This is a genomic window from Clostridium sp. UBA3061, from assembly GCF_002367465.1.
GTDB classification, from domain to species: Bacteria; Bacillota; Clostridia; order Clostridiales; family Clostridiaceae; genus Clostridium_J; species Clostridium_J sulfidigenes.
In genome coordinates, this window is record NZ_DFCF01000002.1 from 576,715 (window position 1) to 621,719 (window position 45,005).

The 45,005-nt window shown below is 30.6% G+C and carries 38 protein-coding genes and 1 other RNA gene (1 of these 39 running past the window's edge); 34 read left to right on the top strand and 5 right to left on the bottom strand.

Features of this window, described 5'->3' with window-relative positions; genetic code table 11:
* The 15 genes from queA to ssrS all read left to right on the top strand — a co-directional run.
* Positions 1-1,002 carry the 3' portion of a tRNA preQ1(34) S-adenosylmethionine ribosyltransferase-isomerase QueA gene (gene queA, locus B2P65_RS02810; protein WP_346848652.1) on the top strand. Its footprint begins 27 nt before the window's first position, so the window shows 1,002 of its 1,029 coding nt (coding positions 28-1,029); its start codon lies off the left edge, out of view; its stop codon occupies positions 1,000-1,002.
* Between the two features lie 16 nt (positions 1,003-1,018).
* Positions 1,019-2,146 carry a tRNA guanosine(34) transglycosylase Tgt gene (tgt, locus tag B2P65_RS02815; RefSeq protein WP_346848653.1) on the top strand — a complete coding sequence of 376 codons (1,128 nt, stop codon included), beginning with the start codon at positions 1,019-1,021 and terminating at the stop codon, positions 2,144-2,146.
* Positions 2,147-2,197: 51 nt separating this feature from the next.
* Complete coding sequence (yajC, locus tag B2P65_RS02820) at positions 2,198-2,488, top strand: preprotein translocase subunit YajC (protein WP_346848654.1); 291 nt, start codon at positions 2,198-2,200, stop codon at positions 2,486-2,488.
* A 54-nt stretch (positions 2,489-2,542) separates the two neighbouring features.
* Positions 2,543-2,911 carry a TIGR04086 family membrane protein gene (locus B2P65_RS02825; protein ID WP_035134467.1) on the top strand — a complete coding sequence of 123 codons (369 nt, stop codon included), beginning with the start codon at positions 2,543-2,545 and terminating at the stop codon, positions 2,909-2,911.
* Positions 2,912-2,938: 27 nt separating this feature from the next.
* The gene (gene scfA / locus B2P65_RS02830) at positions 2,939-3,076 is read left to right on the top strand and encodes a six-cysteine ranthipeptide SCIFF (RefSeq protein ID WP_035134469.1); all 138 of its coding nucleotides are present in this window, start codon (positions 2,939-2,941) and stop codon (positions 3,074-3,076) included.
* 58 nt (positions 3,077-3,134) lie between these two features.
* Positions 3,135-4,499, top strand: a complete 1,365-nt coding sequence (gene scfB / locus B2P65_RS02835; RefSeq protein WP_346848655.1) for a thioether cross-link-forming SCIFF peptide maturase — start codon at positions 3,135-3,137, stop codon at positions 4,497-4,499.
* 168 nt (positions 4,500-4,667) lie between these two features.
* On the top strand, positions 4,668-6,812 hold the full coding sequence (gene secD, locus B2P65_RS02840; protein ID WP_346848656.1) for a protein translocase subunit SecD: 2,145 nt from the start codon (positions 4,668-4,670) through the stop codon (positions 6,810-6,812).
* 252 nt (positions 6,813-7,064) lie between these two features.
* On the top strand, positions 7,065-7,910 hold the full coding sequence (locus B2P65_RS02845; RefSeq protein ID WP_035134475.1) for a DHH family phosphoesterase: 846 nt from the start codon (positions 7,065-7,067) through the stop codon (positions 7,908-7,910).
* 123 nt (positions 7,911-8,033) lie between these two features.
* On the top strand, positions 8,034-8,552 hold the full coding sequence (locus B2P65_RS02850; RefSeq protein WP_346877795.1) for an adenine phosphoribosyltransferase: 519 nt from the start codon (positions 8,034-8,036) through the stop codon (positions 8,550-8,552).
* Between the two features lie 106 nt (positions 8,553-8,658).
* Entirely contained in the window at positions 8,659-10,830 is a 2,172-nt protein-coding gene (locus B2P65_RS02855; RefSeq protein WP_346848657.1) for a bifunctional (p)ppGpp synthetase/guanosine-3',5'-bis(diphosphate) 3'-pyrophosphohydrolase, read from the top strand.
* A 15-nt stretch (positions 10,831-10,845) separates the two neighbouring features.
* Positions 10,846-11,295 (top strand): D-aminoacyl-tRNA deacylase, encoded by a 450-nt coding sequence (dtd, locus tag B2P65_RS02860; protein ID WP_346848658.1) that lies wholly within the window; start codon positions 10,846-10,848, stop codon positions 11,293-11,295.
* A gap of 36 nt (positions 11,296-11,331) precedes the next feature.
* Entirely contained in the window at positions 11,332-11,934 is a 603-nt protein-coding gene (locus tag B2P65_RS02865) for an MBL fold metallo-hydrolase (protein WP_346879549.1), read from the top strand.
* A 60-nt stretch (positions 11,935-11,994) separates the two neighbouring features.
* A complete protein-coding gene (locus B2P65_RS02870) occupies positions 11,995-13,443 on the top strand; it encodes a coproporphyrinogen III oxidase (RefSeq protein WP_346878562.1) in 1,449 nt (482 codons plus the stop codon).
* A gap of 93 nt (positions 13,444-13,536) precedes the next feature.
* A complete protein-coding gene (aspS, locus tag B2P65_RS02875) occupies positions 13,537-15,321 on the top strand; it encodes an aspartate--tRNA ligase (protein WP_346879550.1) in 1,785 nt (594 codons plus the stop codon).
* 141 nt (positions 15,322-15,462) lie between these two features.
* A non-coding RNA gene (ssrS, locus tag B2P65_RS02880) (6S RNA) lies at positions 15,463-15,642 on the top strand.
* A 237-nt stretch (positions 15,643-15,879) separates the two neighbouring features.
* Here ssrS and B2P65_RS02885 read toward each other — a convergent pair.
* Entirely contained in the window at positions 15,880-16,455 is a 576-nt protein-coding gene (locus B2P65_RS02885; protein WP_346848662.1) for a response regulator, read from the bottom strand.
* 8 nt (positions 16,456-16,463) lie between these two features.
* Entirely contained in the window at positions 16,464-18,293 is a 1,830-nt protein-coding gene (locus B2P65_RS02890) for a sensor histidine kinase (protein WP_346848663.1), read from the bottom strand.
* Between the two features lie 196 nt (positions 18,294-18,489).
* On the opposite strand from B2P65_RS02890, the gene B2P65_RS02895 reads away from it, so the two are divergent.
* The 6 genes from B2P65_RS02895 to B2P65_RS02920 all read left to right on the top strand — a co-directional run bounded on the left by B2P65_RS02895 (position 18,490) and on the right by B2P65_RS02920 (position 22,410).
* A complete protein-coding gene (locus tag B2P65_RS02895; RefSeq protein WP_346879551.1) occupies positions 18,490-18,870 on the top strand; it encodes a hypothetical protein in 381 nt (126 codons plus the stop codon).
* Position 18,871: 1 nt separating this feature from the next.
* Positions 18,872-19,237: an NAD-binding protein gene (locus tag B2P65_RS02900; protein WP_346879552.1), complete on the top strand. Its 366-nt coding sequence runs from the start codon at positions 18,872-18,874 to the stop codon at positions 19,235-19,237.
* 2 nt (positions 19,238-19,239) lie between these two features.
* The gene (locus B2P65_RS02905; RefSeq protein ID WP_051824143.1) at positions 19,240-19,647 is read left to right on the top strand and encodes an NAD-binding protein; all 408 of its coding nucleotides are present in this window, start codon (positions 19,240-19,242) and stop codon (positions 19,645-19,647) included.
* Positions 19,632-20,321, top strand: a complete 690-nt coding sequence (locus tag B2P65_RS02910; protein WP_346848666.1) for a TrkA family potassium uptake protein — start codon at positions 19,632-19,634, stop codon at positions 20,319-20,321. The genes B2P65_RS02905 and B2P65_RS02910 overlap by 16 nt, the downstream gene beginning before the upstream one ends.
* Positions 20,322-20,398: 77 nt before the next feature.
* Positions 20,399-21,925 (top strand): TrkH family potassium uptake protein, encoded by a 1,527-nt coding sequence (locus tag B2P65_RS02915; RefSeq protein ID WP_346879553.1) that lies wholly within the window; start codon positions 20,399-20,401, stop codon positions 21,923-21,925.
* On the top strand, positions 21,904-22,410 hold the full coding sequence (locus B2P65_RS02920; protein ID WP_346879554.1) for a hypothetical protein: 507 nt from the start codon (positions 21,904-21,906) through the stop codon (positions 22,408-22,410). The genes B2P65_RS02915 and B2P65_RS02920 overlap by 22 nt, the downstream gene beginning before the upstream one ends.
* A gap of 56 nt (positions 22,411-22,466) precedes the next feature.
* Here the strand turns inward: B2P65_RS02920 and B2P65_RS02925 are convergent, their stop codons facing one another.
* Positions 22,467-22,928 carry a threonine/serine exporter family protein gene (locus B2P65_RS02925; RefSeq protein ID WP_346848669.1) on the bottom strand — a complete coding sequence of 154 codons (462 nt, stop codon included), beginning with the start codon at positions 22,926-22,928 and terminating at the stop codon, positions 22,467-22,469.
* 1 nt (position 22,929) lies between these two features.
* Entirely contained in the window at positions 22,930-23,697 is a 768-nt protein-coding gene (locus B2P65_RS02930; protein ID WP_035134500.1) for a threonine/serine exporter family protein, read from the bottom strand.
* A 237-nt stretch (positions 23,698-23,934) separates the two neighbouring features.
* Between B2P65_RS02930 and B2P65_RS02935 the strand changes: the two genes are divergently transcribed.
* The 9 genes from B2P65_RS02935 to B2P65_RS02975 all read left to right on the top strand — a co-directional run bounded on the left by B2P65_RS02935 (position 23,935) and on the right by B2P65_RS02975 (position 34,292).
* On the top strand, positions 23,935-25,293 hold the full coding sequence (locus B2P65_RS02935) for a sigma-54 interaction domain-containing protein (RefSeq protein WP_346848670.1): 1,359 nt from the start codon (positions 23,935-23,937) through the stop codon (positions 25,291-25,293).
* A 332-nt stretch (positions 25,294-25,625) separates the two neighbouring features.
* Complete coding sequence (gene ord / locus B2P65_RS02940; RefSeq protein ID WP_346848671.1) at positions 25,626-26,672, top strand: 2,4-diaminopentanoate dehydrogenase; 1,047 nt, start codon at positions 25,626-25,628, stop codon at positions 26,670-26,672.
* A 37-nt stretch (positions 26,673-26,709) separates the two neighbouring features.
* Positions 26,710-27,006, top strand: a complete 297-nt coding sequence (gene ortA / locus B2P65_RS02945; protein WP_346848672.1) for a 2-amino-4-oxopentanoate thiolase subunit OrtA — start codon at positions 26,710-26,712, stop codon at positions 27,004-27,006.
* Positions 27,007-27,030: 24 nt separating this feature from the next.
* Complete coding sequence (gene ortB / locus B2P65_RS02950) at positions 27,031-28,443, top strand: 2-amino-4-oxopentanoate thiolase subunit OrtB (RefSeq protein ID WP_346848673.1); 1,413 nt, start codon at positions 27,031-27,033, stop codon at positions 28,441-28,443.
* A gap of 72 nt (positions 28,444-28,515) precedes the next feature.
* Positions 28,516-28,878: an ornithine aminomutase subunit alpha gene (locus B2P65_RS02955; RefSeq protein WP_346848674.1), complete on the top strand. Its 363-nt coding sequence runs from the start codon at positions 28,516-28,518 to the stop codon at positions 28,876-28,878.
* Positions 28,878-31,058, top strand: a complete 2,181-nt coding sequence (oraE, locus tag B2P65_RS02960; protein WP_346877805.1) for a D-ornithine 4,5-aminomutase subunit OraE — start codon at positions 28,878-28,880, stop codon at positions 31,056-31,058. The genes B2P65_RS02955 and oraE overlap by 1 nt, the downstream gene beginning before the upstream one ends.
* 166 nt (positions 31,059-31,224) lie before the next feature.
* Complete coding sequence (locus B2P65_RS02965) at positions 31,225-32,553, top strand: GlmL-related ornithine degradation protein (RefSeq protein WP_346879555.1); 1,329 nt, start codon at positions 31,225-31,227, stop codon at positions 32,551-32,553.
* 45 nt (positions 32,554-32,598) lie between these two features.
* Positions 32,599-33,753, top strand: coding sequence for an ornithine racemase Orr (gene orr, locus B2P65_RS02970; RefSeq protein ID WP_346879556.1), 1,155 nt, complete (start codon positions 32,599-32,601; stop codon positions 33,751-33,753).
* Between the two features lie 29 nt (positions 33,754-33,782).
* Positions 33,783-34,292: a flavin reductase family protein gene (locus tag B2P65_RS02975; RefSeq protein ID WP_346877807.1), complete on the top strand. Its 510-nt coding sequence runs from the start codon at positions 33,783-33,785 to the stop codon at positions 34,290-34,292.
* Positions 34,293-34,505: 213 nt separating this feature from the next.
* On the opposite strand, the gene B2P65_RS02980 is transcribed toward B2P65_RS02975, so the two are convergent.
* Positions 34,506-34,772: a DUF1294 domain-containing protein gene (locus tag B2P65_RS02980; protein WP_346877808.1), complete on the bottom strand. Its 267-nt coding sequence runs from the start codon at positions 34,770-34,772 to the stop codon at positions 34,506-34,508.
* Positions 34,773-35,083: 311 nt separating this feature from the next.
* On the opposite strand from B2P65_RS02980, the gene B2P65_RS02985 reads away from it, so the two are divergent.
* From B2P65_RS02985 to B2P65_RS03000, 4 genes are all read left to right on the top strand, one after another.
* Positions 35,084-42,955: an RHS repeat-associated core domain-containing protein gene (locus B2P65_RS02985; protein ID WP_346879557.1), complete on the top strand. Its 7,872-nt coding sequence runs from the start codon at positions 35,084-35,086 to the stop codon at positions 42,953-42,955.
* Between the two features lie 5 nt (positions 42,956-42,960).
* Positions 42,961-43,287, top strand: coding sequence for a hypothetical protein (locus B2P65_RS02990; protein WP_346879558.1), 327 nt, complete (start codon positions 42,961-42,963; stop codon positions 43,285-43,287).
* Between the two features lie 278 nt (positions 43,288-43,565).
* Entirely contained in the window at positions 43,566-44,309 is a 744-nt protein-coding gene (locus B2P65_RS02995) for an RHS repeat-associated core domain-containing protein (protein WP_346879564.1), read from the top strand.
* 25 nt (positions 44,310-44,334) lie between these two features.
* Positions 44,335-44,718, top strand: coding sequence for a hypothetical protein (locus tag B2P65_RS03000; RefSeq protein ID WP_346879559.1), 384 nt, complete (start codon positions 44,335-44,337; stop codon positions 44,716-44,718).
* Positions 44,719-45,005 lie beyond the last annotated feature (287 nt).

Genomic DNA, 45,005 nt, shown 5'->3' on the forward strand with positions numbered 1-45,005 from the left:
TTACCAAAGGAATTAATAGCCCAGCATCCTTTAAAAAAAAGAGATGAATCAAGGCTTATGGTTCTAAATAAAAAAAGTGGTGAAGTAGAACATAAAGTGTTTAAAGATATTATAGAGTATTTAAATCCAGGAGATTGTCTTGTATTAAATGATACAAGAGTTATGCCGGCTAGACTTTATGGAGCTAAGGAAGGCTCCGGTGGTAAAATGGAGTTTTTGCTTTTAAATAGGCATGAAGACGATATATGGGAAACCTTAGTTAAGCCTGGTAAAAGAGGAAAAGTTGGAGCTAAATTTGTATTTGGAAATGGAGAACTAAAAGCCGAGGTAGTAGAAGTTTTAGACAATGGAAATAGAAAAGTAAAGTTTTACTATAATGGTATATTTGAAGAAGTATTAGATAGACTTGGCGAAATGCCATTGCCACCATATATAGAAGAAAAACTGGAAGATAGAGAAAGATACCAAACGGTTTACTCAAAGGAAGTAGGTTCTGCAGCAGCCCCTACAGCAGGACTACACTTTACAGATGAGTTACTACAAGCTATCAAAAAAAAGGGAATTAATATAGCTTTTGTAACTTTGCATGTGGGACTTGGAACCTTTAGACCAGTAAAAGCTGAAGATATTCAAGATCATGAAATGCATTCTGAGTATTATATTTTAGATAAGGAAAACGCTGAAATAATAAATAATGCTAAAAGAAGTGGGAAAAGAGTTATAGCTGTAGGAACCACATCAAATAGAACCCTTGAAAGTATAGCTAATGAAGAAGGTCAAGTTAAAGAACAATCAGGATATACTAGTATATTCATATATCCAGGGTATAAATTTAAAATAGTAGATGCCATAATAACTAATTTTCATTTGCCAGAATCTACTTTAATAATGCTTATAAGTGCTTTTTCAACTAGGGAAATAGTGATGAATGCTTATAAAATTGCAGTAGAAAACAAATATAGATTCTTTAGTTTTGGTGATGCTATGTTTATCCATGAATAGGAAGGACGATGAATAGGTGTATAAATTACTTAAAAAGAGTGGAAAAGTTAGACGTGGGGAATTTGTTACTCCTCATGGTACAATACAGACCCCTGTGTTCATGAATGTTGGAACTTTGGCTGCAATAAAAGGAGCAGTATCATCCATGGATTTAAAAGAAATTGGGTGTCAGGTAGAATTGTCAAATACATATCATCTTCATTTAAGACCAGGAGATGAAGTAGTTAAAAAAATGGGAGGACTTCATGAATTTATGAATTGGGATAGACCTATTCTTACAGATTCAGGTGGGTTTCAAGTGTTCTCATTAGCAAGCATGAGAAAAATTAAAGAAGAGGGTGTATACTTTAGCTCTCATATAGATGGTAGGAAAATATTTATGGGACCTGAAGAAAGTATGCAAATTCAAAGTAATCTAGCTTCAACTATTGCTATGGCCTTTGATGAGTGTATTCCAAATCCATCTTCAAGAGAATATGTAGAAAAATCTGTAGCAAGAACTACTAGATGGCTTGAAAGATGTAAAGTAGAGATGGATAGATTAAATGCAGATCCTAATACAATAAATAAAAAGCAAATGCTATTTGGTATAAATCAAGGTGGAGTTTACGAGGATATTAGAATAGAACATGCTAAGACCATTAGAAAACTAGACCTGGATGGATATGCAATTGGAGGATTGGCTGTTGGTGAAAGTCATGAGGACATGTATAGAGTTATTGATGCGGTAGTTCCATATCTTCCAGAGGATAAACCAATTTATCTTATGGGAGTTGGTACTCCAGAAAATATATTAGAGGCAGTTTCAAGAGGTGTAGATTTCTTTGATTGTGTATTACCAGCTAGAAATGGAAGGCATGGACATGTGTTTACTAAGTATGGTAAAATAAACATCATGAATGCTAAATATGAATTAGATAAAAAACCTATAGATGAAGGATGTGATTGTCCTACTTGTAGGCATTATACAAGAGGATACATAAGGCACTTATTTAAAGCCAAGGAAATGTTGGCAATGAGACTTTGTGTGCTTCATAACTTATATTTCTATAATAAATTAATGGAGGATATAAGAAATGCAATTGATGGGGATTACTTTGAAGAATTTAAAAATCAAAGACTTTCAGAGTGGGGAAAAAAATAATTAGGTATCTATTTTTTAAATATATACATAACTAGTGAAAGGAGAGATATTATGCAAAACTTAATGGCGTTTCTTCCAATGGTACTTGTACTTGTGTTGTTTTACTTCATGATTTTCATGCCAGAAAAGAAAAGAAAGAAACAATACAATGATATGTTGAATTCTTTAGCTATAAATGATGAGATTATGACTAAAGGTGGAATCATGGGAAGAATAATAAATATTCAAGAAGAATATATTATTTTAGAAAGTGGTCCAGATAGAGCAAGAATAAAAATGAGCAAACTAGGTATTGCTTCAGTTACAAAATCAGCTAATGAACCAGAAGAAATAAAGGCATAATCATCATAAAACCCCTTATATAAACATATTTATTAATATAAGGGGGTTTTGGGTATGTATAAAAAGTTTAATTATTCCGCTATAGGAGTAGGGGTGCTAAGAGCATCAATTTTAACAGTAATTTGCGTTTTAGTATATTCACTAGTTACTTCATATTTCCCATTTAGTGACGCAGTCACATCAGTATTTTTAGTTATAGCTACATTGGCTAGTGTGGTATATGGAGCTATATATGCTACATTAAAAATGGGAAGTAAAGGTTGGCTTGTGGGGTTGCTAGTAGCAGTATTTTATATGTTAATACTTTATATAGTATCCTTATGCTTTGGAAATGACTTGGCATTAGGAGGAAAAGACGTAGTTAGATTAATTTTAGCATTAGCAGCAGGATCATTGTCAGGAATGCTAGGAGTGAATCTATAGATATTATCAATTTTAGGAGGAATAAAAATGAAACATATAAAAACTATCAACAAATCTAACATTAAAGAAAGTTTAAAAAAACCAGGTTGTAAAGAGTGTGCTAACTCATGTCAATCAGCTTGCAAAACTTCTTGTACAGTAGCTAATTTAGAGTGTGAAAACTAATCATTTTAAAGGCAGTAACAAAAAGTTACTGCTTTGTGTTTAGTTAGGAGGAAAAACAATGGAATTAATTCACAAATTTAGACAAGGCAATGATTTTTATGTTATAGATGTAAATTCAGGTGCAGTTCATGAAGTAGATGAGCTTGTATATGACATGTTAGACTCAGATAAACTTAAAACTAAAGACGAGTTAAAAGAAATATATAAGGATAGATACTCCAGTGAAGAAATTGATGATGTATATGAGGAATTAGAATCTTTAGTTCATGAAGAAATGCTTTATTCTAAAGATTTATATGAAAATATAGCAATGATGAGTGGACAAGCAGAGGTAGCCATTAAAGCCCTTTGTCTTAATATAATTCATGATTGTAATTTGAAGTGCAAATATTGTTTTGCCGATGAAGGAGAATATAAGGGTTGTAGAAAAACCATGAGCGCACAAACCGGTAAAGACGCTATAGATTTTGTTATAAAAAACTCAGGTAAAAGAAAAAATATAGAAATTGACTTATTTGGTGGAGAGCCACTTATGGCCTTTGATATCATAAAGGAAATAGTAGATTACGGTAGAGAACAAGAAAAACTTCACAATAAAAACATTAGATTTACTATGACTACTAACTCTACTCTTTTAAATGATGAAATAATGGACTACCTTGATAAAAACATGGGAAATATAATTTTAAGTATAGATGGAAGAAAAGAAGTCAATGATAAAGTAAGAATAAGATTTGATGGAACTGGTACCTATGAATCTATATTACCTAAAATAAAGAAAATGGTAGATATAAGAGATAAGTCTAAGACTTATTATGTAAGAGGTACTTTTACAAGAGAAAATACAGATTTCTTTGAAGATGTAAAGCATATGGTGGAGCTAGGCTTTGATGAAGTATCTATTGAACCAGTAGTACTTCCAGATGACCATGAACTTTCATTAAGAGAAGAGGACCTTCCTACAATTTTTGAACAATATGATAAATTATATGAATATATGGTTGAAAAATATGAAGCAGGAAAATCCTTTAAATTCTATCACTTCAATATAGATTTACAAGGAGGTCCATGCATCTATAAGAGAATTTCAGGATGTGGAGCTGGACATGAGTATGTAGCAGTTACTCCTGATGGAGAAATATATCCTTGTCATCAATTTGTAGGGAATAAAGACTTTCTTATGGGAGATATATATGAAGGGGTTAAGGACTTTTCTATAGTTCAAAATCTTAAGGATGCTCATATATATAATAAACCTACATGTAAAAACTGCTGGGCAAGATTCTACTGTAGTGGAGGATGTCAAGCTAACAACTTTAACTTTAATGGTGATGTTCACGTGCCATATGAATTAGGTTGTAAAATGCAAAAGAAGAGAATAGAGTGTGCTATTGCTTTAAAAGCGAAAACAATGAATAAATAATTGTGTTTTAAAGGATAGAATTAAAAATTCTATCCTTATTTTGATAAAAAATAAGAAGTATACAGAAAATTAAGTTATATGTACTTGATTTTATCCATACAATACCTGTAAAATAAATAATAAATAGACAATTAGAAAATACAATTAGAAAACAGGAAGGGGATAACCATGAGGAGGAAAAATAGAAAAAGTGGAATTGTAGTTATCATAGCAATAATATTAATAGGTCTTTTTGCATACGCTGGTCTTTATGGGGTGAATTTAGGTAATTATAGAATCAAAACCTTTGGAAGTAGTATTGATAAAGGGCTTGATTTAGTAGGAGGAACTTCTCTTTTAATGGAGATAAAGGAGGAGAAGGTAGATCAAGCTGTTATAGATAGAACTATAGAACTTATTTCTATGAGAATAAATAAAGATGGAGTAAGCGAAATTCCTATAACTCAAGAAGGCGAAAATAGAATTAGAATAGAAATACCAGGAGAGTTTGATACAGATAAGGTTTTAGATACCATTGGTAAAACTGGTGAATTAACCTTTGAAGGTCCAGATGGAAAAGTAATTTTAACTGGTAAAGAGGTTAAAGAAGCAGGAGCATATATATCTCAAGATAATAAGTATGTTGTTAATCTTGAATTAAATGAAGATGGAACTGCAAAATTTGCGGAAGCAACTAAGACTTTCTTAAATAAAAGTATAGCTATAAAAATGGATGGTGAAGTTTTAACTAATCCAACAGTTAATGCTGTTATTAGTGATGGAAAGGCAATTATTGAAGGTATGAGTTCTTTAGAAGAGGCAAATTCCATTGCTAGTATCATAACTTCGGGAGCTCTTCCAGTAAAAATAGAAGCTACTTCAGTTAAAACAGTAGGACCAACTATTGGAGCTGAGGCATTATCCCTTAGTAAAAAGGCAGCCATGATTGGTATAGCTTGTATAATACTATTTATGGTTGCATACTATAGAGTTCCAGGAATAATTGCTTCTGTGGCTATAGTTTTATATGTAAGTTTATTACTTGTAATATTCTCTCAATTTGGAGTAGTATTAACTTTAGCAGGTATAGCAGGGTTAATTCTTACCATTGGTATGGCTGTAGATGCTAATGTTCTCATATTTGAAAGAACTAAGGAAGAGTTAAGATTAGGTAAATCTATAAAGACTTCTGTTGAAGCTGGTTATAGTAGAGCATTATCGTCAATTTTAGACTCTAACATAACTACAATTATTGCAGCACTAGTATTATATTTTCTAGGTTCAGGTTCTGTTAAGGGATTTGCAGTAACGCTACTTATAGGTATTATTGTAAGTATATTTACTGCCTTATTTGTTACAAAGTTTCTACTCAATAATGCTGTAAATGCAGGTTGGATAAATAAACCATCATATTTTGGCGTGAGAGAAGGAAAAAAACATGAATTTACTAGTTTAAAAATAATAGAGAAGACTAAAATATGGTTTGCTATATCAATTATTATAATTGCTATTGGAGTTGGATTTATAGCAACTAAAGGTTTAAATTATGGTATAGATTTCAAGGGTGGTACATTAATTACTTTAGATATGAATAAAGAATTCAATAAGGCTGATGTAAATACTATTATTGATAAGTATGCTAAAGATAAATACTCTACCAAATTAGCTAGTGAAGGAAAAGAGATACAAATTATTGTTCAAGAAGGGGTATTGAATGAAGAAAAAACTAATGCTCTTATTGATGAAATAAAAGAAAAGTATTCATTAGAAGATAGTGCACTTATTGGCAAGGAAAGTATAGGAGCTACTGTTGGAAATGAATTAAAGAAAAAGGCATTGTTAGCATTAGGAGTTGCATCTATTGCTATGCTTATATATATTACTGCTAGATTTGAATTTAGCTATGCAGCAGCATCTATTATAGCTTTACTTCATGATGTATTAATTACACTTTCTTTCTATGCTATATTTGGAATTCAAGCCAATTCACCATTTATAGCAGCTATTTTGACTATAGTAGGATATTCTATTAATGATACTATTGTTATCTTTGATAGAATAAGAGAAAATGTTAAGAGAAACAGAAGGATGGATCAATCAGAGGTTGCTAATATGAGTATAACAGAAACTATGACTAGAAGTATAAATACATCCTTAACAACACTTATAACTATAGTGGCAGTTTATGTTCTAGTACCATCCATAAGAGAGTTCTCACTTCCACTTATAGTGGGAATTGCCTGTGGAGCGTATTCTTCAATATTTATAGCTTCACCACTATGGGTAATAATTAAAAATGCAAAGCAAAAAAAGAAAGCTAAAGTAGTAGCATAATATAAACAAAGTTCATGGCGAAAAACATTTTATCATGTTTTTCGCCATTTTTATAATAATTTGTTTGTAAAATTGTCAGTTTTAAATTATAATATATTTGTTTTCTATAAATAGATTTCTTAAACTCCATAATATGTACAAGTAATATGGAGTTAGAAGTTTTTTGTTCAAGGAGAATGTGATCACTGAAATATATGATGAAATTATAAGGGATCAAAAAACTACTCATGGAACTAATTTGGAGGAGCGCATATGGAGTATAGTATGAATAGGAAAGATAATGATCCGTTTCTATTAGGAAATATGAAAATTGCATTAAACAGAATTGTGAAAGCTATCAATGAGAGAGAAAAGATAGTTATATATGGCTATCATGACTTTGATAGCGTATGTGCCATATCTCTTCTTATGTTAGTATTACGATATGTAAATAGTGATGTAGAGTATTATATACCCAGTGTATATAGAAATGATAGAAATTTAAATAAAGAAGATATAGAGAATAATTTATTATGTCTTGGAGCAAATTTAATTATAACAGTTGGTTGTGGAGTTAAATCTAAAGCAGAAATACAACTTTGTAAGGAAAACAACATAGATATAATTGTAACGGATTATCATAATCACATAGTAGAGGATAATAATTGTATAACAATAAATACCTATCAAACAAATTGTAATTATCCTTTTAAGGATTTTACAGCTTGTTCCCTTATATATAAATTCATAGAAGTTATAGCTTCTTATTATAAGATAAGTTGCACACAAAAGTATTTGGATTTAGTAATGATGGGTATAATTACAACAGAGATAGAAATAGAAGAAGAGAATAAATACTTTGTAGAAGAAGGGTGCAAGAAATTAAAACAAACTAATAACTATGGAGTTAGGGCGTTGATAAGAGAACATGAGCGGAATTATGGTGGTATAATGAAGTTTTATGATGAAGGTATTATAAAGCTCTTACCAAAGATGATTTCCAAGAATAAGCTAGATAATGCAAGAATAATTGTTGAACTTTTTACTACTAATGATAGTTATAGAGCAAAGCAAATATCAAAATACTTATATAAAGAGGTTATGATGAGTTTAGAATAGAATAATATATATAAGCATTTAAATATACATATTTTTTAAAGTATTGCATTAAATATCAAGGTTAATATATAATTTAATTATGGTAAAGATGTGTTTGGGTAAAGGCTTTAGGAGGAGTAGAAAATGAATTTAAAGGATAAAGTTAGAATAATAGAAGATTTTCCGAAAAAAGGTATAAGTTTTAAAGATGTAACTACTTTACTTCAAGATAGAGAGGCATTAAGAGAGTCAATAGATGTTATTGCCAATCATTTGAGGGATAAAAAAATTGATATAGTAATAGGACCAGAGGCTAGAGGGTTTTTATTTGGAGTACCAGTAGCTTATGTTTTAGGAGCTGGTTTTGTACCAGTTAGAAAACCTGGTAAATTACCCTATGAAACTATTAAAACTTCCTATGATTTAGAATATGGAAGTGATGCGTTAGAAATTCATAAGGATGCTATTAAAAAAGGTCAGAGAGTAGCAATTGTTGATGATTTACTTGCTACAGGAGGAACCGTAGCTGCTGTTGCAAAGCTTGTTGAGGAATCAGGTGGAGAAGTTGTAGCCATAGACTTTTTAATAGAGCTAACAGAACTTAAAGGTAGAGAAAAAATAGCACAATATGATATTATGTCTGTTATAGACTATCCATTTTAGAATTGAACATAAATTGCAATAATTTGGGTTATAGTATATAATAATTACTGAGTTTAAATAGGTGGCTGGTTCATTAACCAGCCTTTAATTTTAGGAGTGTATTACAATGATTGATAAATTGATAGAAAAAATTAATAGTAATTGTCACAATGTAGATATCAATTTTGTAAATAAGGCCTATGAATTTTCTGTAAATGCCCATAAAGAACAAAAAAGAGAGTCAGGAGAGCCTTATATTATTCATCCTTTAGAAGTAGCTTGTATTTTGGCTGAACTAGGACTTGATACCTCTACCATAGTGGCAGGTCTTTTACATGATGTAATTGAAGATACAGAATATACATATGAAGATGTTTGTAACATCTTTTCTATAGAAGTGGCAGATTTAGTAGAAGGGGTATCTAAGCTAGGTAAAATAAAATATAAGTCAAAAGAAGAACAACAAGCAGATAATGTTAGAAAAATGCTTCTTGCGATGGCTAAGGATATAAGAGTAATACTTATAAAATTGGCTGATAGATTACATAACTTGAGAACGTTAAAATACATGCCAGAGAATAAACAAAAGGAAAAGGCTAAGGAAACTCTAGATATATATGCGCCATTAGCTCATAGATTAGGTATATCAAAAATAAAGTGGGAGCTAGAGGATTTAGCATTAAGATACTTAAATCCAACAGAATATTATGACTTAGTAAAGCTGATTTCAGATAAGAGAAATGAAAGAGAAGAGCAAATAAGTCATATCATATCACAACTTAAATTAAATCTTAATATGGGTGGAATTACAGCAGAAATAGAAGGTAGACCAAAGCACTTCTATAGTATTTATAGAAAAATGATAAAAAGTAGTAAAACCATAGATCAAATATTTGATCTTACAGCAGTGAGGATATTAGTAGATGATATTGGAAATTGCTATGCTGCATTGGGAATAGTACATACTATGTATAAGCCTATACCAGGTAGATTTAAGGACTATATTGCTATGCCTAAACCTAATATGTATCAGTCACTTCATTCAACGGTAATAGGACCTTTCGGAAAACCCTTTGAAATACAAATTAGAACCTTTGAAATGCACAGAACTGCTGAATATGGTATTGCAGCTCACTGGAAATATAAAGAAAGTGTTCAAGATGAGGATAAATCTCTAGATTCAAAGCTATATTGGCTTAGAGAAATGCTAGAATGGCAAGGAGAGACTTCTGACGCTGAAGAATTTATGGAAGGCTTTAAGATAGATTTATTTTCAGATGAAGTATTTGTTTTTACTCCAAAGGGTGATGTTATAAATTTACCAAATGACTCTACACCTATAGACTTTGCCTATGCTATCCATACTGCAGTAGGTCATAAGTGTGTTGGAGGTAAGGTAAATGGGAAGATAGTACCTCTAGATTATAAGCTCAGAACAGGGGAAATTGTAGAGGTAATTACAGCTACTAATTCAAAAGGACCTAGCATAGATTGGCTTAATATAGTTAAGAGTAATCAAGCAAGGAGTAAAATTAAACTTTGGTTTAAAAAGGCAAATAGAGAAGAGACCATAGCAAAGGGAAAAGAATTAGTAGATAAAGAGTGTAAGAAGCAAAATTGTATATTTTCTCAAGTAATTAATGAGGACATTATTGAGAAAATTATTAGAAGATATAACCTAAAGAACATGGATGATTTATACCATGGTGTAGGCATTGGAGACATAAACCCTAATAATATGATAAGCAAGCTAAAGGATGCTTATGATAAAGAGAACTCTAAGCAGTTAAAACTTGAGGAATTAAGGCTAATTCATGAGGAAAAAAGTAAAAAACAAAAGAATAATACTTATTCTGGAGTTACAGTTAAGGATATGTCTAATATTCAAGTAAGATTTGCAAAATGTTGTAGTCCTGTATATGGAGATGATATTATTGGATATATTACAAGAGGCAAGGGTGTATCTATTCATAGAAGTGACTGTAAGAATGTAATTAACTTACAGGAAAAAGAAAGTCACAAAATAGTTGAAGTGGCTTGGGGAAAAGAAAATAAAGATAAATATATTGCTGACATAGAAGTAATAGCTGAGGATAGATTAGGTCTTCTTACAGATATTATAGAGATACTAGGGCTTGTAAAAGCTAATATTTTATCAATAAGTGCTGTAACAAATAAAAAAAATATAGCAGTTGTAAGCCTAAAAATAAATATTTCTAGTATAGAGCATTTAAAGGATATTCAAACTAAACTTAAGAAAATCAAGGATGTTAAGGATGTCTATAGAAAGAAACAGTAAAAAGGAGTGCTTAATATGAGAGCTGTAGTACAAAGAGTTAAATCTTCAAAGGTTGAAGTAGATAATAAAGTTATTAGTGAAATAGGAAAAGGAATTAACTTACTTGTGGGAATAAGTAAGGAAGATACTAAAGAAGATATAGATTATATAGTAAGAAAAGTTCTTGGAATGAGAATTTTTGAAGATGAAGATGAGAGAATGAACTTTTCACTTCAAGATATAGAGGGGGAGCTATTAATAATATCTCAATTTACTCTATATGGTGATTGTAGAAAGGGAAAGAGACCTGATTTTATGAAGGCACAAGGTGGAGATGTTGCTAGAGAATTATATAATGAGCTAGTTGAAGCCTTTAAAAAAGAAATACCTAATCTTCAAACAGGGGAATTCGGAGCTGATATGAAGGTTGAAATTATAAATGATGGACCAGTAACACTTTTATTAGAGAGTAAGAAGGATTTTTAAAATTTTAAGAAATATATGGCATTTTGAGGTGATACTATGATTATAAAAAGAATGATGGCAGGAGTTTATGCTGCCAACTGTTATATATTATTTGATGAAGAAACAAAGGAGGCTGTAGTTTTAGACCCGGGTGGAGATATAGATGATGTATGTAAAGCTCTTAATCAACTAGAAGCTAAGGCTAAATATATCATATTAACCCATGGTCACTTTGATCATACTACAGGGGTAGATGGATTAAAGGCTGAAACAGGAGCAACTGTAGCTATGGCTAAAGAAGATAATGATATGATTTTAAATAATATAATGTATTATGGACCACTTATTGAAGGTGGAGCAGACCTTTTATTAAAACATGGTGATATATTAAAGTTTGGTAATTATAAAATAGAAGTTTTAGCAACACCAGGACATACACCAGGAGGAATAAGTCTTTTAGTAGATGGAAATGTGTTTACTGGAGATACTCTATTCAAGGGATCTGTTGGCAGAAGTGATTTAGCTGGTGGAGACCACAATGAGCTTATAACAAGTATAAAAAATAATTTAATGCCTCTTAGTGATAGTGTGGCAGTTCACCCAGGTCATGGACCAAGTAGTACCATAGGCCAAGAAAGAATGGAAAACCCATTTCTATAGGTAAAATTAAACTGTATATTGGGTTATAAGAAGGTAATTTGAAATAAGGATTTGATAAATATGATAAAGGATATGAAGTCTATAAAAGTAAAGCTAAGCAATATGAATTTTAGATATGATGTCTTTCTTATGATAAATCTATTTTATAGTTTTATTAATATAGAATTTGTAAATGAGGAATTTGACTTATCTATAGATATAGATGAAGAAACGGGAAGTATTATAATTGGAGGAACAGAAGGATTCTTTAATTATGAAATTAATAGAAATTATAAGCTTTCTGAGGAAGTTAAAAAGTCCTTATTCATATATCTTAGAAATATTACTGGCAAAGTTCTTCCATGGGGAACTTTAGTTGGGATAAGGCCTTCTAAAAAAGCACTAGATCTTTTAGAAAAAGGATATAGTGAAGAGGAGGTAATAAAAGAATTTAAGGATAGACATGAAACTAGCAAGGAGAAGACAAAACTTTGTATTGATGTAGCTAAGTACGAAAAAAGTGTAGTTAACAAAGATAAAGATACTATAAGTATATATGTGGGTATGCCCTTTTGTCCAACTAGATGTGTTTATTGTTCTTTTACCTCAAATCCTATAGGGGGAAAGTCAGCTTTAGTTAAAGACTATCTTAATGCTATTACCAAGGAAATAAAAGCTATAAGTAAATATGTATCTGAAAAGAATTTAACTATTGAAAGTGTCTATTTTGGAGGAGGTACTCCTACTTCTGTAAATGATGAAGAGTTTGAAGATATAATGAATAAGATATATAAGTGCTTTGTTGAAGGTAAGGGTGTTAAAGAATTTACTGTAGAATGTGGAAGAGTAGATAGTATAACAGAAAGAAAACTTCAATCTATGAAAAAATATAAGGTTCATAGGATTAGTATAAATCCTCAAAGTATGAATGATGATACTTTAAAAAACATTGGTAGAAATCATAGTAGTAAGGATGTAGAAAACTGCTTTAATCTAGCACGAAGTCTAGGCTTTGATAATATAAATATGGATATGATAGTTGGTCTCCCAGGAGAAGAGCTAAGTCATATAAATAGAAGTTGTGAAGAAATACTTAAACTAAATCCAGATAGCATAACTATACATGGTATGTCTATTAAAAGAGGCTCTAGACTACATGAAAATCTAGTTAATAAGGGAAAGTTTACTATTCCTAATCAACATGAGTTAAATGCTATGTATGAAGCTACAAAAAATCTTTCTTTAGATTTAAATATGAAACCGTATTATATGTATAGACAAAAAAATATGGTAGGTAACATGGAGAATGTAGGCTATTGTAGAGATGAAAAAATATGTATATATAATATTCAGATGATAGAGGAAAAGCAAACTATTATTGCTCTTGGAGCAGATGGAGTTTCAAAGGTTGTTTTCCTAGATGAGAATCGAATAGAGAGATTTGCAAATGTTAAGGATGTAAAAGAGTATAATAGTAGAATAGACGAGATGATAGCTAGAAAGATAGAATTACTCAATACTCTATATTAAAACAATTATGTACATAGGTTTTAAAGAAATATTCATTTGGGTAATGATATTATAATATATTTTAGACTTAATAAGTAAATAGGAGGAATTTAAATGGGAGAATCACTTAATGGACTTAAAAGAACCATTATGTGTGGTGAAGTAAGAGAATCAAATATCTCTGAAAAAATCACTGTTATGGGTTGGGTCCAAAGAAAAAGAAATTTAGGAAGTTTAGTTTTTGTAGATTTAAGAGACAGAACTGGATTGTTACAAGTTGTATTTGGTGAAGAAATAAATAAAGAAGCCTTTGAAAAAGCTGATTTAGTTAAATCTGAGTACTGCATAGCTGTTACTGGAGAGGTTATAAAAAGAGAATCTCCTAATAAAAATTTACCAACAGGAATGGTAGAGCTTAAAGGAGAGAATATTAAAATACTTTCAGAATCAGAAACTCCACCTATATATATTAAAGAAAACTTAGATGCTGGTGAAAACATAAGACTAAAATATAGATATTTAGATCTTAGAAGACCAGATATGCAAAAAATATTAATGATTAGACATAAAGCTGGAAAAGTAGTAAGAGATTATCTAGATGAAAATGGATTCTTAGAAATGGAAACACCAATGCTTACTAAGAGCACTCCAGAAGGAGCTAGAGATTACTTAGTGCCTAGTAGAAATTACCCAGGAATGTTTTATGCATTACCTCAATCTCCACAAATATTTAAACAATTATTAATGGTTTCTGGATATGACAAGTATTTTCAAATTGTTAAATGTTTTAGAGATGAAGACTTAAGAGCTAATAGACAACCAGAATTTACGCAAATAGATTTAGAGATGAGCTTTGTTGAAATGGAGGATATCATAGCCCTAAATGAAGGTCTTTTAAAAAGAGTATTTAAAGAAGTTATAGATGTAGATGTACAACTTCCAATAAAGAGAATGCCTTATGCAGAAGCTATGAATAAATATGGTAGTGACAAGCCAGATTTAAGATTTGGTATGGAGATACAAAATATTACTGAAGCAGTAAGAGGTACAGATTTTGCTGTGTTTAAAGGAGCCATTGAAAATGGTGGTTCAGTAAGAGCTATTGTAGCTAAAAACTGTGCAGACATGGGTAGAAAGAAAATTGATAAACTAGGTGAGTTTGTTAAAACTTATAAAGCAAAAGGTCTTGCTTGGATAGCTTATAAAGAAGGAGAAATAAAATCTCCAATAGCTAAATTCTTCTCAGAAGAAGATATGGCTAAATTGCTAAGTGCTGCTGGAGCAGAAGTAGGAGATTTAGTTTTAATAGTTGCAGATGTTGATAGTGTAGTACTTCAATCTCTTGGAGCTTTAAGATTAGAACTTGCTAAGGAACTTGGAATCTTAGAAGGAAACAAAGACTTTAACTTTGTATGGATTACTGAATTCCCAATGTTTGAATATGACGAAGAAGAGAAGCGATTCGTAGCTCTTCACCATCCATTCACAGCACCTATGGATGAAGATTTACAACTTCTAGAAACAGATCCAGGAAGAGCTCGTGCTAAGGCTTATGATATAGTATTAAATGGAGAAGAACTTGGTGGAGGAAGTATAAGAATTCATGATACAAACCTTCAACAAAGAATATTTAATCTTCTAGGCTTTACTGATGAAAGTGCGTGGGAAAGATTTGGATTCTTATTAGAGGCATTCAAATATGGACCACCACCACATGGCGGACTTGCATATGGTTTAGATAGAATGGTAATGTTCCTTGCAGGAACTGATAACATAAAAGACGTTATTACCTTCCCTAAAAATCAAAATGCTTATTGTCCAATGAGTGAAGCACCTAATGTAGTTGATAAAAAGCAATTAATTGACTTAGGAATAGAAGTTAGTAAAGTAGAAAAATAATTTAATAGAAGATTTTATTATTATAGAGAATAATAATAAGTTATATGGACATAATAACTTCATAAAACTATTGATACTTAGTGATTAATATTTATTTTACAATTGCAATTTAATTACAATTGCTATATAATAATACTAAAGAATATTCTGCTGTGTGCGTGGAAATGGTTTATGTTGAGCCAACATTTAAACGTTGTGGCTGATGTTCTCATTATGGAGTGTTGACTGACTATTTTATAGTCGGTACCAGAAGTAGTGAGGCGATTCCACCCCTGGTAGACAGGGTTCAAATACATCATTAATACGGCACGGTGGGTATCAATAGTTTTAATATTAAAGAGTAAATACTTTGTATTTACTCTTTTTTTTACATCCATGGATATTATTAAAAAAGTTAAGAAGAAAGTGAAACACTAGAGGGAATATAAATAATAGAATAGGTAAAAAATTATAAGTCTATTGAATAAAAGAGTATACATATAAATTAAACTAACTACATAATTATAGCGAATTTGCACAATAGTTATTAAATAAGTAGGTATTGTAATTTTATAGCAACTACTTCTTAAAGGTGGTATAGCAATTTAAAAATTTATCTCTATTAGCGTTATCACCTAGACCTTCATAACATTCTGAAAGAAGTTTATATATATTAGAATTAGTTGCATCTATAGATAATGCTTTATTTAATAGAAGTATTGAATCGTCATATTTTTTTAGATACATTAACTTTGATACTCCCTTTATTATATTTTCAAGAATTTTTGTGTCTTCAGTAAGATTATTTAATCTATAGATTAGTGAATTAATTTTGTCTGTAGTAAATGGCTTAAGTAAATATTCAACAGCTCCCAATTTAGTACAATCAACAGCATTTTTAACTGTTGGGAAAGCTGTCATAATTATTACCGTAGAAAATATTCCATCTTCCCGAATTCTTTTCAATACTTCAGTGCCACTTAATGTTGGCATTTTAATATCTAAAAAGATTAAATCAAAGGGTTCTCTAGATAATATTTCTAATGCTTCTAATCCATTTAGAGCTTCAGTGACAATGTATTCATTTAGTTCTAATGATGTTTTTAATAATTTTCTTATATTTTTAGTATCATCAACTACAAGTGCTTTTTTCATAGTACCTCCTAATTATATGGAATAATAATTGTAAATGTTGCCCCTTCACCTAAATCACTTTCACATGTTATTTCACCATTGTGAGCAGCTATTATGTCTTTACATATCCAGAGACCAAGACCAGAATTATTTTTAATGTCTTTATTAGTTAATTGAGTATATTTATCAAATATTTTTGTAGTATTATCCTTTAAAATTCCAACACCAGTATCAGTTACAGTTATATTTAATTTATTATCTTTTAAGAACCCTCGTATAGAAATTAAATCGCCATCCTTGCAGTGTCTAATGGCATTTATTATTAAATTATTAAGTACCCATACTAATTTTTCACCGTCACAGGATAACGGTTTTACATTTATATCTACATTGTATTCAAGAATAATTCCACTATAATTTGCGATACCTTTGTTACTAGAGACTGAGGCTTTTATCAAATCCTCAATGGAATTATACTCTTTATTATAAATCTCAGTTGAAGATTCCAGTTTCGATAATAAAAGCATATTTGAAACAAGTAAGTTTAATCTTTCGCCATCTTCCTTAATAGTGGTTAATATTTTTCTTTGTTCGTAACTTAAATCTCCTAATTTACTACTTTCTAGTAGACCTGTACCAATCATAATTGAAGTTAATGGAGTTTTAAATTCGTGTGAAATTGTTGCAAAGAAATCCTTACTAGTTTGCTCTATTTCTTTTAAGTGTGTTACATCCTTTAATAAAATTACATAGCCAACTTGAAGATCTTCCTCTTTAATTTCTTTAATTGATATATTGTAATAGAGTATATCTCCATTTTTGTTTTTTAGAGTGATAATATTCAAAAAATCCCATTGACAGTTATTTAATGTTATATCATAGATAACTGAAAAAAAACTTCTATCATTAACCAAATGAGTTAAATATCGTCCTTCTGGTTTTTCATCGCTAATATCAAAGGCATCAATAAAATTTTCGTTAACCATGGTAACTTTATAATCTTTATCAATAACTACCATTGGAGAATCTATGCTTCTTAATATGGAGTTTGAATTATTTCTTTCTTTTAATATTTGACCTAGTGTGCTTTTTTCAAAACTTTCAATTCTTTTTGCCATTAAGTTAAATTGATTTGCTAATTCTCCTAGTTCATCTTTTGTTGTTATTTCCAATTCTTTATATGCAGAGTTAGTTTTTATATCTTTAATAGCATCAATGATATTATTTAATGGGTATAATATCTTTTTAAGAAGATGTCTTGATAAGAAAAATGAAATTAATATTGAAGCTAAAGTAAAAAGTATTGTTGCATTTATTATAATTTTAGTTTTATTTTCAACTCTAGTTTTTGAATTAATCATCATAGTTTCATTTAGACTACTTATATTATCTAGAGTCTTTACAATTGTATCATAATTAATTTTAATTTCATTGAAGAAAAAATTATACCCTGATACTTTACCATTATTTTGAATGATTTCAGATAAGGTAAAAAAATTCTGGCTATATTCAAGATAGTAAGTATCAAGACTATTTACATATTCCATTTCTCCATCTTCAGTTATATTATTTTTTTCAAAGTAAAAGTTATCTAAAAATAAAGAGTTATTTTTAGAATATTCAGCGAGGCCTTCTTTTTTATCGCCAGATATGTAAAGAAATAAGCTCTGTTGTTGATTATAAAGTGCATCTTTCATATTTTCAACAGATTGAATACTTTTATAATTGTTAGTTAAAAGTCCATCTATATCATTTGAAATTGTAATTAAATTTCTAACTGAAACTAATCCTAGCAATGACATTGCTAGGATTATAACAATATAAATAAGTGATAGTTTTCCATTTAAGGTTTTAACCATAGTTTTTCCTCCTTAAGTTAATTCTTATAGTAAAGCAAAGTAAAATATAGCAAAGCTAAGATTAATTAAGCTAATTTAAAAACTCCAATTTCTGAAGTATGGATAATTGTTAATAGTACTTTTAGCTTACTTTGATATTTATATCTAATAAGATTAGAATTAGTAGGTAGTAAAAATTACGTAGGAAGGTAGTATTATGTATAACTTAATTATAGGTTACAATAACTCAAGTATCAACTTAATTAAATCACTTATTTGTAAAGAAAAAATTGTATTTTTGATTGATGATAAATCACCAGAAGAAATTAAAATAAAGAATAAATTTCTTTATTATTATCAAGTCAATATAACTGATATGAAACAGATACTGGATAAGTCATCGAAAGCAATGTTATCACATGTTTTTATAATAACAGAAGATGATTATTTAAATTTAATGATTGAAGATAATTTGAAATTTTTAGATAATGTACAAGTTGTTTATAATTTTAGAGCATTAGAAAAGATATCTAACAACGGTAATAAAAATTTATATCTTGAAGATTTCTTTGAGCCATTAGGTAAGGAGGTAATTTAATTTGTTTGTTGTTGTTATAAGTGAAAGTAAATTTATTAATCGATATAAGGAAAGTTTAGAAGGTTTGAGCTTAGATTTCTCAAATGTAATTTCACCACAAGAACTTTCACCCGCGTCTTCCGATATCTTTAATAATTACTTATTAAAAAGAGCAGATGTGGTGGTGATTATCACACCTAAAGATCAGTTTAATTTCTATATTTCAAAGGTTTGTAAAACTTTTTATGAAACTAAAAAGGTTATTACATTAATTAACAATTCAAACAATAAAGGTGTTTTCGCTTCAATTGGAGTTTTTGATGTAATAGATTTTAATTGTTATGCTAAAGAAACTTTATATAAATTTTTAGAAAAAGGAGCAATTTAAATATGTATATTATTATTATTGGATGTGGCAAGATGGGAAGCAAATTAGCTGCAGATTTAGCTGAAACATCCCATGATATATGTGTAATAGATAGGGATGAGGAGAAAACGAATAAACTAGGTTCAGGGTTTAATGGAAGGATATTAAATGGGGTTGAAATTGATATTGACTTACTAGAAGAAGCAGGTATTGAGGAAGCTGATGTGCTACTTGCTTTGACTCAAAACGATAATATAAATATTGTTGCATGTGAAATAGCACAGAATATTTATAAGGTTCCAACTGTAATTGGAAGAGTATTTAATGATGATAGGGGCCACATTTATAATTCCTTAGGCATTAGAACAATTAATCCGATAAAACTAGCTGTTAGAAATATTAAGGAGGATATAAAATGCGAGCAGTTGTAATTGGTGGAGGTAAAGTTGGGTATTACTTAATAAAAAACCTCTTAAACATTGGGTGTTTAATAACTTTGATAGAAAAGAATTATGATATATGTAAGAAAATATCTAATGAACTAGATATTGAAGTAATATGTGGTGATGGTTCAAATTTAGAAGAATTATCAGAGGCTATAGAAGGAACAAATACTATTGTTGCAGCAGTTACAGGTAAAGATGAGGAAAATTTAATTATCTGCCAAATGAGCAAGCGTAATTTCTCTATTAAAAGTGCTATTGCAAGAATTAATAATCCTAAAAATAGACAGTTATTTAGTAAATTAGGTATAACATCTACTGTTTGTAGTACAGAAGTTATTTCAACTTTAATTGAAAATGAACTTGTAGAGGATAATTTTAAAATTGTAAAAACTTTAGATAGAGGAGAAATGGTAATAATTGAAGCTTATATAGATAAAAATTCCCACTGGAGAGATATGGAGATTAAAAGCTTAATTTTACCAAATGATAGTATAATAGTTTCTATTTTAAGAAACAACGAGATTATCTATCCTAGGGGACATACAAAGATCTTACTTGAGGACACTGTTGTATTGATAACAAATACCAGTGTATCTCATAAATTAAGAAAATCTATTTATGGAGATGGTAGTAATGGTAAGAAATTCGGATTATTTTAAGGGAATATTATTTGAAATCCTAGTTGTAGCTATGTATATAATAGTAATTTTTATTTTGAGTTTTTTAGGGTGATTAAATGAGTGAAAAATATTTAAAGGACTTTAAAGTCATAAATTATTATGTTGGAATAATTATATTGGGAACAATTTCATTAATGATTATACCTATCTTCGTAACTGTTTTTTATAAGGAGTGGAGTTCGCTTGTAGATTTTATTCTTGCTCTATTTATTGGATTATCTATAGCCTTTTCACTGATTTTTTCGGGAAAAGACGAAAAAGAAAATAACAAAATTGAATGGAAACACGGTCTTATAATTGCATCATATTCATGGCTGATTCTAATGCTTTTATGTGCCCTTCCCTATGTTTTTAGTGGACATGCAAAATCTTATATAGATGCTTGTTTCGATGTGATGAGTGGATTTACTACAACTGGAGTATTTCTTATGCAGGATCTAGATCATATGTCCCTTGGACTTAATATGTGGAGACATATACTAACATTTGTAGGTGGGCAGGGCATGGTTGTATTAGCTTTATCAATACTAATTAAAAATTTTTCTGGTGGATATAAGATGTATGTAGGTGAAGGAAAAGATATTGGGCTTTTACCTAATATTAAAGGAACTACCAAGGCCATTTGGAAAATTAGTATAATATATTTAGTAATTGGTACAGTGGCACTTACAATTAATGGTTTATTCATAGGGTTATCACCATCTAATTCATTTATGCATGGACTATTTATATTTGCGTCAAGTTGGAGTACAGGTGGATTTGCTCCAATGTCTCAAAATATATTGTATTATCATAGTTTTTCATATGAATTAATTACAATGGTATTGTTCATCATTGGTTCATTAAATTTTGGTCTTCATTTTGCAGTTATAAGGGGGAAGAGAAAGGAAATTTTCAAAAATGTTGAAACACAAAGCTTTTTTATAACTTCTTTTATTCTTGCAGGATTATTAGTTATGTTCTTATCAAAGACAGGAGTATACACAGATGCAGTTTCCCTATTTAGAAAGGGTGCTTATCAGCTCTTATCTGCACATACCACCACTGGATTTGGCAACCTTTATGCTAGGCAACTATTATTCGAATGGGGAGATTTTGCAATTTTTATTATGACAATTGCAATGCTTATTGGAGGAAGTGCATGTTCAACAGCCGGTGGATTTAAGGGACTAAGGATGGGGATTATCTTTAAGGGAATAATTGCAGATATAAAAAGAGTTCTTAGTTCTGATAGAAAGATTTTAACTACAAAAGTTCATCACATTAAGGATATAATTTTAGATAATGATTTAGTAAAATCATCAATGCTTATAATACTTTGTTATATTGCTATGTTTATTTTTGCAACGTTACTTGGAACATATTATGGCTACTCACTTGTAGAATCAGCTTTTGAGGCAGCTTCTATATCTGGAAATGTTGGATTATCTATAGGTGTAACTTCTATAACCATGCCTATACCACTAAAGATTTGTTATATCATTATTATGTATCTAGGGAGATTAGAGTTTATTTCAGTATTTGCATTAATAGGGTATTTTATAGGAGGAATTAAAAAGTTATGTGTAAGATACAAAAAATAATGTTAATTGTAATTATTACAGCGATTTTTTCTTCATTTCCAGTATTAGCTAGTGAGGCTATAACTTCTGTAAGTGAGCTTATTGATAACGGTTGGGAATATGACTCTAAAATTATAAATATTCAAGGTGAGGCTATTGGTGAACTTTTAGAAAGGGGCAAATATTCATTTGTTAATATAAATGATGGAACCTCTGCCATAGGTATTTATTTAAAAACTACAGATGGGGAAATGATTAAATCTTATGGAAATTATCATAAGATTGGAGATTCAGTAAGAATTACTGGGGTTTTCAATAGAGCCTGCAAAGAACATGGTGGTGATATGGATATTCACTGTGATTCAATACAAATAGTTTCAGATGGTTATGAAAGGACTCATGACATTAACAAACATAAGATAATTTTAACTATCGTACTGATGCCTTTTGTAATCTATGGAACAATGAAGACTTATGAAGTAATTAGAAAAAATAGTAAGAATTAAGTATGAGTAATAAAAGAGAAAAACCACATCAGTTTATATGTGTTTTTTCTCTTTTGTTATTCCTCAACATTTCCTAGTTTACGTTGATTTCTTCTGATTTTTAATTTTTGCATCAATCTACTCAAGGTAGATACTAAAATAATTCCAACAGCTATAACTCCTGCTAAAGAAAGAGTTTCGATTCCATTATTTAAGGAACCAAATACATTACCTTCAACTGCTTCAAAAACTGTATAATACATTCCACTTCCAGGAACTAAGGGAATAAGAGAGCAAACTAAAAATAATGTTACAGGATTTTTTAAAACTCTAGAGAAGATTTCAGCATAGATACTGATGCTTATAGATGCTATAAGCATAGCTAAGATGCTAGAGTCAGATAAGTTCATAGTAAGGCTATAAAAAAACCATCCAACGGCACCTCCAAGGGCTGCAAAGAACAAGTTTTTATCCCTTACATTAAAGAGAACTCCAAAACCTAAGGAAACAATAAATGCATATATAACTTGCAAAAACATTTTACATCCCTCCTATAATAGACATCCATATTTTGAAACTAAAAGCAGCTCCAATAGCAATGGCTCCAGCTATCATAATAGCTTCCAGAGTTCTTGAAAGGCCTGAAAGTAAATCTCCAGCTATGGTATCACGAATAGCGTTAGTTATAACTAAGCCTGGAACAAGTAACATAATTGAACCAATAATTATTTCATCTTTATGAAATATGGGATTTATGTAAGAGAAGAAAAGTCCAATTATAGCGGCTAACGCACCACCTGCCACATTAATGAAAAATTCATTAACGCTTAAACGAGATAACATAGAAGATAATAAATTAATTAAAATTCCTACACCAAAGGCTATAATGAAGTCACTAAAGCTACCACCAAAAAGTAAGGTAAATGTACCAGTAGTTACTCCAGCAAAAAAAGTTTTTATGCTGTTAGAATATTTGGGAAAGCTGCGTATATATTTCAATTCTTTTCTAAGTTCATCTAAAGTTAAAGGATGACTTTGTATTTGTCGAGATAAGTTATTAATTAAAGCTACTTTTTCTAAATCTGTGGCTCTAGAAGTAATTCTCTTAATTATGGTACTATTCCTACCGTTTTCATCCATAGTAGAGGTGATTATTGCTGTAGGAGATACAAAGCTTTCCGCATTATCTATGCCATAAGACTTACATATCATATTTATTGTTTGTTCAACTCTGTAGGTTTCACCACCATTTTCAAGCATTATTTTTCCGGCCTCTGCAGCCAAGTTTACTATATTATCAGTAATCATAATGGTACTCCTTTGTTATATTAACAATATCTTATTATTAGCATTCATCAAAGATATTATAGAACAAAAAACAAGATAATGTATAATTGTTAGAATAATAAATTTATTATATTACAATATTGTGTTAAATTTATTATATAGGCAAATATTATAAGGTTACAATAATCAAGGGCAACTTTCAATATGATATTGTTTTCAAGTTTAGGGTCAATTAAAGAGATAGCTAAGGGGGATTTTATGGATAATGTAAATATATTATTAGAAAGTCTAATTAGTAACTTAAAAGAAGGAATTCACATAGTTGATAGTAAAGGAAAGACCATCTATTATAATCATGCCATGGAAAACATAGAAGGCATGAAAAGTGAAGATGTAATGGGAAAGGAAATTCAAGAGTATCTTAGGGATATAGAACACTCAACTATATTAGGAAGTTTAAAAAGTGGACACACCTATAGAGATACTTTACAAAACTATAGTAATGGAGCAGGTAAGATAATAACCAGTGTAAACTCTACTATTCCAGTAATGGTAGACGGAAAAGTTGAAGCAGTAATTGAGATAGCTAGAGATATGACACAAATAAAGAAATTAAATGAAACTATATGTCAGTTAGAAAATAAAAGTAAATCAAAGAAAAATTATTATACCTTTAATGATATTATAGGAAGTAGTAAGGTATTAAATGAAGAAATTTTAAAAAGTAAAAGAGCTAGTATATCTAATTCTTCAGTACTCATATATGGAGAAACTGGATGCGGTAAGGAACTATTTGCACAAGGTATACATTATGAAGGAATAAGAAGAGACAAGCCCTTTATAGCTATTAACTGTGCAGCAATACCAAGTGCACTGTTAGAGGGAATGCTCTTTGGAACGGTTAAAGGTAGTTTTACAGGAGCAGAAAATAAAAAAGGGCTTTTCGAAGAAGCTCATAGAGGAACTATTCTACTTGATGAAATAAATTCTATGGATCCATATTTACAATCAAAATTATTAAGAGTGCTCCAAGATGGATATATAAGACCACTAGGAAGTAATAAGATTATTGATGTAGATGTAAGGATTATAGCAACAATAAATGAGGAAGCAGACAAACTTATAAGAGAAGGAAAGCTTAGAAAAGATTTTTATTATAGATTGAGTGTAATTAAAGTAATGATACCACCACTTAGAGAACGTAAAGAAGATATAAGCCAGTTATGTGATTTTTTTATAAACTATTATAATGGTATTCTATATAGAAATGTAAAAGGAATTAGTGAAGATGTTATGGAGGGATTTTTAAACTATAGTTGGCCTGGAAACGTAAGAGAACTTAAGAATAATATAGAAAGTGCTATGAACATGGTTGAAGATGGAGAAATATTAACAAAGGAGTGCTTTGGTAATAAGATTAATTCTGTAGTAGAAGTAACTTCAGAAGAGGGATTTAGAGGAGATATCCCTTTAAATGAATATATAGATAGTCTTGAAAAAAATATAATAGAAAAAAGCTACAAAAAGAACAATAAAAACATAACAAAAACTTCAGAGGAATTAAAAATATCAAGACAAAATCTTCAATACAAACTTAAGAAGTATAAATTACTTTAGTTAACTATTTTTTATGAGGATATAATATGAAAAATATAAAGAATATGTTAATAAAAAGAATTAATTAAATATTAAAAAGATTTACAAACATATATGCCTAAAATTCGGCAAAGCGTATGCAAATAATTTTGCATACGCTTTTTAAGTGGATAGAACCTAAGTAAATGTAGAAAAATTTTTTGCGGTAAATTTTTAAAAGTGATGAAATTATATACATTTAACCTATTTAAAGTTATGAAAGTATCTAAATAATGTATTTTCTTTGGCATGTGAATTGCTCTAGTAAAATATAGAATTTATAAAAATAATTTAATCACGAGGGGGATTTTACAATGGAAAATGTTAAGGTAGCAATTTGGGGCTTTGGAGCTATGGGAAGTGGAATGGCAAAAATGCTATTAACTAAAAAAGGTGTAGACATAATAGGGGTTTGTGATATGCATCCTGCTAGAGCCGGAAAAAGTATTTTTCAAGTTTTGGGAGTAGAAAGAGGAGATAGGGAAGATGTAATAATAAAAACTAACATAGATGAAGTGTTAACAGAAAAATGCTGTGATATTTGTTTATGTGCAACAGATTCTTTCACAAAAAATGCTTTTCCAAAGTTGAAATCTGTACTTGAAAAGAAAATAAATGTTATTTCTACAGCAGAAGAAATGTCTTATCCTCAAGCTAAAAATCCTGAACTAGCTGCAGAGTTAAATAGAATTGCAAAGGAAAATGGAGTTACAATTCTTGGAACAGGTATAAATCCAGGATTAATCATGGATTTACTTGTTGTATGTTTAACAGGTTGTATGACTGAAGTAACTCATGTTGAAGCGAAGAGAGTAAATAGTTTATCACCATTTGGACCAGCTGTTATGGAAGAACAAGGAGTTGGGATGAAGGTTGAAGATTTTAATGCAGGAGTTAAGGATGGAAGTTTAGCTGGACATGTTGGATTTATAGAATCTGTAAATATGATAGCTGATTCTATGGGCTGGAAAGTTGATAAATTTGAACAACAAATGGCTCCAATAGTAACTACTGTAGATAGAAAGTCACCTTATGGATTTGCAGCTGCTGGAGATGTTGCAGGTGTTAATATGACAGGTCAAGGATATGTTGATGGAGAGGTAAAAATAGATATGATTCATCCACAACAAATAGAACCTGAAATGGAAGGTACATTTACTGGAGATTATATCACAATAAAAGGTACACCAGAAGTTAATATGTCAATTAAGCCAGAGGTTGATGGAGGACTTGGAACAATTGCTATGTGCGTTAATATGATTCCACATGTAATTAATGCAAATCCAGGATTAAAAACTATGATAGATTTACCAGTACCAAGGGCTATAATGGGAGACTTTAGAAATTTCATAGATAGATAAACTTATTTAATTATAGAAATTTACTTCGGAGGTGAAGGTGTTGATTAAGAAGGACACATTTATTGAAATAGAAACAGTGGTATTACAATGTGAGGATAGATCACCAGCGATTCCAGACGATACAAAGGAAACTCCACTTAAAATGTGGGTTAGGGGTTTTGTAAATTCAGATTGTGAGCTGGGTGATGAAGTTGAAATCACTACAACTATTGGAAGAACTATGAGAGGTATAGCTAAGGTGGTAGAACCTTCATATTCTCATAATTTTGGTAGCTATGTAAGTGAAATAGCCTATATTGGAAAGCAAGCTAAGGAAATGATTTTCAATAAATAGTTATACAGAAAGTAGGTGATTGATATGAATAAGTATGAAGAGGTTATGAGCAGAAAAAATCAAATTATGATTAAGTCTGTAGGAATGGATTTTGATAAATATGAAAAGGGAAGTATAGCTTTTGATTATGAAGCAATGATGAGAGATATAGGATATTCCCTAAGTGATATTATGAAAATTCAACGAGAAGTGGGAGTTGGAAATACACCTCTCTTAGAATTAAGAAATATTACTGCCTTGGCAAGAAAGGTATCAAAGACTGGAAAAGCAGCTAGGATATTTGTTAAGGATGAAAGCTGTAATCCATCTGGAAGTTTTAAAGATAGAAGAGCATCTGTATCTGTGTATGATGCTAAGGAAAGAGGGTATAAGGGTGTAGCATCAGCTACTTCTGGAAACTATGGGGCAGCAGTAGCATCCCAAGCAGCTATGAAGGGATTAAAATGTACCATAGTTCAAGAATGTTATGACTCTAAAAAAGTAGGACAACCAGAGATTCTTGAGAAGGGCAGAAAATGTGAATGGTTAGGGGCTGAAGTTTTACAATTAACGGTAGGACCAGAATTATTCTACACCTATCTAGAGACTTTAGAAGAAACAGGTTTTTATAATGCATCTTTATATTCTGCTTATGGAATAGCTGGAGTTGAAACTTTAGGTTATGAGATAGCTACAGAATGTAGAGAACGATTTGGAAAGGATCCAGAAGCAGTAGTAATTACCCATGCAGGTGGTGGAAATGTTACTGGTACTGCAAGAGGACTTATAAAGGCAGGAGCAAATAATACAAAAGTTATTGGAGCTTCTGTAAATTTACAAGGTCTTCATATGGCAAGTGATAAAGCCTTTAATAGAAAATCCTTCACTACTGGACACACTGGATTTGGTATTCCATTCATGGTATGGCCAGATAGAAGTGACGTACCAAGAAGTGCAGCAAGACCTCTAAGATATTTAGATAGATATGTAACCTTGCCACAAGGGGAAGTTTTCTACATGACTGAGCTTTTAGCACAGCTTGAAGGACTTGAAAGAGGACCAGCTGGAAATACTTCTTTAGCAGCAGCCTTTGTCATAGCTCAAGAGATGGAGGATGATGCAATTTTAGTAGTTCAGGAGACCGAGTATACTGGTGCTGGAAAGCATATAGTTCCACAATTAACCTTTGCAAAGGAAAATGGAATTAAAGTGCTTAGAGGTAATCCAATGGATGAAGTTCCAGGAGAAAATATTATACTTCCAGAGGATCCATCTTATTTACAAATAGATAATAAAGAGCTAGACGATTATAGAAAATCATTAATTAAAAACACAGTAAAGCTTTTAAAAGAAAAAGAAATTGGACAGGTAGATTTAGATTTCTTATGTGAAGAAACAAAACTTAGAAAAGAAACAGTAATAGATATTCTTAAAGAATTTGGGGTTAATGTGAAATAGGGTTAATAAGTAAATAGGGTAAAGATAAATAATGTGTGAAATAATAAAAAAACCATTAGGGGGAGAGAAGTAGTGAAAAGAGAAGACGATTTTGAAATAAGAAGAAAACATTTAGAAAGTTTAAGTGATGAAGAATTATATGAAAGGTTTTGGAAATTGACAGAAGAAATAGTAAATCCTATGGTGGATTTAGCATATGGAAATACCTCATCCTCTATAGAAAGGTCAGTACTTCTTAGAATGGGCTTTTCAAGCATAGAATCTCAAGCTATAGTTCAAGAAGGCTTAAAAGCAGGACTTCTTGGAAAAGGTATGGGAAATGTAGTTTTAAAATATGCAAAATTAAAGAGTGTGCCATATTTAGAAGCTGGTAGAGAACTTGGAGAAGGAAAAGGCTGGAATGAAGTAACTAATTTGTTTGGGGGGGTTAAATAATGCTAGATATAAATAAGAAAATAGATGTAGCAGAAATACTTAAGGACTTAGATAAGTATGAACCTAAAAGAAGAGGTTGGCATTGGAGAGAAGAATATAATGAGCCAATGGGAGAGTTTGAATATAAGGAGATATCAAAACCCCTAAAAAATAGTAAAGCACTTCCATCAGCAACCAGCTTTGCTAATATAGACCCTCAACCAAAAGCTGTAATAACTTCGGAAATAGCTTCAGGAAGATTTGAAGATGATATTAGAAGAATGAGAATGGCAGCTTGGCATGGTGCAGATCATATAATGGTTATAAGAACATCAGGACAAAGTCACTATGATAGTTTAATTGAAGGAAGTCCAGAAGGAACAGGAGGAGTTCCAATAACTAGAAAAGAAGTTAGAGCTACAAGAAAAGCTCTTGATATGATAGAGGAAGAAGTAGGAAGACCAATAAATTTCCACTCCTATGTATCAGGGGTTGCAGGTCCAGATATTGCTGTAATGTTTGCAGAGGAAGGAATAAATGGAGCTCACCAGGATCCTCAATATAATGTACTTTACAGAAACATAAATATGGTTAGATCCTTCGTTGATGCAGCAGTAGCAAAACATATAATGGCATGGGCTGATATTTTACAAATAGATGGAGCACATAATGCAAACGCAACTGCAATGAAGGGTTATAAGGTAATGCCTGAACTTATGGTTCAACATGCTATAAATTCAAAATTCTCTGAGAAGGTTGGTATGAAACAAAGCAATATATCACTATCTACAGTACCACCAACAGCACCACCAGCTCCATGTTTAAGATATGATTTACCTTATGCTGTAGCACTTAGAGACTTATTTAAAAACTATAAAATGAGAGCACAGATGAACACAAAATACATGGCATCTTGTACTAGAGAAGCTACAGTAACCCATTCACTAAACTTGTTAATATCTGAACTTACTTCAGCAGATATTCAAAGTACAATCACTCCTGATGAAGGAAGAAATGTACCTTGGCATTATAATAATATCCATGCTGTAAATACAGCTAAGCAAGCTTTAATTGGTATGGATGGCTTAATGGATATGATAGAGCTTAAAAAGGATGGATATCTTCCAGAGAAGGTTAGAGAACTTAAGGAAAGAGCAGTATTATTCCTAGAGGAAATGATTGAAAATGGTGGATATTTCAAAGCTGTAGAAGATGGATTCTTTGTAGATTCAGGAGAATATCCAGAAAGAAATAGTGATGGTATTGCAAGAAAGATAGATGGAGGTATTGCTGTTGATACAGTAGTTCCAAGAGATAAAGAATACTTTGCTCCAGTATGTGCTCACTTTGGATATAATAATATTCCAGAAGAATATAACAAACCATGTGATGCAATAGATGAATGTACATTATGTAATCATAGCAAAATAGTTTATATAGATGAACTTGATGAAGAAGATAATGTTAATGTAAGAATGGCTAAAAATAGTAAAGAGGAAGGAACTATAATTCCAGAAGTAGAGTGGAAGAATGATGGCTATGTATCTACAACATTATTCCTAACTGAAGAGGAAAATATAGCAGAGGCTGCAGCCCTTGAAATAGGAAGAAGAATGAATTTAACTGACGTAGAAGTTATTCATAAACAGGTTATGCAAGATGCAGAAGGTACTTTAGTAGAAATCAAAGGTAGAGTAAGCTTTGCAATTAAAAAAGATGAACTTAAGATTCCAGAAAAGCAAGAGCTTTTACCAGATGATGTAATGAGAGATTACGTTAAGAATAATCCTATTAGAGTAGTAGCTGCTACTGTTGGAGAAGATGAACACTCTGTTGGACTAAGAGAAATTATAGATATTAAGCATGGTGGTATTGAAAGATATGGTATAGATGTAGTATATCTTGGAACTTCTTGTCCAGTAGAAAAATTAATAGATGCAGCTATTGAAACAAAGGCTCAAGCTATAATAATGAGTACTATTATCACTCACAATGATGTACACACTAAGAACATGCAAAAGATTCATGATCTATGCATAGAAAAAGGTGTAAGAGACAAATTCATAATAGCTTGTGGAGGAACTCAAGTAACTAATGAAATTGCTGTAGCTCATGGTATGGATGCAGGCTTTGGTAGAGGAACTCATGGAAATAATGTTGCCTCCTTTATCATTGAAACCTTAATGAAAAAAGAACAATAATAATTTGAAGATTTATTATTAGATAAACTAGATTAAATAATAAAAAATATATGATATTTATATAAAGTACTGGGGGTGTCTCAAATAATTAAACTAAGTTTACCTTAAGGATAGATTAATGCTTAGTAAAATTTTGAGGTATCCCCTTTAAACTAGGAGGGAAGCTATGAGAGTTGAATATTTAATAGCGGAAATCGGAAGTACAACCACTGTAGTAACAGCCTTTAATTTTAAAAAAGGAGTTGAGGTTGTAGGACAAGGTAAGGCCTTTACTTCTGTTTTACAAGGTGATGTAACTATTGGACTTAGAAATGCAATTAATGAAATGGAGAAGCAGCTAGGAGAATCCATTGAATATGACAGAATGATAGGTGCTAGTAGCGCCGCAGGAGGCTTAAAAATAACTGTTCATGGATTAGTACAAGATATGACAGTTAAAGCTGCAAAGGAAGCAGCCCTAGGTGCAGGCGGAATTATAAAAATGGTAACAGCGGGTAGGCTTAGAAGAACGGATATTAAAAAAATAAAAGAAATAAATCCTAATCTTATAATGATTGCAGGCGGTACAGACTATGGAGAGAGAGAAACTGCCTTAGATAATGCTGAGATTATAAGAGATGCTGAGCTGAATATCCCTGTGGTTTATTGTGGTAATATAGCTAACCAAGAGGAAATAAAAGAGATTTTTGAAGGTAGAGAACTTTATGTAATAGATAATGTATATCCTAGGGTAGATGAATTAAATGTGGAGCCTGCTAGGGGGATAATTCAAGATGCTTTTGAAGTAAATATTGTTAAAGCCGGTGGTATGGATAAAATTAAAGAAATGGTGGATGGAGCTATAATGCCAACTCCTGGAGCTGTAATGGAAGCTACAAAGTTACTCTATGAAATAATCGGTGATGTAATAGTGGTGGATGTTGGAGGAGCTACTACAGATGTTCATTCCGTAACAGAAGGTAGTGTGGAAATTTTAGATATATTAGTGACTCCAGAACCAAAAGCAAAGCGTACCGTAGAAGGTGATTTAGGGGTATATGTAAATAGAGAAAATGTATTAGAACTTTTACAACATCACGAGTTAGAAGGAAGAACTAAGGATAGTATAAGGAGTTTCATTAAGCCTATTCCAACTACAGAAGAAGAGAAATATTGGAGTAGGGTCCTTGCTCAAAAGGCTGTAAACACTGCCATAGATAGACATGTAGGGCAAATTAAAAGAGTATACAATTCAGGAAGAAAGTTTAGTGCCTATGGAAAGGATTTATCAATGGTTAAATATATCATAGGTACAGGGGGTGCTCTAACTAGGTTAGGTAAAGGCAAGGAAATGCTAGAGAGTATAAAGGATGTTAAGGGAGACATTACTATGCGTCCCACAAAAGAGGCAAAGGTACTCCTAGATAATATGTATATCATGGCCTGTGCTGGAGTTTTAAGTAGAGAAAATAAAGAAGCTGCAATAGAATTGCTTAAAGCTAGTTTAAATTTATAATGACAAATTAGATTTTTAGTTTCTGTAAAGGAGGAGAGTTAGAGAATGGAAAAATGTTATTCAGAAGTAGAATTAAATCAAGAAAATTTAACTTATAATATTGCCCTTGAACAAGAGTTATGGAAAGAAGAAGTAAAGGATAGATATCCTAGAATTGAAATTGATTTAAATAAATTAACCTATAATACTAAATTTTTATTAAATATGTGTAATGGAAAGATGATAGACATCGCTGTAGTAACTAAGGTGTTTTGTTCACACCCCGATATAGTTCAAGGTGTTTTAGATGCAGGGGTAAAAACCATAGGAGATTCAAGAGTGGCTAATTTAAAAAAGATAGCAAATTTAAATTGTGAAAAGCTACTTCTTAGAATTCCAGCTCTTAGTGAAGTAAGAGAAGTAATCATGTATAGTGATATTTCCCTTAATTCAGAGATAGATACAATTAAGGCATTATCAAAGGAAGCTATAAGAGCTAAGAAAACTCATAAAATAATTTTAATGGTGGATTTAGGAGATTTAAGGGAAGGTGTTTTAGAGAAAGATGTACTAGAAATGTCCAGGGAAATTATTAAATTGCCTAATATAAAGCTTATGGGGATAGGAACAAATTTAACTTGCTATGGAGGAGTAATACCTGATGAAGTAAATTTAGGAAGGTTGCTAGAAATAAAAAACACCATAGAAGAAGAATTAAATATTAAGATACCTATAGTATCAGGAGGAAATTCTAGTAGTTTATATATGGTAATGAATAAAACTATTCCAGAAGGAATTAATAATTTAAGACTTGGGGAATCAGTGGTTTTAGGAAGAGAAACCGCTTATGGAAGAGATATTCCAGGAATGTTTAAAGATGTGTTTACTTTAAAAGGTGAAATTATAGAAATTAAGGATAAGCCATCAGTACCAATAGGAAATATTGGCATGGATGCCTTTGGAGAGGTTCCAACCTTTCAGGATAGAGGAACAATAAAAAGAGCTATAATTTCAATGGGAAGACAAGACGTAAAAATTGATGGAATAACTCCTAGAGATGAAAAAATAACAATATTAGGTGGCAGTAGTGATCATCTTTTATTAGATGTAACGGAAAGTGAATCTGACTACAAAGTTGGTGATATAATTTCTTTTGATGTAGATTATGGAGCATTATTATCTTCAATGACCTCCTCCTATATAAATAAGTGTATAATGTAAATAAAAAATAATTTTAAGGAGAGATTTAAATGGTTGATTTTAAATTATTTACTGAAGACTTAAATGTAGCAATAAGGAATCTGCATGAAAAAGGTGCCTTTTTAACTGTAAAGGCTGGAGATGAAGTTAATACTATGACAATAGGTTGGGGAAATGTTGGCTTCCAATGGGGAAAACCTATATTTACAGTACTAGTGAGAAAGCATAGACATACCTTTTCTATTATAGAAAAAGCTGATAACTTTAATGTAACAATTCCTCTTGATGATAGCTTAAAGGAGGAAATTAAATTCTGTGGTACTAAATCAGGAAGAGATTATGATAAATTTAAGGAATGTAATTTAAAACTAATTCCAGCTAAAACTGTAGATACTCCAATAATAGAAAAATCTAATGTATTGACTTATGAATGTAAAATAGTTTATAAACAAGAAATGAATCCAGAGTTTTTATCGGATGCAATAAAGAACTCAAGCTATCCAGCAGAGGACTATCATGTATTATATGTAGGTGAAGTAGAAGCTTGCTATAAACTATAAAACTGTATTTTAAATTGAATTAATAGCTTCCTATATAAATATTTGTATAGGAAGCTATTTTTATATGGAACTATAAAAATAGTTAACTATGAAGCTATTAAACTATATAACTAGTTAACTATTTGTTCTATTCATGCGGGTTTCAGGGGTTTTTCAATGTATTGGAAGCGTAAATATGTTGGAAATTTAAGGAGTATGAAGTCATTTCTAAAATTATAAGCTGATAAAATAAGTTAATATAGCTATTTGTATAACAAGGATAAGAGGAATACCAATAGTGAATTTTTTATGCTTAGTTTTATGTCTAAAAGTGCTCATACCAGCTAACATACCAATGGAACCTCCTATTATAGATATACATATAAGAGCTTTTTCACTAACCCTCCATTGTCTTTTTATAGCCTTCCTTTTATCTATTAACATTATAAAAAATCCAATTAGGTTTATTATTATTAAGTATAAAATAAAATTATTAAACATAAGACCTCCTAAAGTATTTATATATTTAATTTATATTATATAAAAATAAAAAGCAATAAGGATATATTTATTTTAATAGGTTGTATTAGTTAAAAGTACAATGTAAAAAACTCTCACCCATTGTTCAATTTAATAATAAAATACAACTAATCATTTGAGAAGAAAATATATTTTAGAGTTAGGTAGTTATTCAAATATACAAAATGTGCATGAAAGTATCATTTTTGAACATGAAAGTACATGGAAATAAAAAGGTAAAAGATGAAATTTGTAGAATTGTAAAAATGTAATAAATATTTGGGGGGATAATTGTGACGAAATTTTATAAAAACGTATGTAAATTACTTATAATTACATTATTGGTAACAATGACACCAATAAATGCAATTATAGTAAGTGCTACGGATGACACAGAAGAAACGACTACTAATCAAAATCAGGAGGCAGAAATAGTTAGAGAACTTGAAGAGAAGAGAGAGGAGAATACAAAGTACTTTTTAAAAGACGATGGAACTTATGAAGCAATATTATATGAAGAACCTATACACTATTTAAAAAATGGCAAATGGATAGATATCAATAATTCATTGCATGATAAAGGGAATTATTATGAAAATAAAGAAAATGAATTCACTGTTAGGATAGGTAAAAATGCCAGTGATAAAGAGCTTATTTCTGTATCAAAGGATAAGTATAAAATATGGTGGAACATAGGTGTTGGTATCGGAGAAAAATTAGAAGAAGTACCAGCATCAGATGATAAAGGTGTTGAAGAAGAAAAACCAACTATAGATAATAAGAAAAACGAAGAAACAGAAAAGCCATCAACAGAGGATAAACCAAGTGAGGAAAGTGAAAAACCATCAGATGATGATAAACAAGAAGGGGAAATAGATAATCCACCTTTAGATGGCAAAACAGACGGTGAAACAGAACCACCATCTACTGAAGACAAAAAAGGTGGAGAAACAGAAAAACCAACTACAAATGAAGAAATAAAGGATAGAGTAGATGATTCACCTATTGATAGTGAAACTACTAAATTAAAAAAGAAAACTAATTTAGTAGGAAAAGTATCAAAAAATACTACAATAGATAACACTTCAAATAAAGAAAAAGAGAATAAAGAAAAAGAAAAAGAGAATAAAGAAAAAGATTCAAATAAAGATTCAAATAAAGATTCAAATAAAGATGAGAAAGTAAGTAAAGAAACTAAAGAAAATAATAAAGATGATATTAATGGAGATGTAAAAAAATCTAATAGTAGTAATAAAAATAAGAATAAAGATAATGATAAATTAAATAAAAATAGGAAAACAAAAAATATAAGCAAACTAAGTAAAGCATCAGTAGAAAATACAGATATAAATAAAGTTATTGATGAAATGGTGGAACAACAACTTGGAGGTAATAGAAGGGCAAAAAGATCAACTAGTAATAATAAGAGTTTAAGAGATAAGATTAAAAAGGAAATTGATAAGAAGTTTTTACCCAATGTTAAATCAAGTGTGGAATTTAAGTCTATTTACGAAAATATTGACTTAGAGTATAAATTGATAGGAAAAACAGTAAAGGAAAATATAATATTAAATGAAAAAATAGATAATCCTTCAATTTTGTTTAATTTGAATATAGAAAATCTAAAACCTAGAGTTGAAGGAAATATAATTATATTTGAAGACTTAGAGACTGGAGCTGAAGTATTCCAATTAGATAAGCCTTTTATGTATGATGCAAAGGGAGAATTGTCTGAGGATATTGAGCTAATATTCAAAGAAGCAGAAGAAGGAGGATATACCTTAGAGATAGTTCCAAATAATGAATGGATTAATGATGATAAAAGAGAATTTCCAATTACAGTAGATCCCATAGTAAGAACAGAAATGAATACTAAAGAAATAGTAGATACTTTTACAGCTTATAATGATACTCAAGATAAGTGGAATAATATGTTTTTAAGAGTTGGAAATAATTCAGGAATAGGAAAAACAGAGACATATGTTAAATTTACTAAATTGCCAAAATTAAATGCTGGAGATATGGTAGTAGATGCACAATTAGCATTATTTAAGGTGAATTCGGAAAGTGGAGCTGATGGCCAAATAAATGCATATACTGTCACTGAAAATTGGAATACAAGTGTACCGAATAAGAAATCACTGGCAACTGAAAAAAGGATATTAGATATTCAGACAGTGAAAAATGGTTGGTACTCTTGGGATGTAACCAAAGCTGTAAAAGGGTGGTATACAGAAGGAAATAATTATGGTATAGCATTAAAAAGGGATAACCCGGCATCAGGAAATACAACATTTTTGTCTTCTGATGCACCTGATCAACATAAAGCAGGATGGCCATTAGTAGCAATTCAATATGTTAATAATACAGGGTTAGAGAACTACTGGACATATCATTCACAGGATATGGGGAGAAGTGGAATAGGATATATTAATGATTATAATGGTAATGTTGTTTTTACCCATAATGATTACACTGCATTAGATAGTAGGTTAGCTTTAAAGATAGAGCATGTTTATAATAGTAATGATAAAGAGACTGATATAGGATACGGAAAAGGGTGGAAACTCAACATTCAACAAAGGATAACTGAAGAAGTAATAAATGGTACAACCTATTATAAATATTTTGATAGTGATGGAACTAATCATTACTTTTATTATGATTCAGCATCTAAAACTTATAAATGTGAAAGTCTTGAAGGTATTAAATTCACTAAAAATAGTGATGGAAGCTATATGATTACAGATAAAGATAGAAATAAATTATATTTTGTTCCTGGTGGGTACCTTAAAACTATTACAGATACTAATAATAACACTAACACTATACTTTATGATGGAACTAGAATAAGTGGAGTTAAGGATAGCATAGGAAGAACTACACTTTTACAATATACTTCAGGTGGAACGTTAATTGGTATCACAGATCCGGCGGGAAGAAAAACTAGCTATGCTTATAATGGAATACAATTAAGTAGAATAACTTATCCGGATGGTAAGGCATCTTATTATACTTATGAAGGTAATAACAATTTATCTTCTGTTAAAAGTTTAGATGGTGCTAAATTGCTCTATACCTATTATGGTGGTTCTACTTCAAGAGTTAAAACTGCCACTTATGTAGATACAGCTGGGACACAGGGGCAAAGTCTAACCTTTAAATACAGCTATAATGAAACTGAAATAAAGGATGTTAAGGGTAGAACTAATACTTATCAATTTAATAATGGAGGAAATACAATATCTATTAAAGATTCTAATGGAAGTGCACAATACTATAAGTATAATAGTAATGAAAAAGCAAAAAATAGATTAGAGCTGGAATCTAAGGTTCAAAAGACAAGCAATAATTATTTAATGAACCATAATTGTGAGTTAAAGGATGGAAATTGGAGTGCTGGTTCTTGGTCAGGTTCTGCAGGTACTAATGAATTTACTACTACAAAAGCTAACATGGGAAAATATTCATTAAAGGTAAATATGACAAATAAAACTAGTAGGAGATTTTATAGTCAAGCTGTCACCTTAGAAAAGGGGAAGACTTATACATTTTCAGGATATGTATCAACTAATGGAGTAAGTAATACTAATAAAAAAGGTGCTGCTTTATTTGTAAATTATACTGATAATACAGGGAATTATGTAACAAAAGATTCTAAATATATTAGTGGAACTACTGGATGGGATAGGGAATCTATAACATTTACTTTGCCATCAGATGCGACATCTAATCTTGTATATATTAGATGTGGGTTAATTGAGGAATCAGGAACTGCATATTTCGATAACTTACAAGTAGAAGATGGAGAAGTTACTAATAGATATAATTTGGTTGAAAATCCCAATTTTGTAGTTAATGGAGCACCTAATGCCAACTTTTGGACTACAAGTAACTGGGAAAGTACAAACGGATTATATACAACTACAGATTCAACTTATCCATCAAATCTAGATAAAATAAAAGCTGTTTATAAGATGCCTGGTAATACAGAAAAAGATAAAAGTATATATCAAACAATAAACGTTTCAGGAAAAAAAGATGATGTTTTTGTAGTAGGAGGTTGGGCAAAGGCAGAATCACTTCCTCTAATAGGCAATGGTAGATATTTTGCTTTAGATGTAGGACTAGAAAAACCAGATGGTAGCTATGAATGGACTGTTATTCCTTTTAATGGAGATTCATCAACATGGCAATATGTATCAGGACAAGTTGTGGCTAAGAGTGATTATAAAAGTGTAAGAGTATATGGACTTTACTATAAAAATGCTAATATAGCTTATTTTGATGGATTCCAATTATATAAAGAAGAGTTTGGTGCAAGCTATCAGTACGATGATAAGGGTAATATAACGTCTACAGAGGATTTAATAAAACAAAAAACTAATTATAAATATGATGGTGATGATAAATTAACTTCTGTTACAGATCCAAAAGGAAATACAACTAAGTATTCATACGATGGTAATAGGAATTTAATTCAAACTACTACGGCAGAAAACATTGTAAGTTCTTTTATTTATGATGAGTATGGGAATGCAGTAGTATCAAAGATATCTGGAAGTGGATTGTTTATGGAAAGCAGTAATATTTCAAGTGATACTGCAGGATACACAAAAAGAACTATAGATACCAGTGGAAACGAAATACTGAACGTATATAGCGAATCTAAGGATAACTTAGATGTAACTATTAATTCACAAGAGGTTTCTACTTATTATGGATATGATGAAACAGATAAGCTTATAAATACAAGTGCCTATAACCCATATGGTGACAAAAAGACAGGAGAAACTTTCCTTGTAAATGGTAATAGTAGTGGAGATTTAGGAAGTAAATCCCTTGGGTTGGGTGCTACTCCAGTTAAGGATAGCAAAGGGCATTACACTTTCAAAGTTCAAGATGGAGGAGGAGTTCCATATAATTTAGGAATAAGCAAAAATAAAGGGACTATTGCATTAAAATTCAAGCCACAAAGTAATGGTAGTCTTAGGTATTTACTTTGCAGTTCATCGCCTAATGGTGGGTCTTTAGCTGTATATGTAAATACGAGCAATAAATTATGCTTGGCATTTAAAGATAGTAGCGGAATTTGGAAAGAGTCTATTGTATTAAATAAAGCTATAAGTGCTAACACTTGGTATTCTATGATAGTACAATGGGAAAATGCATCTTCAGGATTAAAAGCTACATTAACTATAGATGATGAAGTAAAGAATGCTACTGTTAGTGGTGTAAAAGACTTTACTGGTGGTAAGGTTATAGTTGGAGCAGATTTTAATAATAAAAATGCATTAAATGGAGAAGTGGAAGAATTATACTGTTCTACAGAGGTAGACAATTTAACAGAACTAAAGCAGCATTATAATAAGTTAAAGAGCGGTAACTATGGATACTACAAAAATTGGGATGAATATGTTCCTTTAAGAGGAAATTCTTCAAGTATTAATGGACTTAGAGCACTTACAGATAAGAGCAAGTATGATTCATCTAATGAGCTAACTATGCAAGCTACAGGAGGCAGATATGCTAACTATAGTAGTGGAATAAGGGACAACTCAGGAACAATGAATCTTTGGCTTAAACCTAGTGCAAGTACTAGTACAAGATATATATTTTCTGGAACAACTAGAGAAAATATTGGTGTGATAGAGGCATATTTAGCTTCGGATAATAAAGTAAAGTTATCTGTTAAGAATAGTAGTGGAAATATTGTAGACATAATAACATCAAATACAGCTGTAACAACAGGACAATGGAATATGTTAACAATATCTTGGAATAAAAGCGGAACAACTCTTACAATCAATATGTATATTAATGGAAATAAAGAGAAATCAGCTTCAGGTACCTATAAAGATTTTTCAGGAGCTAATATATGTATAGGTCAAAAATTATCTGGTAGTTCAATAGAAGGAAACCTAGATGAACTCATACTTTCAAGCAAATGCTATGATGACAATACTGTAAAATCAATGTATACTAAAGGAAGAGGAAAAGCAACTGCTAGGGTTGGACAAAACAACTATACTTATAATAATTATAGATTATCAAAGGTTTCTAGCAATAGTACAAGCTACAACTTTACCTATGATGGAAATGGAAATCAGAAATCTGTAGCAGTGGGAAGTAGCACTTTAATAACCAATAACTATGATAATGTATCAGGTGTATTAAAAAATGCTACCTATGGAAATGGCAATACAGTAGCCTACGGTTATGATAATTTAAATAGAGTAACTAGTAAAACCTTAGATGGTAAGATAGCTTCAAAATATACCTATGATAATTCTGGGAATTTAGCTATATCCCAGGATTTAAAAAGCGGAATTACTAATAAATACACCTATGACTTAGCAGACAGACTGGTAAAAACAGAGGATTCAAGTGGAAATTGGTTTAAATATGATTATGATAAGACTGATAAAACTAGTAAAAAAGAAAACCATATAGCAGGAAAATCATATTCTACAAGCTTTAATTTTGATAAAGACGGAAAAACTGAAAATGTATCATTACCTTCAGGAAAAAATTATTTTTATATTTATGATTCTATAGGAAGAACTAAATCTAGAACACTAAACTTAGATGCTGCTTATACCTATGATACAAGATATGAATACAAAGCTGGTTATGCTGGTTCAACAACTTCAATGGTATCATCAATAAAAAATGGCAATAGTGAAATAAAATATACCTATGATGCTTTAGGAAGAATTGAAACTGTAAATAATGGTAAAGTAATAAAGTATTACTATGATAGTTTAGGACAGGTTGTAAGAGAAGATAATGGAGACCTTAATAAAACTATAACCTATACCTATGATGAAAGTGGAAACATTCTAAAGGTTGCAGAATATGCACTAACAAGTAACACAACACTAGGAGCAGCAACTAAAGCTGTAGATTATAGCTATGGTGATAGTAATTGGAAAGATAAGTTAACCTCTTACAATGGAAAAGCCATAACCTATGATGCAATAGGAAATCCATTAACCTATGATGGCTACACCTTTAAATGGGAAGGTGGAAGAACATTATCCTCTATAACAGGAAATAGTAAAAACATTAGTTATAAGTATAATAGTGATGGAATAAGAATAGAAAAAACAGTAAATGGAGTGAACTATAAGTATACACTAGAAGGAAGTAATGTAGTATATGAAGAAATAACTAATGGAAGTAAAGTAGACAAAATTTTATATAACTATGGAGATAAAGGTCTTGTAGGCTTCGTGCTAAATGATACTGAAGAATATTTCTACATTAGAAATGCTCAAAGTGATATTATAGGAATAATAAACTCTATTGGAAAACAAGTTGTTTCTTATACCTACGATACTTGGGGTAAATTAATATCTATAACAGGAGATAAAGTATTAGGAGAAAAGAATCCTTATAGATATAGAGGCTATAGATACGATACAGAGACTGGATATTACTACTTACAATCAAGATACTATAATCCTGAGTGGGGAAGATTCTTGAATGCAGATGCTATTGGTGGTAGTATAGGTGAATTGTTATCACATAATACTTTTGCTTATTGTAATAATAATCCTGTTATATCAAAAGATCCTAATGGTTTTAGACCTATGTATACTCAAGGAGAAGAAACAGCTGCAATGAGAGATGCTTCTTATAAAGTCATGAATAATTATTATGCTAACAAAGGTAGTTCAACATCAAATGGAAATTCAGGTTTTAACTATTGGGTCAGTGGAATTAAAGCTACAGGCGGAAGTATAGCAGATAATATTGGCAGTAAGGTTGGTAAGCTAATTAACACTGGTTATAGAAAAATTTGTGACATAAAAGCATTTGGACCAGCATTTAGAGTAAATGTAGCTGGAAAAAGTTTTTCCAAAAGTCTGGGTAAAAAGGCATTAGGTTATGTTGGAGATATTGGTATAGGTGCATATTCTGCAATCAACAGCTTCATCAAAGGAGACGTTACTGGTGGACTTATTGATTTAGGTGCTACAGTTGTAGGAATTGGCGCAGGAGCGATAATTGGAGCTATAGCTGGAGGACTAATAACAGCAAGTACTCCATTTTGGGCTGTTGCAGGTATAACTGTAGCAGCATTTGCAGTGTCAACTGCAGCTAGTGTTTATATAGATAAACGTGCAACGGAAATAAAAGATAATCATTATGGGAGGTGATTAATGTGAATAAAAAGAATATCCCAAAGATAGGTGCAACAGTAGGTCTTTTTAATATACTAATTATTAGAGCGTTATCTGAGAAGTATGGAAATGATATAAGAATAATGATTGGAGGAATATCAGTTATAATTGGAATAAGTATTATATTATTTATGCTGTGTATGAAAGAGTATGTTGTAGCATTAATATTATTAGCTATGATGTTACCAATTGTAATTGGATTTATTGGTTTATATTTAGATAAATCATATCTTATGGATATAGGTATAATATCAATATTTATTATTGGGCCTATACTAATTAAAATTATACCTAAGTATAGAAAATGATAGATGTAGTGATAAAGAATGTATTATAGGAAGTAACATTTATCTTTACTATGATTAAAGTAAAATTGTTATTTGAATTAGATATAATTTTAATTGAATAAATAATTATTAAAAGCCAGTAGTAGTGAATTATTCATTTTACTGGCTTTTAATAATAAGTTTAATGTAAAAAGTAACAACCGACGATTGATATATATTTAAATGCGAATGGTAGGAGAATTCTAGCCTAAATAGAAGGGAATAGTGTAGTTCATGAAGAAATAGGTAAGTTAATATCTATAACAGGAGATAAAGCATTAGGAGAAAAGAATCCTTATAGATATAGAGGTTATAGATACGATAGTGAGACTGGATATTATTATTTACAATCAAGATATTATAATCCTGAGTGGGGAAGATTCTTGAACATTGATGCTATTGGTGGAAATGTAGGGGCATTACTATCACATAATATATTTGCCTATTGTAATAATAATCATGTTACATCAAAAGACCCATCAGGGTTTAGACCTATATATACTCAAGGTGAAGAAACAGCTGCAATGAGAAAAGCTTCATATAAAGCTATGGAGAAATATGGGAGAAGAAAAAGTTCGAACACTAGCACTGTAACTAACTCTAAGGGTAATAAATTAAAAGATACAATACTTGGTTCAATTCCAGGGTTGTTGTCTGGTACAATCTTCAGTATATGTGAAAATTTTGGTGATGACATAATTGTAGGTAGTATGAGGACAAAGCTTTATGGAATATCAACTAAAATTCCAGTAACTTTAGGAGTTTTTGATGACGCATTTAAGCAACTAGGTGTTGTTGGATTAGGATTAACAATATGTGATAATAGGAATTATGGATTAGGTATTGGATTAGTTAGAAGTGGTATTGATATACTTGGATTTGCCGCCGCTGCGGCCCTTACAGCCAGTGGAGGATGGGTAGCAATAGGTGTAGGTTTAGGTATTGGTATAATTACTGAAGGTGCAAAATGGGGAGTCACAGAGATTATTAAAAAGTTTGATTAGAGGTTTATACGAGGAGAGATGAAAGATGAATGGCAATAATAAAGGGATATATGCAGTAGTAGGAATAGCTGTCTTTATTATATCGAAGCTTATACTTGGAGGTTTAGGAATAGAGAATGTACCAGTACCAATTATCATAGGTTTATTAGCAGCTTCATACGCTATGTTTTTAATAGGGATACTTAATAAAAAATTAACAGGAGGACAGAAGGTTTGTTATATAGTATTTGCAATTTTATTCGCAGTTGCGATTGTTAGTGCTATTATGGTAACTATATTCTTGAGTTATTTTTCACAAAATGTAGCAGAATACAAAGTGTTGATGTTAATACTATTAACAGTTGGTATATTATCACTTTTAGGTATAGTGATTATATCATTGATAATTATAAAAAAATATCGAAATTAGATANNTTAAAACTTATATATGATATAATAAGAAGGGTATTATTAAAGATATAATTATAATTTAGGATTATTTATATTCAATAAAAAATTAGAAAGAAAATTTCAGTATACTCAATATATTGGAATTTTCTTTCTTTTATATACGGTATAATAAATTTGTCATCTTAATTCTATATAAAAAGTTTGAAAAGTATTTTTAGGTAAATTTCACCTTAAATAGTATAAGTAAGTTTTAATAACTAAATCCCGGAATTCAGCTATTGAATTTAAATATACATTAGAAGGAAA

Bases quoted from the DNA above. Each gene is read 5' to 3' on its own strand.
- B2P65_RS02845 (WP_035134475.1), top strand. From the start codon at position 7,065: ATGGAGTATAGTATGAATAGGAAAGATAATGATCCGTTTCTATTAGGA.
- scfA (WP_035134469.1), top strand. From the start codon at position 2,939: ATGAAACATATAAAAACTATCAACAAATCTAACATTAAAGAAAGTTTA.
- B2P65_RS02890 (WP_346848663.1), bottom strand. From the start codon at position 18,293: ATGGTTAAAACCTTAAATGGAAAACTATCACTTATTTATATTGTTATA.
- B2P65_RS02870 (WP_346878562.1), top strand. From the start codon at position 11,995: ATGATAAAGGATATGAAGTCTATAAAAGTAAAGCTAAGCAATATGAAT.
- B2P65_RS03000 (WP_346879559.1), top strand. From the start codon at position 44,335: ATGAATGGCAATAATAAAGGGATATATGCAGTAGTAGGAATAGCTGTC.
- B2P65_RS02825 (WP_035134467.1), top strand. From the start codon at position 2,543: ATGTATAAAAAGTTTAATTATTCCGCTATAGGAGTAGGGGTGCTAAGA.
- ord (WP_346848671.1), top strand. From the start codon at position 25,626: ATGGAAAATGTTAAGGTAGCAATTTGGGGCTTTGGAGCTATGGGAAGT.
- B2P65_RS02920 (WP_346879554.1), top strand. From the start codon at position 21,904: ATGTGTAAGATACAAAAAATAATGTTAATTGTAATTATTACAGCGATT.
- orr (WP_346879556.1), top strand. From the start codon at position 32,599: ATGGAAAAATGTTATTCAGAAGTAGAATTAAATCAAGAAAATTTAACT.
- B2P65_RS02855 (WP_346848657.1), top strand. From the start codon at position 8,659: ATGATTGATAAATTGATAGAAAAAATTAATAGTAATTGTCACAATGTA.
- B2P65_RS02915 (WP_346879553.1), top strand. From the start codon at position 20,399: ATGAGTGAAAAATATTTAAAGGACTTTAAAGTCATAAATTATTATGTT.
- ortB (WP_346848673.1), top strand. From the start codon at position 27,031: ATGAATAAGTATGAAGAGGTTATGAGCAGAAAAAATCAAATTATGATT.
- secD (WP_346848656.1), top strand. From the start codon at position 4,668: ATGAGGAGGAAAAATAGAAAAAGTGGAATTGTAGTTATCATAGCAATA.
- B2P65_RS02935 (WP_346848670.1), top strand. From the start codon at position 23,935: ATGGATAATGTAAATATATTATTAGAAAGTCTAATTAGTAACTTAAAA.
- B2P65_RS02925 (WP_346848669.1), bottom strand. From the start codon at position 22,928: ATGTTTTTGCAAGTTATATATGCATTTATTGTTTCCTTAGGTTTTGGA.
- B2P65_RS02975 (WP_346877807.1), top strand. From the start codon at position 33,783: ATGGTTGATTTTAAATTATTTACTGAAGACTTAAATGTAGCAATAAGG.
- B2P65_RS02885 (WP_346848662.1), bottom strand. From the start codon at position 16,455: ATGAAAAAAGCACTTGTAGTTGATGATACTAAAAATATAAGAAAATTA.
- scfB (WP_346848655.1), top strand. From the start codon at position 3,135: ATGGAATTAATTCACAAATTTAGACAAGGCAATGATTTTTATGTTATA.
- B2P65_RS02930 (WP_035134500.1), bottom strand. From the start codon at position 23,697: ATGATTACTGATAATATAGTAAACTTGGCTGCAGAGGCCGGAAAAATA.
- B2P65_RS02980 (WP_346877808.1), bottom strand. From the start codon at position 34,772: ATGTTTAATAATTTTATTTTATACTTAATAATAATAAACCTAATTGGA.
- yajC (WP_346848654.1), top strand. From the start codon at position 2,198: ATGCAAAACTTAATGGCGTTTCTTCCAATGGTACTTGTACTTGTGTTG.
- dtd (WP_346848658.1), top strand. From the start codon at position 10,846: ATGAGAGCTGTAGTACAAAGAGTTAAATCTTCAAAGGTTGAAGTAGAT.
- B2P65_RS02865 (WP_346879549.1), top strand. From the start codon at position 11,332: ATGATTATAAAAAGAATGATGGCAGGAGTTTATGCTGCCAACTGTTAT.
- B2P65_RS02850 (WP_346877795.1), top strand. From the start codon at position 8,034: ATGAATTTAAAGGATAAAGTTAGAATAATAGAAGATTTTCCGAAAAAA.
- B2P65_RS02905 (WP_051824143.1), top strand. From the start codon at position 19,240: ATGTATATTATTATTATTGGATGTGGCAAGATGGGAAGCAAATTAGCT.
- B2P65_RS02910 (WP_346848666.1), top strand. From the start codon at position 19,632: ATGCGAGCAGTTGTAATTGGTGGAGGTAAAGTTGGGTATTACTTAATA.
- oraE (WP_346877805.1), top strand. From the start codon at position 28,878: ATGCTAGATATAAATAAGAAAATAGATGTAGCAGAAATACTTAAGGAC.
- B2P65_RS02895 (WP_346879551.1), top strand. From the start codon at position 18,490: ATGTATAACTTAATTATAGGTTACAATAACTCAAGTATCAACTTAATT.
- B2P65_RS02965 (WP_346879555.1), top strand. From the start codon at position 31,225: ATGAGAGTTGAATATTTAATAGCGGAAATCGGAAGTACAACCACTGTA.
- aspS (WP_346879550.1), top strand. From the start codon at position 13,537: ATGGGAGAATCACTTAATGGACTTAAAAGAACCATTATGTGTGGTGAA.